The 57,671-nt window shown below is 36.5% G+C and carries 48 protein-coding genes (1 of these 48 only partly in view); 27 read left to right on the top strand and 21 right to left on the bottom strand.

Annotation, left to right across the window (positions count from 1 at the left end; all coding sequences use genetic code 11):
- On the top strand, positions 1 to 648 hold the 3' portion of the coding sequence (locus AC13DP_RS21295) for a LytR/AlgR family response regulator transcription factor (protein WP_483068426.1). 69 nt of this gene lie to the left of the window's left edge; the window shows 648 of its 717 coding nt (coding positions 70-717); its start codon lies beyond the left edge, outside the window; its stop codon occupies positions 646 to 648.
- Here the strand turns inward: AC13DP_RS21295 and AC13DP_RS21290 are convergent.
- Positions 645 to 1,670 (bottom strand): helix-turn-helix domain-containing protein, encoded by a 1,026-nt coding sequence (locus AC13DP_RS21290; protein WP_013073568.1) that lies wholly within the window; start codon positions 1,668 to 1,670, stop codon positions 645 to 647. The two genes, AC13DP_RS21295 and AC13DP_RS21290, sit on opposite strands and share 4 nt — an antisense overlap.
- A 476-nt stretch (positions 1,671 to 2,146) precedes the next feature.
- On the opposite strand from AC13DP_RS21290, the gene AC13DP_RS21285 reads away from it, so the two are divergent.
- The 6 genes from AC13DP_RS21285 (at position 2,147) to AC13DP_RS21260 (ending at position 7,180) form a co-directional block, all read left to right on the top strand.
- Complete coding sequence (locus tag AC13DP_RS21285) at positions 2,147 to 2,482, top strand: arsenosugar biosynthesis-associated peroxidase-like protein (RefSeq protein ID WP_013073569.1); 336 nt, start codon at positions 2,147 to 2,149, stop codon at positions 2,480 to 2,482.
- Positions 2,483 to 2,537: 55 nt separating this feature from the next.
- Positions 2,538 to 3,593: an arsenosugar biosynthesis radical SAM (seleno)protein ArsS gene (gene arsS / locus AC13DP_RS21280; RefSeq protein ID WP_347406323.1), complete on the top strand. Its 1,056-nt coding sequence runs from the start codon at positions 2,538 to 2,540 to the stop codon at positions 3,591 to 3,593.
- 334 nt (positions 3,594 to 3,927) lie between these two features.
- Complete coding sequence (locus tag AC13DP_RS21275; protein WP_272958877.1) at positions 3,928 to 4,548, top strand: TIGR04282 family arsenosugar biosynthesis glycosyltransferase; 621 nt, start codon at positions 3,928 to 3,930, stop codon at positions 4,546 to 4,548.
- Between the two features lie 2 nt (positions 4,549 to 4,550).
- Positions 4,551 to 5,363 carry a purine-nucleoside phosphorylase gene (locus AC13DP_RS21270; RefSeq protein ID WP_272958879.1) on the top strand — a complete coding sequence of 271 codons (813 nt, stop codon included), beginning with the start codon at positions 4,551 to 4,553 and terminating at the stop codon, positions 5,361 to 5,363.
- Positions 5,364 to 5,368: 5 nt separating this feature from the next.
- The gene (gene arsM, locus AC13DP_RS21265) at positions 5,369 to 6,340 is read left to right on the top strand and encodes an arsenosugar biosynthesis arsenite methyltransferase ArsM (RefSeq protein WP_483068425.1); all 972 of its coding nucleotides are present in this window, start codon (positions 5,369 to 5,371) and stop codon (positions 6,338 to 6,340) included.
- 30 nt (positions 6,341 to 6,370) lie between these two features.
- Positions 6,371 to 7,180, top strand: coding sequence for a DUF547 domain-containing protein (locus tag AC13DP_RS21260; RefSeq protein WP_041579216.1), 810 nt, complete (start codon positions 6,371 to 6,373; stop codon positions 7,178 to 7,180).
- A 3-nt stretch (positions 7,181 to 7,183) separates the two neighbouring features.
- Here AC13DP_RS21260 and AC13DP_RS21255 read toward each other — a convergent pair whose 3' ends face one another.
- Positions 7,184 to 8,230, bottom strand: coding sequence for a glycoside hydrolase family 113 (locus AC13DP_RS21255; RefSeq protein ID WP_483068424.1), 1,047 nt, complete (start codon positions 8,228 to 8,230; stop codon positions 7,184 to 7,186).
- Between the two features lie 232 nt (positions 8,231 to 8,462).
- Between AC13DP_RS21255 and AC13DP_RS21250 the strand changes: the two genes are divergently transcribed.
- The 7 genes from AC13DP_RS21250 (at position 8,463) to AC13DP_RS21220 (ending at position 16,697) form a co-directional block, all read left to right on the top strand.
- Positions 8,463 to 9,752, top strand: a complete 1,290-nt coding sequence (locus AC13DP_RS21250; protein WP_483068423.1) for an NAD(P)/FAD-dependent oxidoreductase — start codon at positions 8,463 to 8,465, stop codon at positions 9,750 to 9,752.
- 66 nt (positions 9,753 to 9,818) lie between these two features.
- Positions 9,819 to 10,385: a transposase gene (locus tag AC13DP_RS21245; protein ID WP_483068422.1), complete on the top strand. Its 567-nt coding sequence runs from the start codon at positions 9,819 to 9,821 to the stop codon at positions 10,383 to 10,385.
- A 52-nt stretch (positions 10,386 to 10,437) separates the two neighbouring features.
- Positions 10,438 to 12,021: a 4Fe-4S binding protein gene (locus AC13DP_RS21240; protein ID WP_483068421.1), complete on the top strand. Its 1,584-nt coding sequence runs from the start codon at positions 10,438 to 10,440 to the stop codon at positions 12,019 to 12,021.
- Complete coding sequence (locus AC13DP_RS21235) at positions 12,021 to 12,710, top strand: cyclase family protein (protein WP_483068420.1); 690 nt, start codon at positions 12,021 to 12,023, stop codon at positions 12,708 to 12,710. The genes AC13DP_RS21240 and AC13DP_RS21235 overlap by 1 nt, the downstream gene beginning before the upstream one ends.
- Before the next feature lie 81 nt (positions 12,711 to 12,791).
- Positions 12,792 to 13,490 (top strand): glycosyltransferase family 2 protein, encoded by a 699-nt coding sequence (locus tag AC13DP_RS21230; protein WP_013073580.1) that lies wholly within the window; start codon positions 12,792 to 12,794, stop codon positions 13,488 to 13,490.
- 1 nt (position 13,491) lies between these two features.
- Entirely contained in the window at positions 13,492 to 14,964 is a 1,473-nt protein-coding gene (locus tag AC13DP_RS21225; RefSeq protein WP_483068419.1) for a cellulose synthase family protein, read from the top strand.
- A 335-nt stretch (positions 14,965 to 15,299) separates the two neighbouring features.
- Positions 15,300 to 16,697, top strand: a complete 1,398-nt coding sequence (locus AC13DP_RS21220; protein WP_483068418.1) for an MptA/MptB family glycosyltransferase — start codon at positions 15,300 to 15,302, stop codon at positions 16,695 to 16,697.
- Here the strand turns inward: AC13DP_RS21220 and AC13DP_RS21215 are convergent.
- The 8 genes from AC13DP_RS21215 to AC13DP_RS21180 all read right to left on the bottom strand — a co-directional run bounded on the left by AC13DP_RS21215 (position 16,674) and on the right by AC13DP_RS21180 (position 25,098).
- The gene (locus AC13DP_RS21215) at positions 16,674 to 17,309 is read right to left on the bottom strand and encodes a lipid-A-disaccharide synthase N-terminal domain-containing protein (RefSeq protein ID WP_483068417.1); all 636 of its coding nucleotides are present in this window, start codon (positions 17,307 to 17,309) and stop codon (positions 16,674 to 16,676) included. The genes AC13DP_RS21220 and AC13DP_RS21215 overlap by 24 nt on opposite strands.
- Before the next feature lie 112 nt (positions 17,310 to 17,421).
- Positions 17,422 to 18,393: a deoxyhypusine synthase family protein gene (locus AC13DP_RS21210; RefSeq protein WP_013073585.1), complete on the bottom strand. Its 972-nt coding sequence runs from the start codon at positions 18,391 to 18,393 to the stop codon at positions 17,422 to 17,424.
- Positions 18,386 to 19,261: an agmatinase gene (gene speB / locus AC13DP_RS21205; RefSeq protein ID WP_013073586.1), complete on the bottom strand. Its 876-nt coding sequence runs from the start codon at positions 19,259 to 19,261 to the stop codon at positions 18,386 to 18,388. Before speB ends, AC13DP_RS21210 begins: the two co-directional genes overlap by 8 nt.
- A gap of 66 nt (positions 19,262 to 19,327) precedes the next feature.
- Complete coding sequence (locus tag AC13DP_RS21200) at positions 19,328 to 20,722, bottom strand: arginine decarboxylase (protein WP_013073587.1); 1,395 nt, start codon at positions 20,720 to 20,722, stop codon at positions 19,328 to 19,330.
- 318 nt (positions 20,723 to 21,040) lie between these two features.
- A complete protein-coding gene (locus AC13DP_RS21195; protein WP_041579220.1) occupies positions 21,041 to 21,877 on the bottom strand; it encodes a pseudouridine synthase in 837 nt (278 codons plus the stop codon).
- A gap of 108 nt (positions 21,878 to 21,985) precedes the next feature.
- On the bottom strand, positions 21,986 to 22,891 hold the full coding sequence (locus tag AC13DP_RS21190; RefSeq protein ID WP_228249401.1) for a geranylgeranylglycerol-phosphate geranylgeranyltransferase: 906 nt from the start codon (positions 22,889 to 22,891) through the stop codon (positions 21,986 to 21,988).
- A 23-nt stretch (positions 22,892 to 22,914) separates the two neighbouring features.
- Positions 22,915 to 23,853 carry a mevalonate kinase family protein gene (locus AC13DP_RS21185; protein ID WP_228249400.1) on the bottom strand — a complete coding sequence of 313 codons (939 nt, stop codon included), beginning with the start codon at positions 23,851 to 23,853 and terminating at the stop codon, positions 22,915 to 22,917.
- A gap of 153 nt (positions 23,854 to 24,006) precedes the next feature.
- Positions 24,007 to 25,098 carry a diphosphomevalonate decarboxylase gene (locus AC13DP_RS21180; protein WP_228249399.1) on the bottom strand — a complete coding sequence of 364 codons (1,092 nt, stop codon included), beginning with the start codon at positions 25,096 to 25,098 and terminating at the stop codon, positions 24,007 to 24,009.
- Positions 25,099 to 25,201: 103 nt separating this feature from the next.
- On the opposite strand from AC13DP_RS21180, the gene AC13DP_RS21175 reads away from it, so the two are divergent.
- The gene (locus AC13DP_RS21175) at positions 25,202 to 25,678 is read left to right on the top strand and encodes a TspO/MBR family protein (RefSeq protein ID WP_013073592.1); all 477 of its coding nucleotides are present in this window, start codon (positions 25,202 to 25,204) and stop codon (positions 25,676 to 25,678) included.
- On the opposite strand, the gene AC13DP_RS21170 is transcribed toward AC13DP_RS21175, so the two are convergent.
- Positions 25,671 to 26,891 carry a BaiN/RdsA family NAD(P)/FAD-dependent oxidoreductase gene (locus tag AC13DP_RS21170; RefSeq protein ID WP_483068415.1) on the bottom strand — a complete coding sequence of 407 codons (1,221 nt, stop codon included), beginning with the start codon at positions 26,889 to 26,891 and terminating at the stop codon, positions 25,671 to 25,673. The genes AC13DP_RS21175 and AC13DP_RS21170 overlap by 8 nt on opposite strands.
- 24 nt (positions 26,892 to 26,915) lie before the next feature.
- Positions 26,916 to 27,581: a glycerophosphodiester phosphodiesterase gene (locus AC13DP_RS21165; protein WP_013073594.1), complete on the bottom strand. Its 666-nt coding sequence runs from the start codon at positions 27,579 to 27,581 to the stop codon at positions 26,916 to 26,918.
- Between the two features lie 157 nt (positions 27,582 to 27,738).
- On the opposite strand from AC13DP_RS21165, the gene AC13DP_RS21160 reads away from it, so the two are divergent.
- The 3 genes from AC13DP_RS21160 to AC13DP_RS21150 are packed head-to-tail and all read left to right on the top strand — an operon-like array spanning position 27,739 to position 29,774.
- Positions 27,739 to 28,587: an SDR family oxidoreductase gene (locus AC13DP_RS21160; protein ID WP_013073595.1), complete on the top strand. Its 849-nt coding sequence runs from the start codon at positions 27,739 to 27,741 to the stop codon at positions 28,585 to 28,587.
- 21 nt (positions 28,588 to 28,608) lie between these two features.
- Positions 28,609 to 29,130: a DUF421 domain-containing protein gene (locus AC13DP_RS21155; protein ID WP_013073596.1), complete on the top strand. Its 522-nt coding sequence runs from the start codon at positions 28,609 to 28,611 to the stop codon at positions 29,128 to 29,130.
- Between the two features lie 32 nt (positions 29,131 to 29,162).
- The gene (locus AC13DP_RS21150) at positions 29,163 to 29,774 is read left to right on the top strand and encodes an FMN-binding negative transcriptional regulator (RefSeq protein ID WP_483068414.1); all 612 of its coding nucleotides are present in this window, start codon (positions 29,163 to 29,165) and stop codon (positions 29,772 to 29,774) included.
- Between the two features lie 351 nt (positions 29,775 to 30,125).
- On the opposite strand, the gene AC13DP_RS21145 is transcribed toward AC13DP_RS21150, so the two are convergent.
- Positions 30,126 to 30,833 carry a TerC family protein gene (locus tag AC13DP_RS21145; RefSeq protein ID WP_013073598.1) on the bottom strand — a complete coding sequence of 236 codons (708 nt, stop codon included), beginning with the start codon at positions 30,831 to 30,833 and terminating at the stop codon, positions 30,126 to 30,128.
- Between the two features lie 265 nt (positions 30,834 to 31,098).
- Here AC13DP_RS21145 and AC13DP_RS21140 point away from each other — a divergent pair, with 265 nt between their 5' ends.
- On the top strand, positions 31,099 to 32,001 hold the full coding sequence (locus AC13DP_RS21140; protein ID WP_483068413.1) for a metallophosphoesterase family protein: 903 nt from the start codon (positions 31,099 to 31,101) through the stop codon (positions 31,999 to 32,001).
- Between the two features lie 183 nt (positions 32,002 to 32,184).
- Here AC13DP_RS21140 and AC13DP_RS21135 read toward each other — a convergent pair whose 3' ends face one another.
- The 8 genes from AC13DP_RS21135 to AC13DP_RS21100 form a co-directional block, all read right to left on the bottom strand.
- Positions 32,185 to 32,613: a hypothetical protein gene (locus AC13DP_RS21135; RefSeq protein ID WP_013073600.1), complete on the bottom strand. Its 429-nt coding sequence runs from the start codon at positions 32,611 to 32,613 to the stop codon at positions 32,185 to 32,187.
- Positions 32,614 to 32,995: 382 nt separating this feature from the next.
- Positions 32,996 to 34,330, bottom strand: a complete 1,335-nt coding sequence (locus AC13DP_RS21130; protein WP_347407203.1) for a Gfo/Idh/MocA family protein — start codon at positions 34,328 to 34,330, stop codon at positions 32,996 to 32,998.
- A 15-nt stretch (positions 34,331 to 34,345) separates the two neighbouring features.
- Positions 34,346 to 35,299, bottom strand: coding sequence for a formylglycine-generating enzyme family protein (locus AC13DP_RS21125; protein ID WP_483068412.1), 954 nt, complete (start codon positions 35,297 to 35,299; stop codon positions 34,346 to 34,348).
- 2 nt (positions 35,300 to 35,301) lie between these two features.
- Positions 35,302 to 36,243 carry a hydroxypyruvate isomerase family protein gene (locus tag AC13DP_RS21120; protein WP_483068411.1) on the bottom strand — a complete coding sequence of 314 codons (942 nt, stop codon included), beginning with the start codon at positions 36,241 to 36,243 and terminating at the stop codon, positions 35,302 to 35,304.
- 34 nt (positions 36,244 to 36,277) lie between these two features.
- Positions 36,278 to 38,167: a RagB/SusD family nutrient uptake outer membrane protein gene (locus tag AC13DP_RS21115; protein WP_483068410.1), complete on the bottom strand. Its 1,890-nt coding sequence runs from the start codon at positions 38,165 to 38,167 to the stop codon at positions 36,278 to 36,280.
- Positions 38,168 to 38,186: 19 nt separating this feature from the next.
- Positions 38,187 to 41,378 carry a SusC/RagA family TonB-linked outer membrane protein gene (locus AC13DP_RS21110; RefSeq protein WP_483068409.1) on the bottom strand — a complete coding sequence of 1,064 codons (3,192 nt, stop codon included), beginning with the start codon at positions 41,376 to 41,378 and terminating at the stop codon, positions 38,187 to 38,189.
- Between the two features lie 745 nt (positions 41,379 to 42,123).
- Positions 42,124 to 43,053 carry an ROK family protein gene (locus tag AC13DP_RS21105; RefSeq protein WP_013073606.1) on the bottom strand — a complete coding sequence of 310 codons (930 nt, stop codon included), beginning with the start codon at positions 43,051 to 43,053 and terminating at the stop codon, positions 42,124 to 42,126.
- A 28-nt stretch (positions 43,054 to 43,081) separates the two neighbouring features.
- Complete coding sequence (locus tag AC13DP_RS21100; RefSeq protein WP_483068408.1) at positions 43,082 to 45,295, bottom strand: hypothetical protein; 2,214 nt, start codon at positions 45,293 to 45,295, stop codon at positions 43,082 to 43,084.
- A 502-nt stretch (positions 45,296 to 45,797) separates the two neighbouring features.
- On the opposite strand from AC13DP_RS21100, the gene AC13DP_RS21095 reads away from it, so the two are divergent.
- The 8 genes from AC13DP_RS21095 to AC13DP_RS21060 all read left to right on the top strand — a co-directional run bounded on the left by AC13DP_RS21095 (position 45,798) and on the right by AC13DP_RS21060 (position 57,594).
- Positions 45,798 to 48,758 carry a SusC/RagA family TonB-linked outer membrane protein gene (locus AC13DP_RS21095; protein WP_483068407.1) on the top strand — a complete coding sequence of 987 codons (2,961 nt, stop codon included), beginning with the start codon at positions 45,798 to 45,800 and terminating at the stop codon, positions 48,756 to 48,758.
- Positions 48,759 to 48,768: 10 nt separating this feature from the next.
- A complete protein-coding gene (locus AC13DP_RS21090) occupies positions 48,769 to 50,229 on the top strand; it encodes a SusD/RagB family nutrient-binding outer membrane lipoprotein (protein ID WP_483068406.1) in 1,461 nt (486 codons plus the stop codon).
- 24 nt (positions 50,230 to 50,253) lie between these two features.
- Positions 50,254 to 52,026 (top strand): DUF885 family protein, encoded by a 1,773-nt coding sequence (locus AC13DP_RS21085; protein WP_013073610.1) that lies wholly within the window; start codon positions 50,254 to 50,256, stop codon positions 52,024 to 52,026.
- A 448-nt stretch (positions 52,027 to 52,474) separates the two neighbouring features.
- Positions 52,475 to 53,689, top strand: coding sequence for a site-specific integrase (locus AC13DP_RS21080; protein ID WP_166250249.1), 1,215 nt, complete (start codon positions 52,475 to 52,477; stop codon positions 53,687 to 53,689).
- A 227-nt stretch (positions 53,690 to 53,916) separates the two neighbouring features.
- Positions 53,917 to 54,600, top strand: a complete 684-nt coding sequence (locus AC13DP_RS21075; protein ID WP_121847522.1) for a response regulator transcription factor — start codon at positions 53,917 to 53,919, stop codon at positions 54,598 to 54,600.
- Complete coding sequence (locus AC13DP_RS21070) at positions 54,597 to 55,862, top strand: sensor histidine kinase (RefSeq protein ID WP_474506005.1); 1,266 nt, start codon at positions 54,597 to 54,599, stop codon at positions 55,860 to 55,862. The genes AC13DP_RS21075 and AC13DP_RS21070 overlap by 4 nt, the downstream gene beginning before the upstream one ends.
- Positions 55,863 to 55,935: 73 nt before the next feature.
- Positions 55,936 to 56,280: a PepSY-like domain-containing protein gene (locus AC13DP_RS21065; protein WP_121847520.1), complete on the top strand. Its 345-nt coding sequence runs from the start codon at positions 55,936 to 55,938 to the stop codon at positions 56,278 to 56,280.
- Positions 56,281 to 56,643: 363 nt separating this feature from the next.
- Entirely contained in the window at positions 56,644 to 57,594 is a 951-nt protein-coding gene (locus tag AC13DP_RS21060; protein ID WP_166250248.1) for a DUF1259 domain-containing protein, read from the top strand.
- The last annotated feature ends 77 nt before the right edge of the window (positions 57,595 to 57,671 follow it).

The raw sequence follows: 57,671 nt of genomic DNA, 5'->3' as shown, positions 1-57,671 counted from the left end.
CAGATAAAAGAGCTCTGCCTAAAGGAAACATTTACCAATGCGGTGGATAGTATGCATTATTTGCAGGAAAACGAAATCGATTTGCTCTTTTTAGATGTTAATATGCCACTTTTAGATGGATATAGCTTTTTAGAAAGTTTGCCTCATAAACCAAATGTAATAATTACCACTGCCCATGAAGAATATGCCGTAAAAGGATATGAATTAGAAGTACTTGATTTTTTAATAAAACCTATTCCCTTTCCCCGGTTTTTAAAAGCAGCCAATAAGGCTTTAAAATTAAAAAGTGAATTTCAGAATCCTTTAAAATCGACCGCTGAACCAGAACACATTTTTGTAAAAGTCGATAAAAAAAGAATGCGAAAAATCTACCTGAAAGATATCATGGTGATCGAAAGTTTAAAAGATTATATAAAAATTATTACCGCTACAGATAAACTTATCGTACATCAAACTTTAAGTAGCTTTACGGAAAGTTTACCACCGGATCAATTTATCAGAATTCATCGTTCCTACACCATCGCCATACCAAAAGTTGAAGCCATAGAAGGAAACAGCCTGGAGATTGGCGGTAGCCGCTATACTATTGGCCGTAGCTATATTAACGAAGCTAAAGATGCTATTTTAAAAAATGGGGATCAGGATTAATCCTGATCCTGTCTGGAACCCGATTTTAAAAAGTATTTGGGACTAACCCCGTATTTCTCCTTAAAAATTTTAGAAAAATAACTACGGTTATTTAAACCAATGGCCACCACAATCTCAGAGATATTTTTATCGGTATTCATTAGCATTTCTTTGGCAGCCTCCAATTTTCTATGCTGAATGTATTTGTTTACGGTAAGATCGTAAACATACTTAAAGCCTTCCTGAAGTTTATTTACGTTGGTTCCGGCCTCTTTGGCTAAAGCTTCCACGGTAAGATTACTCCCTAAGTCCCCTTCAATTCTTTTGGAAACATAATTCACTTTTTCGATATCCGATTTACGGAGAATTTGTGGCAGCTTATCTTCTGCTTCATCATCCTGATACTGGGCTATTTGAACCACCAACATTTCAAATGCCTTTCCTTCAAGGAAAATTGATCTCAAAAAACCGGTAAACTCTTTTGTTGCGATCTCTTCCATAAGATCAGCAGACTTTAAACTATAGTTGCCCTGATAAAAGAACTCTTTTTCAGAAACCTGATCTCTAAAAACCTCTTTAAGTTCTTCCTCTATTCCCTGAAACTGATAATTATCACGATGTGAAAAAATAGACCTGATAATTTCTAAACTTGAAACATGAGTTGCAACGTCTTTTTTAAAACTCAGTACATGCCCGTTATAACCACTACTGGACACAATAATATTCTGGAAACTGTCGATGGTATTTACCGTATTAGCATCTTCGAAACAATGATTTATACTCCCCTGAGAGCAAAAAATAAATTTTAATGGATGTATGCTATTTAAAGTGAAATGTATATCTATATCTTCATAGAACTTACAGTTATATGTGATAATACCAATACCCGAATCAAAGCTGGCTCCCCTAATATAACCTTCTCCTATACTTGAAGGAATTTTGAGAATAAGCTCTCCGGATCCATCGTTTACAGGAACATCAATACATTTAGAGATGTCTTTAATAATATCATTTACAGGTAAAGTATTAACGTCTATTCTCATAAAGTCTGCAGCGCTTTTAAAAACAAGCAGTTCGTGTAGTTACTAATTATTGTCTATTTGCAAACGTTTAAATAAGCTTGCGACAGGTAAAATTAATATTTGAAGTTAATTATTTTTAACGATTTTTAAAATTGTGCCTTATCAACTATTAGTTATGTGAAAAACGTTATTTATAATTAAAAACCAGCAATAATGCGGCATACTCCATAAAAAACAATCATTATTTAATCTGCTAAACTGAACTTTTGCTTTTTGTTTTTGCCCTAATATACTTAAATTTAATTCAATATTAACATATGTGGTATGCTTTGATGGATAACATTTTAACAATTTTCTATAGATTTGGTTAATCTACACTTTTCACCCGGCTTAATTTCAATATTTTCTAACCCCTTTTCGCTTCGGAATTTTATATAGATAAGCTATTCTTTAAAAATTAGATGACATAAATTGTATCTTTACATAAAACCTATTTTATGTCTAAAACATATTATGATCCTGCAGATTTAAGAAAGTTTGGTGAAATCACTGAATGGAGCGAAGAGCTTGGAAAAAAATTTTTCGATTATTACGGAAAAGTATTTGAAGAAGGCGCTCTTTCTGCCCGTGAAAAATCTTTGATTGCCCTGGCTGTATCTCATGTGGTTAAATGTCCTTATTGCATTGATGCCTACACCAAAGATGGCTTACAACGTGGTATTACTAAAGAAGAAATGATGGAGGCCGTGCATGCAGGAGCAGCGATAGAAAGTGGCGCGACTCTTGTACATGGTGTACAGATGATGAATAAATATAAAAAGCTTAGCATGTAAACTTTTTAAGCAATACTGCATTGTTTCATCTGGTACAAATGACAAAACAATTATGATGTCTTTAAAATCCCTAAAAGCAAGAGAAGATGATTTATCCAGCCCACAACGGCAGCTGGAATTATTGAGTGAAGGTATTTTTGAAGAAGGAGAACTACCAACATTTAAAGATAAAATTGCCGAAAGTGGTCATTTTCCGCTTAAACCTAAAAAACTGGAAATCTTGCAACTCAATCTTGGTTACATGTGTAATCAGGTTTGCTCACATTGCCATGTAGATGCCGGGCCGGATCGCAAGGAAATCATGACCAAGGAAACTATGCTGCTGTGTCTGGAGGTGATCAAAAATACAGGAGCACATACTTTGGATCTCACAGGGGGCGCGCCAGAAATGAATCCTAATTTTAGATGGTTTGTAGAAGAAGCTTCAAAGGCAGGCATTAAAGATTTTATTGTACGATCTAATTTAACTATCATTTTAGCAAATAAAAAATTTCACGATCTCCCTAATTTCTTCAAAAAACATAATGTTCATGTAGTTTCTTCCTTACCTTTTTACAAACGGGAAAAAACGGACAAACAACGCGGAAATGGAGTTTTCGACAAATCCATAAAAGCACTTCAGCTCTTAAACGAAGTAGGGTACGCCCAACCGGACAGTGCTCTTAAATTAGATCTTGTCTATAATCCGTCAGGTGCATTTTTACCTACAAACCAGGCCGCAATGGAACATGATTTTAAAAAAGCGCTAAAAGAGGATTTTAATATCGATTTCAATAATTTGTTTGCGATCACTAATCTTCCTATAAGTCGATTTTTAGAATATTTAATCGCTTCAGAGAATTATGAAGATTACATGTATTCTTTGGTTGATGCTTATAATCCCGCTGCAGTAGAAAATGTAATGTGTACCAATACTATTTCGATCAGTTGGGATGGATGGCTTTACGATTGCGATTTTAACCAAATGCTTGATCTTAAAGTCAATTCTAAAGTAAAGCATATTAGTGAGTACAACGAGGATCTGCTTAACGATAGAAACATTATCATTTCGCAGCATTGCTACGGATGTACTGCCGGGGCAGGAAGCAGCTGCCAGGGTTCTACTATTTAAGGCTTTTATCCTCAAATCAAGAAAATTATCTATGAGCTACCCCATGAAGCTTTTCGTAGATTTTTTTACAGGTCGTCCAATCCGGATAGCTATCTGAAAAACACCGTAGCTTTTAATCCCGATTATCACGTAAAAAAATAACAATTTTAAATATCACCATTACAATTGCTTCTTTAAAACAGATTAAAAAGTGACAATAGGAGCTCCTATAAATTTCACACAAAATTAAAGGCGATTTTCATATAATCATAGTATCTTGCTGAGACTGTAAAAAAACTGAAGGCTTTTTTTAGCGTATTTATAAATCTAACCTTTATACTTAAAATATTATTTTTTGGGAGAAACAATTACTTCAAAAAATTTACTTTTAATCTTTACCCGCAATCCAGAATTTGGCAAAGTAAAAACCAGACTTGCCAGGGATATTGGCCATCAGGCGGCATTAGATATTTATAAATTTTTACTCGCACATACGGCGAAGATCTGTACTCCGCTAGATACCGAAAAAGCAGTTTATTATTCTGAGGAAATACCTAATAACGATCTTTGGAATGCTGCAGTTTTTCAGAAGAAAAAACAGGTTGGTGAAGATTTAGGCGAGCGTATGCAAAATGCATTTGCCGAAGGTTTCAATTTAGGATACTCAAAAATTATAATTATAGGATCAGATTTATACGATATCGAGACCAAAGATTTAGAGCAGGCATTTAAAGTATTAAACAATCATGAAATAGTTATTGGCCCAGCCGAAGATGGCGGGTATTATTTACTTGGAATGAAACAACTTCACCCAAAACTCTTTAAAAATAAAAACTGGGGTACCGCAACGGTACTGCAGGATACAATAAACGAACTTAAAAAATCAAATTATAAATTATTAGAAAAGCGGAATGATGTTGACCTGTATTCAGATATCAAGGATCATCCTGCTTTTATTCCATTTTTCAAGGTATGACAATGACAGATGCAATTCAGGAATCCACCGATTATTTAAAATCTAAAGGATTTGAAGCTCCCGAAATCGGAATCATTTTAGGAACCGGACTAGGGAAACTGGTGGATGAAATAGATATCGAGCACGAAGCCAGTTATAACCATATTCCTTATTTCCCTACTGCTACTGTAGAATTTCATAAAGGAAAATTAATCTACGGTAGTCTGGAAGGAAAAAAAGTAGTGGTAATGCAGGGACGTTTCCACCTTTATGAAGGTTACACCTTACAGGATGTCACTTACCCGGTTAGGGTAATGAAGCGACTTGGAATTAAAAAATTACTGGTTTCTAATGCCGCTGGCTCTATTAATCTTGATTATAAAAAAGGCGAATTAATGTTAATCGACGATCATCTTAATTTCCAGGGAGGATCACCTTTAGCCTTTAAAGGGGTAGAAAAACTGGGAGAGCGTTTTGTAGATATGTCGCAACCTTACGACCCCAAAATGAATGCTACACTAGAAAAGATTGCAAAAAATAACCATATCAATTTACACAAAGGCATCTATGCTTCGGTTTTAGGCCCGCAATTAGAAACCAGAGCTGAATATCGATTCCTAAAAATAGCAGGAGCCGACGCCGTGGGAATGAGCACCGTCCCTGAGATTATTGTAGCCAACCATTTAAATATTCCGGTTTCCGCAGTTTCTGTAATTACCGATGAAGGAAATCCAGACGATTTAAAACCGGTAGATATTAGTGAGATTATAGCCATGGCCGAAAAAGCCGAACCACAAATGATTGTTCTTTTTAGAGAACTTATCAAAACGCTTTAATACATATGAGCAATTATTTAGAAACTACAAAGGATGTTTATAAAGATGCAGCGCTTACACCAGATGTTGGGCTTTGTTGCACTACAAATCCTATTTGGGAGTTACCGGGCTTAAAAATACCGAAGATCATGCAAGAAATGAATTACGGTTGCGGCAGCACGGTTCATGCTCGTGATCTTTCCAATAATCCGCGTATTCTATATGTTGGTGTTGGGGGAGGTATGGAATTATTACAATTCGCTTATTTTTCAAGACAGCCTTACGGAGTTATAGGCGTGGATGCCGTTGATGAAATGTTGGAAGCTTCCAGAAAAAATTTCAAAATTGCTAAAGAACAAAACGAATGGTTTAACCCAGATTTTGTGGATTTAAAAAAGGGAGATGCGCTTCATCTCCCGGTAGAAGATAATTCGGTTGATGTAGCCGCACAAAACTGCTTATTCAATATTTTTAAAGCGGAAGACCTTAAAAGAGCAATAGAAGAAATGTACCGTGTTTTGAAGCCAAATGGTAAACTTGTTATGAGTGATCCTACTTGCGAGCAGCAAATGAATGAAGAGCTACGAAATGATGAACGATTAAGAGCCTTATGTCTTAGCGGAAGTTTACCAATTAAAGACTACGTAAAAGCACTAACCGATGTTGGTTTTGGCACTATAGAGATTAGAGCCAGAAAGCCATACCGGATTCTGGATCCTAAACATTACCCAACTAAGGAATTGATTTATATCGAATCTATAGAAGTAGCGGCTATCAAAGACCCTATGCCAGAAGATGGTCCTTGCATTTTTACAGGAAAAGCAGCAATCTATTACGGAGAGAGCGACCATTTTGATGACAAAAAAGGGCATATTCTTTTAAAGAATCAGCCTTTAGCGGTTTGTGACAAAACAGCAAAAGCTTTAAAAGATTTGGAACGAGATGATATTTTTATCAGCGAATCTACTTTTCATTACGATGGTGGAGGTTGTTGCTAAACACAAAATTTAAACTGAAAATTGCGCAGCATGAAAAATTACATTCTACTTAAGCGAATATTGATTATGGCCATTTTCCCTATTGGTTTAAGCAGCTGCGCCTTATTTTCAGCGGCAGGATTTTCCAGTAAAGGATTACCACACACCAATGTAAAAGGCGAATTAATTTCAACAATTTCTAACACTTCAACGAATATTGATCATTCTACCTGGCATAATTTACTACAAAAATATGTAGATGAAAAAGGAATGGTAAATTACAAAGGCTTCAAAAATGATCGAAAGGCATTTGATAAATACATAAAAATGCTTTCAGAAAACCGTCCAGATCATACCTGGTCTGTCCAGGAGCAACTATCGTATTATATCAACGCATACAACGCCAATACGGTAAAACTTGTTTTGGACAATTATCCCCTTAAATCTGTACAGAGTATCGATGGTGCTACCACCAAAGAATTTGTAAGTATGGGAACCAAACAAATTTCACTGGGCGCCTTAGAAAATAGTATTCTAAGAAGAATGAACGAGCCCCGGGTTAATTTTGCCATCTGCAAAGCAGCCATATCCAGCCCAAGACTGTTAAATGAAGCTTATACCGCTGATGCTATTAATGAACAACTGGAATATGCTACCCGGTCTTTTATCAATTCGCCTAAAAATATTATCAAACCAGAATCGGCTCAGCTTTCCAGACTTTTCGATTGGTACAGTGGTGATTTTACCGGTGGTAGTATCACCATTGGTGAATATATTAATCGCTACAGCGAGGTGAAAATGAAAAACTGGAATAACATTTCATTTAAAGAATATAACTGGAATTTGAACGAAAAGCAGTAAAATCTACTCTAACTTTTCGGAGTACTTGCTGTAATTCGACTTTAGGATTTTTTCTGCCATTTTATTTTGTGGGGTAAACTGGTCGTTTTGCTTTCCTCCTGCACGTTCATGATCGTGATGCCATTTCCAAAGAAAACCACCGGCAAACCATTTTTCCGGCCAAAACTCATCATAAATCACCTGTAATGCCTTTGCCTGTAATTCTTCGTTTAAATATTCTGGAAGCTCATCTCCTCTTCTTCTAGAGGAAGCCAGCCACGGCTCTTTTGTTGCAAAATCCACATTTCTGTACCCATATTCTGTAAACAGCACCTGCTTTTTAGTTGCTGAAGATAAATTTTGCAGCATTTTTTTATGTGATTCCCACCCCTTACTTAACTCAGCCTCTGTAGGATTTTCTTCTTCACTCACCGGAAAATAAGCATCGACACCAATAAAATCGAGTTGATCCCAAAACTGAAATTGGTCAACTTTATCCCAGTTTTCAGCATACGTGATCTTTCCTGAATATACATTGCGTACTTCAGCGATCATCTTTTGCCAAAATTCAGGTCTTTTTTCAGTAAAATTATAAAGCTCGGTTCCAATACAAAAAAGTGAAATTTGTCTTTGTTCGGCCAGTTCGGCATACAATAAGATATATTCCAGGTAGCTATTTTCAAAAGTTTGCCAATCTTTATCTGAGGTCATATTAAGATCGCCGGTAAATTCACCATGCCAAATCCATATTTGAGGTTTAATCATCACCTTTAGTCCATTTCTCTGAAGTAACTGAATACTTTGTTGTACACCACCTACCCGTTCTCCCCACCACTGCCGCTTATTATTAAAATGCAACTCTGGACTTTTTAAATCTTCAAGAAAAGCAAAAGGCATCAAGGCTATAGTATTTGCATTTACATTTTTTAGCGGAAGAATATGCTCGATTTTTAGTGAATCCCGCGAGGCTACTAAACTTAATCCGTTATACTTTAGCTTCGGAAAATCTGGCTGGTAGCTACAAAAGATAAAAAGCAAGGAAACAATAGCCAACCAAAGTTTAGATTTCATTCAATTCTTTTTAATATTCGAGTTATAATATAAAGTATATCAGTACTAATATCAATATTCGACAAAAATCTGGTTCGTTTTTAAATCGGGTTTCTACAATTTTAAGTTAAGATACTTCTTTATTTGCGACTAATTTTAAATATTACCCCGAAATTAGGGCTTGATTAATGAACACCATATTGGTTTTGAACCAAATTAAATTTCATTAAAATTATCAAGTAATATCTAAAGCATGGAGCATATTGTTATTTTAGGTAACGGAATTTCCGGAATTACCGCGGCTCGCCACATTCGAAAGCGATCTGATAAAAAAATCACCGTAATTTCTGCAGAAAGTGATTACTTTTTCTCGCGTACCGCACTGATGTATGTATACATGGGTCACATGCAATGGAATCATTTAAAACCATATGAAGATTGGTTTTGGAAGAAAAACCGAATCGATCTAAAAACCGGTTGGGTACAGCAAATCAATTTTGCTCAAAAAACACTTCATTTTAAAAATGGTGAAACGCTTGATTATGATAAACTGGTTTTAGCAACCGGATCTATACCGAACAAATTTGGTTGGGAAGGTGAAAATCTAGAAGGTGTACAAGGATTAGTTTCTAAACAAGATCTAGAGTTACTGGAAAAGAATACTAAAAATTGCAAAAAAGCCGTTGTTGTAGGTGGCGGACTTATAGGTGTTGAGCTTGCTGAAATGCTTCGCACTCGTAATATTGCAGTTACGATGTTGGTTCGTGAAAAAGCTTTCTGGCATTCGGTATTACCTTTTGAAAATGCTAAGATGATTGCTGAACATATCAAATCTCATGGTATTGATTTACGAACAGAAACCGAACTCGATAAAATCATTCCTGATGAAAACGGAAGAGTAAAAGCCATCATGACTAAAAGCGGTGAACAAATCGATTGCCAGCTTGTAGGTTTATGCGCCGGTGTTCGACCAAATATCGATTTTTTAAAAGATTCTGGTTTAGGAATCAACAAAGGAATTTTAGTAAACTCTTATTTAGAAACTAATATCCCCAATGTTTACGCTATTGGTGATTGTGCCGAGCAGCAGGAAGCGATTGGCCAGCGAAAACCAGTTGAAGCGGTTTGGTATACTGGCAGAATGATGGGTGAAACTCTGGCACTCACACTTACCGGAGAGAAATCGAAGTACCATCCGGGGAATTGGTTTAATTCGGCTAAATTTTTTGATATCGAATATCAAACCTACGGTTGGGTATGGCCAAAACCTAAAGAAAACGAGCAGCATTTTCACTGGCAGCATAAAGATGGCACTAAAGCGATTACTATAAGTTTCGATAGATATACGAATCAGTTTTTAGGGATAAATACCTTCGGAATTCGAATGCGACATGAAGTTTTAGACCGTTGGCTTACTGAAAAACGAAAGATCAATTACGTTCTCGCCAATCTAAAACAAGCTAATTTTGATCCTGAATTTTATAATCGGCATGAGGCAACAATTTTCAAAAGTTTTAAATCAGGTTTAATGAAGGAAGAATAAGACTACGCGGCAAACCAAACCTCACAGGTTTCGTAAACCTGTGAGGTTTAAAAAACATCGATAAAAATGAAATATGAGCCATTACAAAACAATAAGTTCTACCATATTTACAATAGAGGCAATAATGGTGAAAACATTTTTATTGAAGATAGAAATTACGCATTTTTCCTTTCATTGATTCAAAAATATATTTTACCAATCGCAGAAGTTCATGCATACTGCTTATTAAAAAATCATTTTCATCTATTAATTAAAACTCTAAACTTTGAAAATAAGATTCTTTATAAAAGCTTTTCAAATTTATTTAATGCCTATGCTAAAGCTATAAATAAAGCCTACGATAGAAATGGAAGTCTTTTTCAAGACAGATTTTCTAGAATTCAAATAAAAAATGACGAACACCTAAAACAACTAATTTTATATATTCATCTAAATCCATCACATCATGGGTTCACTACAAACTTTGAAAATTATAAGTACTCTTCGTTTAATACAGTGATGTCTAAAGCAAAGACTCTTTTGAAAAGAGATGATGTTTTAGAACTTTTTGATGATAAATCCAATTTCAGATATATGCATTACAAACGACAGCAGGAAATCTTTGAGAAAAAGAGCGAATTATATTTAGAATAAAAACTAAAGGTCTCACGGGTTTTAAAAACCTGTGAAGCCTAAATAATATAAAATGAGCAACATCGAACATAATATGTCTATCACCGGGGATGCTCCAAAAAGCATTTCCACGATTCAAAAAATAGCAAGCGCCATTGGCCTTACCGGTTTATTGATCTTGGTTCTTGCGATCGCAAATTTTAATTTCCCGAATAAAAGCTTATTTCTAAGTTTATCTTTAGGAATGATCACCTTGGGAACGATGATTTTCTCTGTAGATGCCTATTGGGGAAAACATGCCGGGATCAAAAACGACGGCGTTTGGTTTAAATCGTTAAGCGGAAAAGGCTTTTGGGCCTGGATACTCGGCATTGGTCTCACCTTATTTTATGTAGTGTTATATTGGTTTCCGCAGTATTTGGGATTAAACAGCGAAAGTGCGAATACCGGAATCATCGCATTATTTGATCCGCTAAGTAAATTTATAAATGGTGGCCCGGCAAGCCAGTGGTTTGTGTACGGAACTTTATATACCGTTGCGATCTGGATATTCGGATTTAAATTTATACTGAAATATCGACATAATCGCTATGAGATCATTCGAACCTGCTCGGTGATGTTTTTTCAATTGGGATTTGCATTCTTAATTCCTGAAATTCTCGCCCGACTCAACAAACCTTATTTTGCTCCCACAACGATCTGGCCACTCAACTACGATCTTTTTGCCGGCTATCGATTAGATTCATTTTTATCTGCCGGAAATTTAGGGGTTGCGATGCTAATTTTTGGGATTGTTTCGATCTTCGTCATTACTCCTATTCTCACCTATAAATACGGGAAACGTTGGTATTGCAGCTGGGTTTGTGGCTGTGGCGGTCTCGCTGAAACCGCAGGAGATCCCTTCAGGCAACTCTCTGATAAATCACAAAAAGCCTGGAAAGTTGAACGTTGGGTAATTCATAGTGTATTGGTTTTTGTAACCGTAATGACAATCGCCGTTATCTACTCCTATCTTGGTGAAAATGCTGATCGATTTTGGCTAACTAAAGATATTTTTCTTTGGGGAAGTGCCGGTTTCCTTACGTTATTTTTCGCACTGATCATGATCTTCAAACGCCACCAGTTACAAAAGGATGCGAAATACGGAGCGATTGGATATTTAGTGGTGATATTAGCGATTATTGGCATCAATTATTTTAGTGGAAACTGGAATATATTCTTCTTCCCGGCCTATAAACTCCGCGAATGGTACGGCTTTTTAATTGGCGCGGCATTTTCTGGAGTCATAGGTGTTGGTTTTTACCCGATTTTTGGTAGCCGGGTATGGTGTCGTTACGGTTGCCCGATGGCCGCCATTCTTGGGATGCAACAAAAATTGTTTTCAAAATTTAGAATTACAACCAATGGCGGACAATGCATTAGCTGCGGAAATTGCTCTACCTATTGCGAAATGGGAATCGATGTTAGAGCCTACGCACAAAAAGGACAAAACATTGTTCGATCAAGCTGTGTGGGCTGCGGAATCTGTTCAGCGGTTTGCCCCCGTGGCGTTTTAAAATTAGAAAACGGAAAAACGCAAGGCCGAATTAACGAAGATGAGGTATTGTTAGGTAACGATGTAGATCTATTGGATCTTCTGAATCAGAAAAGTAACTAATGGAAATTATCGATCTTAGTCAGGAAATTTACGATAGCATGCCGGTTTACAAAGTCTTGCCGCAGGTAAGTATGAAAATGCATGCATCACACGAAGAATGGGAAGGCATCGAAAATCCTGAAAACCCAACCCCCAGCGTTTATTCGCTTAAGATGAGTGAACACACCGGTACGCATGTAGATGCATTAAACCATATGCGTAAAGAGGATAAAGGAAAATCAATCGATACCATGCCATTATCTACTTTTTATACTGAAGGGATTTGCCTGGACTTTTCAGCAAAAGGATTAAAAGAGATCATTACTTCCGAAGAAATAAAAAAGCAGCTTAAACTATCCTATCTCGACCTAAAGAAAGGCGATACTTTGTTGCTTTGTACCAATCATTATCAAAAACATTTTAATACTGAAAATTGGCCAAATGGCCCGGGAATTTCAGCAGAAGCTGCTCGCTGGCTTGGTGAACAAAAGATCGCTGCTTTTGGTGTAGAAACCATGTCGCCCGGCATACCCGGAATTTCCAACAAAGAGGTTCATCATATTTGCGGTGAGTTATCTTTTACGCATTACGAAAATATGATCAATCTGGATAAACTGGTTGGACGTGGGCGTTTCAGATTTATCGCCCTACCTTTGAAGATTCGCGGTGGCACAGGTTCTCCTGTTAGAGCCGTTGCGATTTTTGAATAGACGACAGCCTAGACCTCACAGGTTTCTAAAACCTGTGAGGTCTAAAGTAAAATCTGGAAATACTGTTTATACCCAAAAGACTTGAAGAAAAATTCAATCATAAAAGTTATTATCCCTGCATATAACGAAGCAGATTCGATTGCGAAAGTGATTGCTGAAATCCCCAATATCGTCGATGAAGTTATTGTGGTAAGCAATAATTCGACCGATGATACCGAGAAAAATGCTCAGACTGCCGGGGCGACCGTTCTTCAGGAAAAACGCAAAGGTTATGGTTATGCCTGCTTAAAAGGTATGGATTATATCGCTAATCAAAATTCAACTCCAGATATCATTGTTTTTCTGGATGGCGACTATAGCGATTATCCTTCAGAACTAACCAAAATTATTGCACCTATTCAGCAGAAAAATATCGACATGGTAATTGGAGCTAGAGTAAAAAAATGGAGAGAAGCCGGCTCAATGACTTTTCCTCAGATTTTTGGAAATTGGCTTGCTACTACTTTAATGCATTTATTTTTTGGAGCAAAATTTACTGATCTTGGTCCTTTTAGAGCAATAAAATACGAGAAACTGCTAAAGTTAAATATGCAGGACAAAACCTATGGCTGGACGATAGAAATGCAACTTAAAGCCTTAAAGCAGGATTTTACGTATGTAGAAGTACCGGTGCATTACAAAAACAGGATTGGCGTTTCTAAAGTTTCCGGAACGCTAAAAGGCGCTATCTTTGCAGGCGTAAAGATTTTAGGTTGGATATTCAAATATAGCTTTAAATAGATTGGATTTAGCGATTATCATAATATACACATTAGCCTTGTTGGTGATTTTCTTTTATAGTATTTCAGAATTGCAATTACTACTGAACTACTTAAAAGCAAAGAAAAGTATTGATAATGCTGAAAAATTCGATCTAAATAATCCTGCTGAAATCCCCAAAGTAACTATCCAGTTGCCACTTTACAACGAAATGTATGTGGTAGAACGATTACTACGGAATATCGCAAAAATCGATTATCCAAAGGACAAACTGGAAATTCAGGTATTAGATGATTCTACCGACGAATCGGTTATAAAAACCACTGAAATTATTGCCGAAATTAGACAACGTGGAATTGATATTCAGCATATTCAACGTGAAAATCGCAGCGGATTTAAAGCTGGTGCTCTAAAAGAGGGTTTGAAAATTGCCAAAGGAGAGTTTATTGCCATTTTCGATTCCGATTTTATGCCGAATCCAGATTGGCTTAAAAAAACGGTTCCTTATTTTAAAGATCCTGAAATAGGCGTAGTGCAAACTCGCTGGGCGCATCTAAATCGTGATTATTCGCTGCTTACAAAAATCCAGGCTTTTGCTTTAGATTTTCATTTCATATTAGAACAAACCGGCAGAAATTTTGGTCGGCACTTCATTAATTTTAATGGAACGGCCGGGATCTGGCGTAAAGAATGTATTCTGGATGCCGGTAACTGGAGTGGTGACACCCTTACTGAAGACCTTGATCTAAGTTATCGTGCACAGCTTAAAAAATGGAAATTCAAATACCTGGAAGATGTTGAAACTCCGGCTGAACTTCCGGTAGTAATCAGCGCTGCACGCTCCCAACAATTTCGTTGGAATAAAGGTGCTGCTGAAAATTTTAGGAAAAACTATCGGAAATTGGTTAAAGATCCTAGTGTTTCTTTCGGAACCAAATTTCATGGCTTTTTCCATTTACTGAATTCTAGTATGTTTTTAATTGTGCTATTACTGGGGATTTTAAGCGTTCCTGTTTTATACATAAAAAACAATAACCCAATGTTTAGCTGGTATTTTAATGTACTGGCTGGATTTGGGATTAGCACCATTATTTTCTTTTGCTGCTATTTTGTTCCGTATGCCAAAATCCATGGTAAAAGTGTAAAATCATTCTTCAATTTTATGGGGATGTTCATCACTTTTTTCGCCGTAGCAATGGGGTTTTCGGTGCATAATTCTTTAGCGGTTTTAGAAGGGCATTTTGGTAAAAGATCAGAATTTATACGCACGCCAAAATTCAACGTCAACACACTTAAAGATTCCTGGAAGGGCAATAAATACTTATCGAATAAATTTTCTGCGAACATCCTTATCGAGGCCTTACTCTTTTTCTATTTTGCCTTTGCGATTTATAGTGCGTTTAAACTAAACGATTTTGGATTAGTCCTTTTCCATCTAATGCTTTTCGGTGGCTTTGGTTTTGTAGCTTTTAAGAGTATTTTTTCGAAGACTTAGTGTTCAGTAGGCAATAGCAGTGAGCTGGATTTTGGGGACCCAACTATTATTTCTTTTGTAATCACATTTTTTAATTTGTTTTTATTCAAAAATTAGAAGAGATTCCATATGAACTAAGGGAGTTTTCATAACGAGATCATTCCGTAATAAACCTCTCTTTTCAAATGGAAGACGAGGCGATGTTGAGAGGATGGACCTTCTTGGTTCTTGTTTCCGTTCCATAATGTAGTAGCGAAATGGTCTCATTCTTAAAACATATTTTTAACTACATTCGTATTTCGTAATTCTAACTTCTAATAGGTTTGCTCCAATCCCTGAAATTTCATAAAATTCCATTGCTTTTATTTTTTACAGCAGCTGCTTTTTACTGGAGTTTTGCTTACGATCTTAATCGCTCAGATTTCCCAAAATTAATCACCCTTTACACCGGATTGTTTTTTCTGAGTTTTAAAGTTATTCAGCTTTTAAAAACACGGTTTTGGTTATTGGCGGGTGCGGCGCTAATTTTCAGGTTAATTTTCATCGTGGCGCTACCCAATCTTTCGCAAGACTTTTACCGGTTTATTTGGGACGGACGATTGCTGGCCAACGGCATTAATCCCTATTTATCAACACCTGATTTATTAATGAAATCTGCTCATTTTGGTAGTATTTCTCAAGCGCAGGAACTGGTAAACGGGATGGGTAATTTAAGTGCTTCCAACTACACTAATTATCCACCACTAAACCAGTTGATTTTTGCAGTTGCCGGATGGATATCAGGAAATAGTATTCTTTTTTCAGTACTTATTTTTCGGTTTTTTATTGTTTTGTCTGAAGTTGGTATCCTTGTCTTCGGAAGAAAACTTTTAAAACAACTCGAGATACCCGAATATTATATCTTCTGGTTTTTACTGAATCCTTTTGTAATTATTGAATGTACCGGCAACCTACATTTTGAAAGTGTCATGGGCTTTTTTATCCTCCTGAGTTTTTACTTTTTATGGAAACAAAAATGGATCATTTCAGCCATAGTTTTGGGCTTATCGGTTTCCGTAAAATTGCTTCCGCTTATGTTCTTACCCCTTTTTCTAAAGCTTTTCAGTAACAATAAAAAAACTTCAGAAAGTAGCGAAAATCGAAGTTTCGTAGCTCAAATATCAGCTAATCTCAACGACCTAAAAACTATAAAATGGACTAATCTACTTAGTTATTATACTATTGTGATGCTTATAGTGATCCTAAGCTTTCTTCCATTTTACAATTCGGCTTTCCTGGCTAACTTTTCAAAAAGTATTGGGCTTTGGTTTCAAAAATTTGAGTTCAATGCGAGTATTTATTACGCCATTCGATGGATTGGTTTCCAAATAAAAGGCTACAACATTATCGCAGATACCGGTAGGATTCTTCCTGTAGCCACTTTTATCATTATCCTTACCATCAGTCTTTTTAGAAAAATAAGAAGCTTAAAATCGCTAATTTCAGGATGTGTTTTTGCGCTGTGCTTTTACTTTTTACTGTCTACCACTGTGCACCCCTGGTATATTTTGACCCCGTTATTGCTTTCGATATTTACAACATATCGATTCCCAATCGTCTGGTCTTTTGTAGCGATGCTAAGTTATTATGCCTACGGAAATGGGGATTTTCAGGAGAACTTATGGCTAATCACATTAGAATATGTTGTAGTTATTGGCTTTGCGATTACTGAAGTTTTCTTTCCGAAGAAATTAAGCTTTAGCCTTTTTTGCTGATTTATGGATAATAAAAAGATTACGGATATATACGATACCTCCAAAAAAATGGGCCGATAACAGCACTGGATCTGTCCTGAAACAGGCATACGTAAAAATAATGACAGAACCCGTTAAACTCATTATCCAGAAACCCCAGGGCAAGCTACTCTCATCATGCTGTTCTGAATACCACCACTGATAAACAAATCTCCCTGTATAAATAATTTGTCCTACCGTCCCCAAAATCACTAACCAAATGGCTATATTCTCTCCTGTAAATAATTTACTCCAATCCAATTCACTGAAAAACAAGAGATAACCTGCAATAACTATTGGAGATAAAATAACTGCGATTTTAAAGAAAATATTAGAAGGTTTCCATTGGTCTTGAAGTTGCAAATTCCTAAAATAGATATAGTAAATAAGCGCCTGACCAATCATAATCGATAAATCTTTACGCAAATAACCGTAGACAAAGAAAAGTATAGCACCTAGTAAACTAAGTTGCCAGAAAAGTGTTGGTGTTTGAACTTTATTTTTTTTCTCTGAAAGTAACCATTGATTGACGAGACGGGCAGAAAAGCATAACTGCGCTAAAAAACCAATTCCATAAATTACCCACATGTTCATACACCAAAGGTTAAAACAAAAAGCTGTCCAAAATAAGCCAAATTAGGCTAAAGGACAGCTTTACTATATTGTAAATCTTTGTTAATACTTTTTGCTTAAAAAGTTAAACAAACTACATATCTAACAAATAGGCGAATATTAGTGGTGCTACAATTGTTGCGTCGCTCTCAATTATATGCTTTGGTGTGTTAATATCTAATTTACCCCAGGTAATTTTCTCGTTAGGTACGGCACCAGAATAGGAACCATAACTTGTGGTAGAGTCTGAGATCTGGCAGAAATAACTCCAAAATGGCGTATCTGTTCTTTCCAGATCCTGATATAACATTGGAACCACACAAATTGGAAAATCTCCTGCGATTCCTCCTCCAATTTGAAAGAAACCAATTCCGTTTTTAGAATTTTCGGTATACCAGTCGGCTAAAAAGGTCATATACTCGATACCGGATTTCATGGTACTGGCTTTTAACTCACCTTTAATTACGTAAGATGCAAAAATGTTCCCCAGTGTACTATCTTCCCAACCCGGCACTACCATAGGCAAATTTTTCTCTGCCGCAGCATACATCCAGGAATCTTTAAGATCGATCTCATAATATTCTTCCAGAACCCCACTTAATAATAATTTATACAAAAACTCATGAGGGAGGTAACGTTCTCCTTTATCGTCTGCCTCTTTCCAGATTTTAAAAATATGTTCCTGAATTCTTCTAAACGCTTCTTCCTCCGGAATACAGGTATCGGTAACACGGTTTAAGCCGCCTTCCAAAAGTTCCCATTCTTCTTTTGGCGTAAGATCGCGATAATTAGGTACGCGCTTGTAATGAGAGTGCGCCACAAGATTCATCACATCTTCTTCCAGGTTAGCACCGGTACAGGAAACAATCTGTACTTTATCCTGCCTAATCATTTCGGCAAAGATTTTACCAAGCTCAGCCGTACTCATGGCTCCTGCAAGAGAAACCAACATTTTACTACCGCCTTCTAATTGCTTTTCGTAATCTTTCGCCGCGTCAACAAGAGCTGCCGCATTAAAGTGTAAATAATATTTTTCTATGAATTGCGAAATCGCTCCTTTATTCATCGTCGTTTTCTTCGTTATAATTTTGATATTTGAACTTATAGCTTAACATTTTGTAGTACAGTTTTGCCGCAAGAAAATCTGAAGACTTCTCATTTTTATTTGGACAAAGCTCTACAATATCAAAGCCAACTACATTCTTTTTCTTAAACATTAATTTTAAAAATTCTAAGGTCTCATACCAGAACAAACCTCCCGGCTCTGGTGTACCTGTAGAAGGCAAGATAGAAGGATCAAAAGCATCCAAATCTATGGTGATAAATACATTTGGCGTCATTTGACCAATAGCATCATCCATCCAGTCTTCGTAAAGATCATGACCAAAATACACCTGGTTCTCGTCCATGTGTTCGGTCTCTGAGATATCCATAGATCGAATTCCTACCTGAATAAGGTTGGTTTTTTTACTTGCCTCATACATTGCACAGGCGTGATTGCATTTAGAACCTTCATATTCTGGTCTTAAATCGGCATGTGCATCTAATTGAACTACAGTAAGATCTTCAAAACTTTCATTAAAAGCCCTAATACTGCCAATAGAAATACTATGCTCCCCTCCAAAAAGCGTTACAAATTTTTCCTGAGCGATGTAATTTTTAGTGGTTTTATATACCGCCTCTACCATTTTCTCCGGTGAAGAATTTTCGGTAACGGCTGGTGCTAAATACACTCCTTTTTTATAAACTTCAGATCTGGTTTCTATATCATAGACTTCCATATTTTCTGAAGCTTCCAAAAATGCATCTGGACCTTTATCTGCGCCTTTTTGCCAGGTACTGGTACCATCATAAGGAACAGGAATTAATACCACCTTCGCCTCATCTATCCTGGCATATTTATCGGGTATACCGGCATAATTCTTTTTACTCATTTTAATCTAATTGGTTTAATAAGAAATAGTTGATTATTTTAAAGATATAAATTTTAGTTCTCATATTTAGTCATAGCCCAAAATATCTAACATATCTTCGGCTTTTTGCTGTTCACTAAATAATTTAGTGAAGATCTTACCATTTTCGTCTTTATCGATGAGCACATGTTTTGGCTGTGGAATTAAACAGTGCTGTAAGCCTCCAAAACCACCAATGGTTTGCTGGTAGGCTCCTGTATTAAAAAAGCCTATATACAGCGGCTTATCTTTTTTAAACTTAGGGAGATAAATCGCATTGGTATTTTGCTCGCTGTTATAATAATCATCACTATCACAGGTTAATCCCCCCAACAGTACGCGCTCGTACTCATCATTCCAGCGATTAATGGCCAGCATGACAAATTTTTTGCTAATTGCCCAGGTATCTGGTAATGTCGTAATGAAAGAGGAGTTGATCATATTCCATTTTTCACGATCGTTTTGCTGCTTTTGGTATAAGATTTCATAAATGGCACCACCACTTTCTCCTACGGTAAAACTTCCGAATTCGGTAAAAAGATTAGGCACTTCTACATCTGCCTCTTTGCAGGCCAGCTGAATTTGATTAATGATTTCTTCTACCATATACTGATAATCATAATCAAAAGCCAGTGAATTTTTTATAGGAAATCCTCCACCAATATTCAGGCTATCTAATGTAGGGCAAATTCTTTTAAGGTTAATATAAACCTTAAGACACTTATTAAGTTCGTTCCAGTAATAAGCAGTATCTCGAATCCCGGTATTGATAAAAAAGTGAAGCATTTTCAGATTCACCTTATCATTATCTTTTATTGATTGGTTGTAAAACGGTACAATATTTTTGTACCCAATCCCCAATCTAGAGGTATAGAATTCAAATTTCGGTTCTTCTTCAGAAGCAATTCTAATCCCAACTTCAAAATCGTCGTTTATGCGATCTTCTAGCAGGCTTAACTCTTCATAATTATCAATAATGGGAATACAATTTTTATGTCCATTATTAATTAACCGGCCTATATTGGCCACATATTGATCTCGCTTAAATCCATTACAAATAACATAAGCATCGTCTTTCAGTTTTCCGGAAGCCTTTAATTTCTCAACGATATTAATATCGAAAGCTGACGAAGTTTCAATATGAATATCATTTTTAAGCGCTTCGTTCATCACATATTGAAAGTGCGAACTCTTTGTACAATAACAGTAATTATAAGTTCCCTTATAATCAAGGTTTTTCATGGCGGCTTTAAACCAGCCTTTTGCACGATTGATATTGTCTGAAATTTTTGGTAGATAAGTGAATTTTAATGGTGCGCCGTATTGCTTGACAAGCTCCATTAAATCAATATCATGAAATTGAAGCTCACTACCCTCTAATTTAAATTCCTCCTGAGGAAAGTAGTAAGTCTGATCGATTAAATCCCTGTACTTGGTATTCAATTTTATAAAAGTAGATTGGTTAAAAATTAAAAATTAGTTATTAATATCACAGCCTGAAAATTCAGATTGATAAAATATTGTTAAGAAAACTTATAATATACAAAAATTGAGATTTAGAATTACCTCTAAACCTAATGACTGCCTGAGTTGACAGATACCTGAAGAAAAAAATGTTTTTCAATCTAAAAACACTAAAAAATAAATCTATTAATTAAAAACTTTTGTCGCCGGATGCTTTTTAAATAATAGTTGCTACCACCCGTCACGAAACAGGTGGTAAATGTAAATAAAAAATTAATGGAAAAATTAAAAAACCAACTACAAATTTCCAAGGTTAATTACCTCTTGTTTGGTAAGGGTCCTAAACCTTCCTCGTGGTAAATCTTTTTTAGTTAGCCCTCCATAAACCACCCGGTCCAGATTCAATATTTCGTAGCTTAAACTCTTAAATATCTTTTGTACAATATGAGGTTTTGTACTGGTAAGTTCCATTCCCACCTCAGTCTTAGGGCGATCTTTAACGTAACTTACATCCGTCACATTAATCTTTTTACTTTCAATATAAACGCCTTCCCTGATTTTCTCAAGATCATCTTGCGATAATGCATGATCCAATTTTATATGATAAATCTGCCGAATTCCGTTTTTAGGATTAGCGAGTTTCTTGGCTAAAGCACCATCATTGGTAAACACCAACAAACCGGTTGTTTGGGTATCTAATTTCCCAATAGGATCTAATTTAGATTTAGAAGCTTTCGCCATAATATCCATTACGGTTAATCCTCCTTTGTGTACACTTCCGGTTACAAAAACACCTTTAGATTTGTTAAGTACAAAATATTCCGGTTTATCTGGAGTAATACTTCGTCCGTCAAATTTCACCTCATCGGTTAATTGTACTTTATAGCCCATCTCGGTCACTACTTCGCCGTTTACCGAAACATTACCGGAAGCGATATATATATCGGCATCCCTACGTGAGCAAATACCTGCATTAGCAATATATTTATTTAAACGCATTCCATCTTCACGCTTTTCCAGAGCAGTATTTTTACGTTTTATGGGGGCGTTACCACGAGCATAAGATTTCTTACGACTGCTGCCGCCCTGTCTTCCACTAAATTTTTTCCCTGAAGAATTATCACTTCTGCTCATATCGCTAATTTTTTGCAAAGATACTGGTTCGTATCGATGTTAAAAAATGATTATCAAAAGATTTTGATTTATTTTAAAGTCAACTTACTAAAATCTAGGAATTTGCTTTTAGAACACTCTATTTAAAAGGGTATCAGGATCAATAAGTAAGATACTAAAAACCCCGGCTACAATAATAAATTTCAGGATATTGTGGAGTATCAGGTACTGCCACTTTGTTTTGCTGAAATAAAGAATCAACATAAATAATGTTAGTAAAAAAAAGCTGGCATAAAAATAATAATGCATATAGCCCACATTAAACTTTTGGGTAAGTAATAAGGTAGGAATGATAGAAATTAAGAATAAAATCCCTAAAAATAACTTACTCCATTTTTCTCCATAAACAACCGGAATGGTATGATAATTTAAAGCCAGATCTCCCCTTATGTTTTCAAGGTCTTTTACCAGCTCCCGCATGGCAATCATCAAAAATAAAAATGCAGCGTGAATAAAAATCACCGTTTCAGTATTCCCATAATATACAAACACCGCAAAAAATGGAATGATGGCAATAACGGAAGCAACTAGGTTTCCCACAAAAAGAATTTTCTTTAAACGATGCGAATAAAACCAAATGGAAAAAATATACAGGGAAAAAAAAACAACGGTTTTAAAAGACACATAGCTGGCAAAAAATACCGCAAACATATTTAGTATAAAATATACCGAAAGTTTTGTTCGCTGTCCTACGATCCTGTCCAACATTGTTTTTTTGGGGCGATTTATCAGATCCTTCTCGCTATCGTAAAAGTTATTGATAATATACCCTGAAGCAATTACGCTTGCCGTACTTAAAATCAGGAAAAAAAGATTATCATCAAAAAAAACCTCACGCAACGGAAGATTTGGTGCAAGTATAAAAGCTGAAGCCAGGTATTGGGCAATAACGATCATCAAAATATTATAACCGCGTACCACAGAAAAGAGGCTTAGCATCTTAAGCAAAAAACGCTTATTCATTAGCGAAGCCATAGGCTATAATTTTTCAGATAAAATTAGAAGGTATATACCACCTCCAGATTGTAATCTTTTAGGGACGTTCTGGCCTTCTCGATATCTTCTGTAAATCCTAAAATATATCCTCCGCCTCCAGAACCACAAAGCTTCAGATAATAATCGTTGGTTTCGATACCATGTTTCCAAAGCTTATGGAATTTAGCCGGGATCATAGGTTTAAAGTTATCTAAAACTACGTGAGAAAGACTTTTTACATTTTTAAAAAGCGACTTCACATCTCCTTTTAGAAAATCTTCTACACAGGCATCTGTATGCTTTACGAACTGATTTTTAAGCATTTTCCTAAACGGCTCCTGCTTCATGTTTTCCATAAATATAGAAACCATAGGTGCTGTTTCTCCCGTAGAACCACTATCTAATAAAAACACCGCTCCGGTACCGTTTTCGGTTTGCGAAGGGATTCCAGCCGGCTCAATATTATCTTTGGAATTAATTAAAATAGGGATGCTTAAATAGCTGTTTAAAGGATCTAAACCAGAAGACTCACCATGAAAAAAGCTTTCCATTTTTCCAAAAATCTTCTTCAGCTTTAACAATTTGTCCCTGGTTAGGTTTTCTAAAACCGTAATTTTATCGGTAGCATATTTATCATAAATAGCAGCGACTAGAGCACCACTACTCCCCACACCGTAACCTTGAGGAATACTGGAATCAAAGTACATTCCTTTTTCGATATCTGCTTCTAAAGTTACAATATCAAACTGTACCAGTTCAGGATGTTCTTTCTGAAGTGTGTTCAGGTAATTGGAAAAACGCCTTAAGTGCTCGTTAGATTCTTTTGCTTTTGCTGTAGGCTCTGCAGAAACTTTTAAAGCTCCGTTATAAAAATTGTAGGGGATTGATAATCCTTTGGAATCTTTTATAATTCCATATTCCCCAAACAATAAAATTTTCGAATAAAATAAAGGTCCTTTCATATACATTAGCCTTTTAGCATTCAGAAATTAAAAATTTGCATTATAGCCATTTACTAGATAATCGAGATTAAATACTTCAAGGCTTAGCTCGAAATAAAAAAGTAATTTTCTACACAACACCTCGTTGACTTAGCCTGAGGCACTTAAGTAAATTTACAACTTTTTTGATCCTTTTCCAATTTCGTCACAAATATAGTGTCCATTTTCACAATAGACAACTAACTCGTTCTTAACAAATTCCAAAATTTCTTCTTTAAACTGAGAAGGATATAACATATGCACGTTTGCACCAGCATCTAAAGTGAAACAAACCGGAATTTTGCTTTCCTCACGCTTCTCCCAGATTTTATTAATAATCGCCAGCGTATTGGGTTTCATCAATAAAAAATAGGGATCACTGCTCATCATCATAGCATGCAACGTAAGTGCTTCACGTTCCACTATTTTAATAAATTGCTTTACATCTCCTTTTTCAAAAACAGGAATCAAAGCACTTAAATGATCATGTGCCTGTTGAAACCTGGCCGCTGCAAAAGCATGCCCGTGCATTAGATCATGCCCCACAGTGCTGCTCACTTGTTTTTTACCCTTATCAACAAGCAATATGGTATCCTGATAATCTTTAAAAACATCGGCAATTTTAAATGGATACTGAACGCCATAAGTATCACTACTTAACGGAATTTCCTGATGTTGTCCCCAAACTACAAGATCACCTCTTACACTTCTGCAAGCGCTACCGCTACCCAGCCTTGCCAAAAACGATGCCTTTTTATAAAAGAAATCATCTTCTGTTTCAGGGAATAAGCTTTTTTCCAGACTCATCACACAAAGTGCTAACGCACTCATCCCACTGGCCGACGAAGCAATTCCGCTACTATGTGGAAATGAATTATCAGAAACCACCTCAAACTTAAACTCTTCTAAATAAGAACAATAAGGCAAAATTCGTTTAAAAAAAGAGGCTATTTTAGGTTTAAAACTCTCTTTCTTAACTCCTTCAAAGATAACATCAAACTCGATTCCTCTCGAAGTAGTAGAATTATCAGAAACTTTAACATAGTTTAATCTGGTGGTGGTTTTACAATTTTTAAGAGTAAAGCTTATAGAGGGATTAGCAGGAATTTGATTTTCCTTTTTCCCCCAATATTTCACCAAAGCTATATTACTTGGGGCTTCCCAGCAAACCGATCCACTCTCCACAGCATTTTTCAAAGGTGCTGAGACAAACTCCTTATCAGGCATTTTTCTTTAGATTTTTAGCAAATATATACTTTTAAATTTTTCCCGATAAAAGATGCAAAATTCATTTTTTTTATTATTTTTAAAGTCAAACCTAACTTAACTAATGAATTCTAAGCTGCTTCTACGCAGCGTAACAGCTACCGCTGTTTGTCTGGTTTTTGGCTTTTTGGGAATAATTGCTCTTCAAAACGGACTGGACTCCTGGTATGCTGCGCTGCAAAAACCATGGTTTACACCGCCAGAATCTTTATTTGGGCCGGTTTGGACAATCATGTATATACTAATTGGAATTTCGGCAGGTCTAGTTTGGAACAAAGGCTTTTATCATAAATGGGTTAAAACTGCTCTTTATCATTTTGGGTTTATTTTGCTGCTTAATGCCTTTTGGTTTTTATTTTTCTTTGGATTACATGAACCCATGATCGCATTAATTGCTATAAGCGCGGTTTTTATAGTATTGCTTATTACTATCAGGTGGTTTAAAGTTGTTAGTGTTCTCTCAGCATATCTTCTTATACCTTATGCCGTATGGGTCCTTTTCCTTATCGTTTTCACTTTTGAATTTTGGCGAATTAACTAATATCCCCGGCTATCGCTTTTGCCACCATATACCCACCAGTCCATGCATTTTGAAAATTAAATCCACCGGTAACAGCATCGATATTTAATACCTCTCCGGCCAAATAAAGGCTTTTATATTTTTTACTACGAAAGCTTTTAAAATCGATTTCTTTTAAATCTACACCGCCTGCGGTTACAAATTCATCTTTAAAAGTACTTTTCCCATTTACAGTAAACTCTCCTTTAGTAAGTTGAAAAGCCAACTTATCTAACTGCGTCTTTGATACATTTGCCCAAACCTCATCTCCTGAAATAGCTGCAGCCGTTACCAATTTTACCCAAAGTCGTTTTGGGAGCTCAAATTGTGCATATTTTGATACTTTTTGTTTTGCTGAGGACTTTTTTATACTCCGTAATCCTTCTAAAATCGTATCTGGATTAAAACCCGGCACCCAATTCACAAAAATCGAAAATTGATAATCACAGTCGTTTAACTCCCTTGCCCCCCAGGCCGAAAGCTTTAAAATTCCCGGACCGCTCATCCCCCAGTGAGTGATAAGAAGCGGGCCTTCACTTTCTAATCCAGAGTTTGGGATTTTCACTTCAGCAAACGTAGAGATACCAGCCAAATTTTTAATCCTTGTATCTTTGATATTAAAAGTAAACAACGAAGGGACTGCATTCACCATCTTATGCCCTAACTTTTTCAGAATATCCCACATTTTGGGGTTACTGCCCGTCGCAATCACCAGTTTATCGCATGTAAAATTAGTTTTTATACTTTCTATACACCAGTATTCGTTTTCTTTCCAAATATTTTTTACTGGCTGTCCGGTAAGTACTTCAATTCCCAAGCGCCGGGTTTCAGACAAAAAGCAATCAATAATGGTTTCAGAACTATCAGTAACCGGAAACATTCTTCCATCTTCCTCGGTCTTTAATTCTACACCTCGTTCTGCAAACCAGCCAATGGTATCGCCTGTCATAAAATGATGAAACGGTCCTAGCAGTTCTTTTTCTCCTCTTGGATAATTACGCGTTAAATCTTTCGGTATAAATTCGGCATGGGTCACGTTACAGCGCCCTCCTCCTGAAATTTTCACTTTAGATAACACGGTTTTGCCCCGCTCTAAAATGGCAATCTTTAATTCGGGATTAAAATTTGCCAGATTAATCGCGGTAAAAAAACCGGCTGCTCCACCTCCTACTACCAATACATCATAGTGCACCATACGCCTCTTTAAAACTAGTTTTAGTTATAATCGATCTGGAAAATCAGAGAAAATACCATCCACATCAAGACTTTTTAGTTTCTTAATCTTCTCTGGTTTATTTACGGTCCAAACATAAACTTTAATATCGTTTCGATGACAATCTGCGATAAAATCTCTGGTCACCATTTTGTAATAAGGATGTATAGAAAAAGCTTTTAAATGCCTTGCCTGTAAAAATGCCATACTAAGATCATTTTCGGTTAAGACGGCAACCGGAATTTCGGGATTCAAACTACGTAAACTCATTAATTCGTTAAAACTAAAACTGGAGATAAGAATTTTTGATTCCGGAAATTTTTGCAGGCATTTTAAAACCGGCTCGGCCGTCCCCTCTCCTTTTAGTTCGATATTTAAAATCACTTTATCCTGAATCAGTTCCAACACCTCGGATAAGGTTGGGATCTGATATCCCTCTCTGGTCCTAAACGATTTAATTTGCGCCAGGCTTTTATCGCTTACCACTCCATTTCCTGAAGTCGTATTACCAAGTTCCTCATCATGAATTACGACCAGTTCCCCGGTTTTGCAAAGATGCACATCAATCTCGATCATATCGACTTTAAGCAGCATCGCCTTTTTAATACTTTCGAGTGTGTTTTCTGCTACGTGGCCTTTTGCGCCACGATGTCCGATTTTTAAAGTTGCCATTTGTTTAGTCTGTTGTTAGTTAGTTTTATTCAAATAATTTTTAGTTCAAAAAATTAAAATCGGCATCCCTTTAGAAATGCTTAGGACAACTTAACATTTTTTTTGCCTCTACCATGATTAAATTGACTCGATTTCAAACTACTAAAATGCAAATTTTATGAATCAACCAAAAACCTTTCCGCAACAAGATCAAAAACAACCGGGGGATCAGCATAAAATGGATCCCCAACCCGTGGTGATCAGAGACTCTTACAAAGGCAGTGAAAAGCTGAAAGGGAAAAATGCATTAATTACCGGGGGAGACAGTGGTATAGGGCAAAGTGTGGCTGTACATTTTGCTCGCGAAGGTGCTAATATTGCCATTATCTATCTTGAGGAAGATGAAGATGCCCTGGAAACAAAAAAACTTATTGAAGCCGAAGGACAAGAGTGTTTTTTACTGGAAGGAGACATTAAAGACCCAGAATTTTGCAAAAAAGCGGTAAAGCACGTAGTGACAGAGTTTGGTGGTTTAGATATATTAATCAATAATGCGGCAGTTCAGTTTCCCAAAGATTCTATTCAGGATATAAGTATTGATCAGTTAAAGGAAACTTTCGAAACCAATATTTATCCGTATTTCTATATTCTAAAAGAAGCACTACACCACTTAAAAGAAAATTCGACTATTGTTAATACCACTTCAGTCACTTCGTATCGTGGTAGTTCTCATTTGTTAGATTACGCCAGCACTAAAGGAGCCATCACCAGTTTCACAAGAAGTTTATCTTCGATGCTGGTTTCAAAAGGAATTAGGGTAAATGCTGTTGCTCCCGGACCAATATGGACACCTTTAATTCCGGCTACATTTGAAGATGTTACCAAATTTGGACAAAAAGTACCTATGGGTCGCGCCGGGCAACCGGGAGAAGTTGCTCCTGCCTATGTTTTCCTCGCCAGTGAAGATAGCAGTTATATCACCGGGCAAACCATTCATGTTAACGGAGGCGAATTAATAGGAGGATAATCATAAATTAAAATCAACAAAATGGAGAAATGGTTTGAAGCATCAGGCACAAGTTTAATTGCAATAGTACTTAGTGCCATAGGAATTTATATTACCGTAATAGTTTACACCAGAATCGCAGGCAAAAGAAGCTTTTCTAAAATGTCAAGCTTCGATTTTGCAATGACTATTGCCAGTGGAAGTATCTTGGCTTCAACCATTCTATTAAAGAATGTAAGTTTAATACAGGGCGCAGTTGGTTTATTGGTGGTTTATATTTTACAAATTGGTACTGCATTTTTAAGACGTTATCCTAAATTTCGAAAAATAACCGACAACGAGCCATTATTGCTTATGGAGGAAGGAAAGATTTTTCATGAAAATTTAAAGAAGGCAAGAGTAACCGAATCTGATCTGCGGGGAAAACTCAGGGAAGCCAACGTGATTCAACTTTCTGAAGTAAGAGCGGTTATTTTTGAAACAACCGGAGATGTCTCTGTACTCCACTCTAACCCGGATAAAAAATTAGAAGAATGGCTTATTAAAGATGTAAATCGAAATTAGTAATTTGCGCGTATAATTTTCATTTCGAAAAAATGTACCAGCCTCAACAGTATAAAAAGGATGACCCAGAATTTATCTTTAAGTTTATTCAAAATCATCCTTTTGCCACCATGGTCAGCCAATCAAATAACCTGATGGCAACGCATATTCCTGTTTTAGTTGAAGGTAGGGCACAAAACTTTAAGCTATATGCTCATATCGCTAATCATAACGAGCAACTAAAAACCTTAAAGGATGGTACCGAGATTCTACTGATTTTTCAGGGTACTCAGGGCTATGTAAGTTCTTCCTGGTATACCGAAAAAGATATTAGCACCTGGGATTATTCGGCTGTGCATGTAAACGCTCGCATTAAACTTCAAACTCAAGAAGAATTAGAAAGTTCTTTAAAAAAGCTGGTCAATACTTTCGAAAATAAACAAAATTCACCTCTTTTTTATGACGAAATTCCACAGCAAATGCTGTTGGATCATTTACCGCTAATTACCGGATTTTGGGCTGAACCCTTTAAAATTAAAGGGATTGCAAAATTACACCAGGGCTATAAAAAAGAAGACATAAAATCTTCTATTGATCATTTAGAAAAAGGAGATGCCCAACAAAAATTACTTGCGAAAGATATTAAAGAAGAAAACGACTTATAGAAATCCCGTTATAACGCTTTATATTTCCTTTTTTCAATACTCCACTAATTCTCCATAAAGTTTCTCTTGTTGTCATGTAAACTTCAGATAGAGTTGTCCATCATTATAAAACTCTATATAATTCTCTAGCATCTTTTTCCGAAAAAAGTATATTTTCTGCGTTAAAAATCTTCTTAACTTTTAGATTTCCATTCTGATGAAATTTTTGGATCTGACCAATAGGCTAGTTTTGTCGATCTCCTGAAGACTCAGAAAAACCAAATTTTGATGACAGTGCTAAACTAAATATAAAATCGAATGCAATATACTTTAGAACCCATATAAGATACTCAAAACCAGAACAGCAAAAAACTATACATTCTTTTTACGGTATCGCATATTTAGCATTTCGATCGCCAGCGAAAAAAACACTGAAAAATAGATATATCCTTTAGGCACATGATAATGCAAAGCTTCTACGATGAGCATTACTCCGATTAAAATTAAAAAACTTAAAGCTAAAATCTGGATTGTAGGATGATTGTTTACAAAATCACTTACCGCTTTAGCAAAAATCATCATTACCAAAATTGAAATAATAACTGCTATAATCATCAAAATCACCTGTGTAGTTAAACCAACCGCAGTTAAAATTGAGTCAAACGAAAAAATAATATCCAGCATTACAATTTGAGCAATAGCCAGATTAAAGGATTTTACTTTTATCTCCTTTTCAGTTTCGTGTTGCCCTTCAACTTTATGATGGATTTCCAATGTACTTTTTACCAAAAGGAAAAGCCCTCCAGCTAACAGAATAATATCTCTCCAACTCAAGTCAAAATCACCAAAAGTTAATACCGGTTTTGTTAATCCAATAATCCACGTAATCCCTAAAAGCAGCAGTACACGCGTAAGCATGGCTAGTGTAAGACCGCCAATTCTGGCTTTCTTTTGCTGGTGTTTTGGTAATTTACCGGCTACCAGCGAAATAAAAATGATATTATCAATACCAAGCACTATCTCCATAAATGTTAAGGTAAGCAAGGCTACCCAGGTATCTGCCTGTAGAAAAATTTCCATCTAAATAAATCAACTTGTTTATTGAAAATTAAATATTAAATCATTAAAAATAGATAAGAAAAGCTTAAAAATTAAGAAGCAATCGTCATACAATTTTATAGTTTGTCTTTCCTTAAGCAGGGAAATTTTTGGAACAATCTTAAAATAATTAAGGACTGCCATTACTATTCCCTTTTAACCTGTGATTAATATTTAGTTAATATCAGTAAAATGAATCTTCGCTATTTTTATTGAGTTATGAACCATAATTATGATAACTAACCTAATGAAAAGAAGATCTCTTTTAAAAGGACTTGGCGCAGCAGCTTTAACTCCTTCATTATCACTTATTCCCAAACCTAAAAAAGACACTCCTGTGTTACGCGTAGCACATATTACAGATGTTCATCTTAAAAATGATTTAGGAGCCCCTAAAAAGTTTGAGCGTTGCTTACATCATATTCAGCAACATTCGCCAAAAGTAGATCTTATTCTTAATGGTGGAGACATTGTTTTCGACATGAATAAGGAAAAACGAAGCGATATTGATGCTCAATGGAAATTAATGGAAATGATGATGAAAAATGAAAATGATATTCCGGTAAAATACTGTTTAGGCAATCACGATATTTGGTGGAATGAAGACTCTAAAAATGAGATTTTTTACGGAAAACAATACTCTCTCGATCGATTAGAACTAAAAGAGTCCTATTATAGCTTTAAGCAGAGTGGCTGGAAATTCATTATCCTGGATAGCACCCATCAGGATATCGATGATACATGGTACATTGTTAAACTTGGAGATCGGCAAATGCAATGGTTAACAACCGAATTAAAGAACACTCCTAAAAAAACACCCATAGTGATCATGTCACACATCCCTATTTTAACCTCGGTCCTGATGATACAGGACAATGTAGTGAACCGTTGGGAATTTTTAGGGGGTGATATGCATACCGATTGCGCAGAACTAACTAATTTATTTTACGAGTACTCCAACATAAAACTTTGCCTTAGCGGTCATATACATATACGTGACAAAGTGGTATATAATGATGTCACTTATATTTGTGATGGGGCAGTAAGTGGAGCCTGGTGGGATGGTATTCGCCGACAAACCAAACCGGGGTATGGATTAATCGATCTTTATGCCGATGGTAGTTTTAATGAAAGCTATATTACCTATTAAAAAAGGTACCAGGAAATTTACCCTCTCTACTGATAAACCGAAACCAAGAACTTAACTATACAAGAGGTATAGACCGCAAGACCTTTTTTTAATTTCTGGCATTTTAGGAGGTGCCGGGATAGGGTATTTTACCTTTTGGAGGCGATAATAAAAAAGCTCCACTAAAAGTGGAGCTTTTTTATTTTATCGATCACCAACGGTTGCGGCTAGATAACCAATGCCTTGCAAGACATCTTCCTTTTCTTCAAAATTCTTAATCATTAAAGTTTTATTGCTGATATCATATTTTTGATCAAATATTAAAAAAGCCTTTTCTAAAAACAGTGCAATGTAAAACTTTGATGGTCTATGTAAAAGTGCTGAGTTTATACTTATACCACTTTTATCAATATAAATAAATCGTTTTGAAAATGGTTTCCAATGAGAAGAAACTTTAATTTCAAAATTAGAATTTTTTAATCGTTTTAAAAATTCGGCTACAACATTCTCATTATAATGCTGATCTAAAAATCCCTTTAAATCTTCATAAAAATGAGCACTATTAATAATTTGATTAGAGCGAGATACCATATTATATACCTTTAGATGCGCTCCGGTATAGATTAGCTTCATAGTCCCTGTGAGTTAGTTTAGTAGATTCAAAATTAAACAGTTACCATAAACTTCTACAAAATTTAACATTAAAATTTCATCAATAAATTGATAATTGCAGATTTCCTATAAAATGCAATCTAAATATTCCGAATTAGAAATACTCCTCATAAAAAAGCTCCTAAAACTAAGAAGCCTGTAATTTATCATTAACTATTTTGTACGAATTTGCACACAAAATAAGAGGTCAATATAATCTGCTTTTCTAGCATCTACTTTTTGCACTTCAGTAAAATATTAATCCTGGATTTTAATTTTCATTCCTCTCTGAAGAACTCTAATTTATCCAAATATCGTTAGTATGATCAACTATTCACACTTCAATTATTTTGATAAAAAGCTTTTATACATATTTCGTTTTACCCGGCGTAGGAATAGGATATTCACCATTTTCCATTGGCTGTGTTGGCGGAACACTATCCCAGTTTATTTCTTCAGGCATCAATATATGATTTGAGTTCATTGCCGCTTCCCAGGTGATTACTTGCCCGCTATAGGTCGCCATACGCCCTATTATTGCAGTCATAGTACTCTTAGCCCCATTTTCTGCATCACTTATCACCTCTCCATTTCGAATCGCGGCAAATAGCCGATCGTGCTCTACTTGATAGGGATTTGGATCATTTTCTCCTCTGTAGGTAAAAATATCACTTCCTTTTATATCCGTAATTCTAGCCACACCGGCATCATTAGTTTCCACCTTTCCTTTGGTTCCCTGAAAAGCTTCCGCTACTTTAGACATCGTTCCCGGTTGGTGCCTACACTGACTTGAAATAACAGCACCACTCGGATAAGTAAATTCAACAAAATGATGATCAAAAATCTCTCCATGTTCAGGACCTTTTCTAACTTCTCTTCCTCCCATACCTTGTGCAGCAATAGGATATTCACCTATAAACCAATTCGCAACATCGATGTTATGTATATGCTGTTCTAAAATATGATCTCCACACAACCAGTTAAAATAATACCAGTTCCTCATTTGATATTCCATCTCGGTTTGTTCTGGTTTTCTAGGATGTACCCAAACCCCGGCACTATTCCAATATACTTGTCCTGATACAATATCTCCAACCTTATCATCTCTTATTTGACTAGCAATTTCGATATAATTTTTTTGATAGCGCCTTTGTAAACCTACTACTACATTTTGTTTATTTTCTTTAGCAATTTTCGCCATTTTAAGTACTTTCCTTATACCAGGAACATCGGTAGCTACAGGTTTTTCCATAAAAACATGCTTTCCTGCCTGTATAGCATACTCAAAATGGTGAGGCCTAAATCCAGGAGGTGTAGTTAAAATAACCACGTCTGCCAAATCTATTGCTTTCTTGTACGCATCGAAGCCTATAAACTGATGCTCCCCTTTTACATTAATTTTTGTAGTACCATCAAACTCTTCCTTTAAGGCTGTATAACTACTGTCCAAACGATCTTTAAAAGCATCTGCCATTGCGACTAATTCTATATTATCATCTGCTTTCAGGGCCTGATTTGCTGCACCTGTTCCACGCCCGCCACAACCTACCAAAGCGAGTTTTAATTTTTTATCATTAAACACATTAAACATTGAATTTATAGTTGTTGAAGGCATCATTATACCTGCTGTTACAAGGGCACTATTCTTACAAAATTCCCTTCTGGAGTTTTTGTTATTTTGGTTATCGTATTTCATCATTTAATATTTTATAGTTTATTCTCCCCAGTATTTTTTTAGCTCCTGGACTGAAGGAGGGTTAGGATCCCTTACTATTCTAAATCCAACGAATGGGGCGTCGGTATTCCACCATTTGCTTTTTGGAAATTGAGGATCTCTTCTTTTCCATTCTTTACTAGAAAAGAATCTTGCACTACTTCTTAATTTAAAAGCATCATCTTTATAGGACCCTCCTCTTACACTATTGGGATACACTGAAGTGGGGACATTAAAGGGGTTTTTACTGATTTTATCTGCGCTTTTATAATATTTTGGATCATAGGCATCGAGCGTCCACTCTGCAACATTTCCATAAACATCATAAAGCCCCCATGAATTTGGTTGCTTTTCTCCTACTTTGTGATAAGAAGCATCACTATTTGCCGCGTACCATGCGAAGTTTGCTAAAGCCATAGGATCTTCTCCAAAAAAATAAGATGAATTACTACCTGCTCTTGCAGCATACTCCCATTCAGCCTCCGTGGGCAGGCGATAAAAATCACCTGTTTTTGCAGAGAGCCATTTACAAAATTGGGATGCTGCTAAATATGTTACATTTCCTACAGGAAGGTCTTTTCCTTTCCCCATACCCAAACTCATATCTACATACGGAATTGTAGCCCCCGACACTGCATCAATATCAACTTTAATGATATCTGATTTCTGAAATTCCTGATCCTCTATACTACGTTCCAAGTACAAATTATACAAATCCCAGGTGGTTTCGTATTTAGCCATCCAAAACTCATCTAATGCTACTTTATGGGGCGGTTTTTCCTCTTCTGGCGATTGTGTATTCCCTCCCATCACAAAAGTTCCAGCAGGAATTGCTATCATTTCTAGCTTAAGACTGGTTCCAGGAAAATCTAAAGTATAATCCTGTAGTTTGCTTTGTCCATAAAGAATGATGGATAAAAAGAAACAGAAAGTAAAAAAACAATATTTCTTCATACCTAAAAATCATCAGATACCTTGTAGGCTTCTATAACTGCCAGCTCTCCTTGCTCGCCTTCTCCAGAGTTGCCGTGCTCCATCCCTATAATTCCTTTGTAGCCTTTTTGATGAATATATTTAAAAACATTATTATAATTAATTTCACCTGTAGTAGGCTCATTTCTACCTGGATTATCACCTACTTGAAAATAACCTATTTCATCCCAGCAAGCTTCTATATTGGGAAGTAGATTACCTTCCTGAATTTGCTGATGATAAACATCAAAAAGAATCTTGCAAGATGGACTCGCTACCGCCTTACAAATTTGATAAGCCTGGGGGGATTCTGAGAGAAAGAGTCCTGGATGATCTCTAAAATTTAAAGGTTCTAATACCATCGTAATGTCATGAGGCTCTAAAATATCTGCAGCAAATTTTAAACTCTCAATCACATTGGCTGTTTGATATTGCATATGTTGACGAACATTTATATATCCGGGAACCACAGTCATCCATTTAGCATTTACTCGTTTAGCAACTTCTACCGACTCTTTTATTTCTTTTAAAAATTCTTCTCTAAGTGCCTTATCGCCATTCGTTAGATTAGGAGAGGTCCAATAAATTTTATGCGCAACAAAGACCCCCATTTCTATATTTCTCTTTTGCATTGTTGCAGCCATTTTCTCCTGTACTTCTATAGGCCTATCCTTCATTCCATTATCTTCAAAAGCTGTAAAGCCTTGATCTGCCATAAAATTTAGTTGGTCTATAACATCTTTTCCTGCTAAATTTTGAAACATGCCTAAATGGGGCGCATAATTTAATTTGAATTGATGGGGCTCCTTTTCTTCTCGCAGTATATTGATATCACTCATTATTGTTTTAGGATATACACTTAAACCTCCAATACCTGCTAATGCTGAAATTTTCAAATTTTGCTTTACAAAATTTCTTCTATCCATGATTTATAAATTAATTTTAAGAATACAGCGACATTTAATAACCTGGGTTTTGAACCAGCAGATCGTTTCTATTCATTTCGTCTCTATGAATAGAAATAAAATACATTTTATCTAACCACTGACGATTTTCCACCCCTGGATTTAACTCAGCTGGAGTGTAGTTATAATTATAAGAGTCAGGATCGTAATGATATTGGGTTACGTTGGCTCCTGATTTTAAAGTAGCTCGTACTTCAATCGTTCTAATTTGATTTCCAAATTTTTCCGGGGCAATCATCCACCGCCTAACATCATGAAACCGATGCTCTTCATAAGCCAATTCTATTCTTCTCTCATTGCGATAACGATTCATTAATTCCTCTCCAGTATCTGTGATTGCCGGCATTCCTGCACGGAATCTAATTTTATTGAGCCATTCTCTCGCCATATCTTCTCTACCTGTTTCTATTGCTGCCTCAATATAATTTAATACTGCCTCTGTATACCTAAACATAGGAAAAGGGATAGTTTGCCTGGTGTTTTGGTCTATAATTGCCGGATCGGGATCTATAAATTTGCGCATAGTATAACCGGTATAACTTCCATTCCAGTCCTCAATATCACTATTTCGGGTATCTAATCCCCAATACGTTACTTTTTCTCCATTATTATTAATGATTTCATACCTCCCTGTTTGTATTTCTCCATAGGGATCACTTCCTGCTACGTCACTTGTTCTTGGTTTCCAATCTGCGCCGTCATATAAAATTGACGCATAAAATCTGGGATCTCGATCCTGATAAGGATTACTTGCATGTTCCTGGTTAGACCAACTAAAGGTTTCCCCTTCAATTGTCTCGTATGCATCTACTAAATCCTGGGTAGGGGTATTTCCGGACCAGTTATGGTAGCCATTAGGACCATTATATAGGTTTATATTAGCTCCTCCTTCATTTTTTTCGTCCACAAAATATCTCCCTAGAATGATTTCTTTACTTGCTTCGGCATCCGCAACGGCGCTTCCTCCCGCAAGTGAAGCGGCTATATAATTTGCTTCTCCTACTTCTGGAGATACTTTTCCCGATAGATCTAACTTATATCCTTCGCCCTCCTGAACTACTTCCTGTGCTGCGTTAAAAGCTAACTCCCAACGATTTGACTGACTTCCTGAAGTATACCCTAAATACTCCGGATTAGAGTACCCGGCTATTAATGAAGAATTTAAAGAGGCTGTTGTTATATCGTGTAAATCACTAGCTGCATATAATAAAACCCTTGCTTTCAAAGCTTTTGAAGCAAGACTACTGGTTCTACCATCACCTAAATTAGCTCCTTCTAACAAACTTGCTGCGGTTTCACAATCTTTCACAATAAATGCTATGAGCTCCTCAAAAGTAGCGCGCGGTACTGAATAATCTGCAGTACCTAGTTCGTATACAAAATCAATAATAGGTACTGCTCCATAATATCTCATTAGTTGTTGATAAAAGAAGGCTCTCATAAAATATGTTTCTCCCAGCATTACATCTATTTCATCCTGGGTAACATCACTTCCAAATGAAGGATTCTCCAGGTTCTCAATAGCGATATTAGTTGCTCTTATACGGCTATACATATCGCTCCAATTATAATTGTAGTTTATCCAACCTTGGTCGGCTGGATTACTTCTAGATTCTGTAATAGTGTTTATACCCCTCCCAGGATGTGTAAATAAGGCTTCATCGGTTAAAGATGCTTGCATTTGCTCATCAAAACCTCCTTGTCCAAAACCGTTATAAAGTTCTAACACAAAAGCTCTAGCAAGAGAAGGATCCCTCCATACCTCTCTATCTGTAACCTCATCTAGCGGTTTTGTGTTCACGAAATCATCATTACATCCGGTAAAAGAAACAACTGCTATCAGGGCTATAAGTAAATATTTTTTTATGTATCGTAAATGCTTCATGACTTTCTGAATTTTCTAATTAGAAATTAATACGTGCTCCTAGATTAATAATTTTGGATTGCGGATAATATTGCCCGATAGAATTTACCGCTTCTGGATCGAAAGATTCCATCCCCGTCCAGGTCACTAGGTTATATGCGCTTACATAAAGTCTAAAATTATTTATACCCACCTTATCTGCTAATTGTTGCGGAAGATTATATCCTAATTCAATATTTTTCAATCTTAAATAGTCCGTACTTTGTAACCAGTACGTATTACCAAATGAATAATATTGATTTCCCCGATCTGCTATTCTAGGATGCGTACTACTTGGGTTATCAATAGTCCATCGGTTATCGTATACTTCTTTCAAATAGTTTCCTATAGATCCAGACTCATCTGCACCTACCCGTAATTCTCCTCCTGCGGCTCCCTGAAACAATACTGACAGATCAAAATCTTTATATTGAAAATTAAAATTTACGCCCCCTTGAAACGTGGGCTGTGTAGTTTTATCTCTTCTTACCTGATCATCTGGAGTAATAGCACCATCGCCATCATAATCTCTGTACTTCATATCACCAGGCCTAAGATTATTAGTTATAGCGCTATAATCGATAGTATTATTATCTATTTCTTCCTGTGTGGCAAACACTCCATCGTACTCATAATATAAGCCGGCATTAATCATTCGTCCAGTAGACCTTTGCCACTGGGGTGCGCCAGGTGCTTCATCCCAAAATACAATCTTGTTTTTAGCATATCCTCCATTAATACTAGCACTAAACATTAAGTCTCCAAATTGATTATTGTAGCCTAATTGAAAATCCCATCCCCGGTTTTCTACTTCTCCAATATTTTCTGCAGGAAGACTCATCCCTGTGGTTTGCGGTACCGAAGCATTTCTCCTCCATAATATACTACTACGTTTATTAAGGAAGAGGTCTAACGTGAAATTCACTTTCCCCTCCCACATACGACCATCAAAACCAAGATTATAATTATTCGCAACCTCCCATGTTACTGCGGTATTGGGAACGCGAGTTTCAAATAAGGTTTGACTTAGCGCACTGCCTGTTACATAATTACTGAATCCATAAGTGGCGAAGTATTGATATTCTTGCAGCTCGTCATCATAATAAATATTATCATTTCCCATTTGTCCATAAGAAGCTCTTATTTTGAAGAAGTTGATTAGCTTAAGGTTCTCTTTCCAAAAATTCTCTTCAGAGACTCTCCATCCAATCATCACCCCTGGAAAAAAACCATATCTACTGTCCTCAGGAAACATATAACTTCCATCGTATCGCCAAAGAAATTCTGCTAAATATTTTTCTTTATAATTATAGCCAACCCGACCAAAATAATTTAGTCTTGCTCTTTCCCAGGCACGACCATCATTATCTTTTTCTGCATCCCCGCCTGCAAAAAGCTGATCTATTACGGTAGAAATAAAATATCGACGATAAGCACTAAAACTATCATTTCTAATAGTTTCTCTATTTACCCCGGCAAGAACATTAATTTGATGGAATCCAAATTTTCGCTCAAAATTTAAAACTCCTCCTAATAAGATATTGAGCTGATCCTGATTTCCCTGATTTAAATTTGGCTCTGCAGGACCTCTTTTCCCTCTTACAAGTTCTGGGGTACCATCATCGGTATATCCTCCCTGCCATGTATACAGATACCATGGTATTTCCCATCTTTTCGTTTGTTGAATATATTTATCGACAGCAGCTGTACCTGTAAACTTTAAACCTTTTACCCAAGGAATCTCTATATCTAATTGACCATTAGATTGAAAATAATATCTTCTATCTCTATCATAACCTGTTTGATCTGTAGTAATCACAACTGGGTTTTCTCCATACTCTATATCTGGTCCCGGCATGCCATTAGGCCAGTAGGCCGGCTGGGTTGGAGAACTACGCATTAACATTCTAAAAATGCTGGATGCCGGTTTGGTTGGATAATTACGATCTTCCTGCCTTCCCAGCACCCCTATTTTTGCAGTTATATAATCGTTAATTTTAGCATCCATATTTAACCTGATATCGTATTGCTTATAATTGGTAGCCGATTTTTTATAATAGGCATCCTGATTTTGATAACCAATAGTAGATAAGATCTTTAAATCTTCTGTTCCTCCTGTAATTTGTAAAGTATGCCTACTTTGTGTAGACCAGTCTTTTAAAGTTTCTGAGAACCAATCGGTGTCTGGATGAAACCAAGGATCGCTACCATCTTGAAACTGACGTATGTCCTCTGGTGAAAAGGGAGCTGTAACTTCGCCTCCAGATGGTCTTGTATAAACACCATCGCTCATAAAACCTGCATTAGCAGGACTCCATTCGCTCACGGGAAGCTTGTAAATTTCTAGCTCATTACGCATCATAGCGTATTGTGATGCATTGGCAAGATCAGGGATAACGGTGGGCTTTGAAAAACCTAAATTATAATCATAAGATAGTGATGTTTTCCCTACTTTTCCTCTTTTGGTAGTGACCAGGATAACCCCATTTGCTGCACGAGCTCCATAAATTGCTGCTGATGCATCTTTTAGTACTGAAATATCTTTAATATCTGCAGGGTTAAGTCTGCTAAAACCTCCTTGCCTATCCGGAATTCCATCGATAACTACCAGAGGGCTATTATCTCCAAAAGAATTACTCCCTCGAATACTAATGGTTGATCCATCATAACCAGGCTCACCACTATTCTGGGTGGCAACCACCCCGGGCATTCTTCCTGTTAATGCATTAGAAACGTTTAAAGTGGGGGACTTCGCTAATTCCTCACTACTAACGGTAGCAACAGCACCTGTAATTACTTCTCGCCGCTGTTCGCTATATCCCACTAATACAACTTCATCTAATTGTGCCTGGTCTTCCTCCATAAAAATCTCTATAGAAGTTTTACCCTCTAACCTCCTTTCCATGGTTTTAAAACCTATAAAAGAGAATACCAAAACTGCATCATTGGAAGACACGTTAAGTTTGAAATTTCCATCAAAATCCGTAACCGCTCCATTAGAAGTGCCTTTTTCAACAACACTCACACCGGGCATTGGTAACTGATCAGCCGAAGATTTAACAGTTCCGGTGATTTGAGTTTGAAATAAAGAACTTTCTAACTTGAGCGGTGAGGCAGAGAGTGACGAAAGCGCAAATAAACTGAATACGATAAACGCAAAAGGCTTGTACCTAATGCAAAGTTTTTTTTTCATTCGAAAATCTTTAATTGGTTAGCAAATCAATCGAAAACGTTTTCGTGCATAAATAAAAAAACAGTCGGAATGACTATAAGAAAATTTAAAACAAACAACACTTAAAAGTATGTTATCGAATATATAAATTAATTAACATTTATCAAAGAATTTATTAAATAAATACTAAAATAACACATAAACTTTATTTTCGATAATACTGCGCAACCTTCAAAGATCAGTTTTTTTTTTAAAGAATTAAAGAATACGAGGGGACTCCTGCTGGAGATTAAAATTCTTGTTATGCATCTATAGACTATTCATCTTTAACTTTCTCAGATAAGACTTACAGTCTATAGTTATGTAATACAGATGTAATATGAATTGAAAATTTTCATCCAAATTCATATCATTTAGTTCCAAAAATTTGAATGATAAGTTTAAAAAAATATAATTGAATAGCTACTAGAAATATTTTGTGTCATAACTCATAATGTTATGAAAAATCAACCAATTTTCATGGAATCTCCCCATTTCGATAAGTTATATCCTAAAAATTGAAATTTTTTCACCTAAGTGCTTATTAGATTCCAGGTTTAGATTTCTTTTTTATAAGACCGATAAAATCTAAAAAACCTCTTATGCTCCAGTATCAGGCATAAGAGATTATATTATACTGAAAATCGATAAATTACAAATGAAATTTTTAAAGTAAATCTGTGTCTTTTTAGCAAGATTTATTTTAAAAATAATATCGATGCTAAAATTATATACTAGGCAATTCTGTACGAATTCGGTCCCAAAAACCAGGATTAAAGAGATAGGCAGCGCCTATCACCCCAACTTTTTCGGCTTCCGTAACAATTCTAATCTTGGTTTTTAGTTTCCCTTCAGCTATACAATCCTCAAGTATGTCCAGAAAATAAGATGAAGCTTTGGCGATATTTCCACCAATAAATAAAACATCTGTATCAAAAGCTTTAAGGTGTGGGTATAAAAATTCACATAAATTATTAGCAAAATCGGTAAATACCAGTTTCATATTTTCCGGATCACTATCAATAAGTTCTTTGACACCACAACCGGCAGTATCATTGCCGGTTAAACCTCCATAATGATTAATAAGCCAGCGTGTAGAAAAATAATCATCTGCAATACCGTCCTTAAAATCCTTATCCCATAAACAACCATTTTCAGGAACTCCGTTTCCGGTTATTAAAGGCACCTTATTCTTAAGAAAAGTAGCTCCAAATCCTGTACCCAGAGTAATTGCTATAGTATGATCTTCGTTTAAGTTTTCTAAGAGGTCGCTTCCTACTCCAAAAGAAGAAGCGTCGTTTAGAAATCGCAGCTTTATATTACTGTTTTGTATTTCCCTGGCTAGCCCATCGATGATCGAGACATTATAAAGACTTTCATACTTATCATTTCTTTCGTATTTACCAATCCCATTTGCATAGTCAAAAGGCCCGGGGATAGCTATCCCTACCCCAAGGAGATGATTACTGTTAAGATCTACTGCGTTTATCGAATTGTTTAAACAGGATGCCCACTGTTTTAAAATAACTTCTTTTGTAGATTTATTATCTATTTTTTGATTGTAATAACTGTTTTCTATTACCGAAAAAGAATCTAAGTCTATGGCTGCACTGGTGATATGAGTCCCCCCAATATCTGCACCTATGGCTATATTCATTTAATATAAATTTTCAAATTTATGTTCATCACCAATTTATAGAGATTTTCGCTCCTTCAGGATTATTTGCAAATTGTAAAAGTAAGGTTTTACTCTGTTGGTCATATTCGTAATGGATATCTGGTGATTTACGTAATGGATTATTATTTAATAAAATTGATTCTGGTTGCTGCGGAAGCAAAATCCTCATGCTATTGTTGGTATCAAGCGGACTCTTACAAACAAAAGAATATGATTTAGCATTTATTTCTTCATCATAAATCCTACTTGCTGAAGCCAAAACCTGTGGTTTATTTTTATCTTCTACACTATTAATATTGTATAAAAAGCTTTGCTCACCTGGCTTGGTGATCTTCTCTGAAATTACCGGAAGCTCAGGATCAAACAAATTAATATAACTTCCTGTAGTTATTACTGGCACCTTAGAGACACTTTCGTCTAAAGTTGCAATAAGCTCATAAACACCCCTAACCAGTTTAAAATTGTTTTTATATTGAAGCTTCTTCCCATTATTAACTTCCGCATAAGCGGTATTGATCGCATTCAGAAAAGTCTCATCCCCATTTTTATTAATCACAAAATCTTTTGGATTCTGCTTTATAAAATAAATCTTTCCTTTTCCTGCTTTGTAAACTTTATTATTCTCTGGATAATCTACATGCAACAAATCGGTTAAATGCTCTATCGGTTTTTTATAACTAAAATCCCCTGTATTCCACCATTCTTCCACTTGCTGGTAAGGATCATTATCGGCACTCGTATACACTAAAACTCCGCCTTCCTTAATCCATTTGGCAAGATATTTATGCTCTTCTGGATTATTGGGCTTCATATTAGAATAACTAAGAATCAATATTTTTTTATTCTGAAGGCTAGATTTATAGCCCAGATTTTCCAGATGAACGGTTTCAACAGGAATCCCTCTTTTTAAAAGCGGAAAAGTCTGACCGTAAAAATTTGAAAAGTTAGGGTCTTCGTATCCGTCGTGATTTGGGAAGGTTTGAAACATTAAAGAATTACTCATTGCCACTGCAATTCCCTGATCTCCGCTTACCTTATTTTCAGAAACCTGGATATCGTTCAACGCATTTATCATAATCTGCATTTGCGTTGCATATGCTTTTGGAATAAGGATTTTCTTTTCTCTTCCTGCTACGCTATATGGCCTGGTATAAATTCGCTCTGGCCAAGGCATTACTTCATAATTGGCATTTCCCGGGTATAATAATTTCGCAACAAATGTCGCCTGATAATTCTTTTTATAGTCTTCCCAACTTTGATTGCGGTCTTCAATAGGATCGGTAAGAAAGAAAATTTTTCTATCGGTAGGTGCCGTCATCGAAACCATAGAACCGTATTCTAAAAAAGCATTTTCAAAGGTTCTTTCTTTCAAAATACCACTAAAATAATTTGGTGTTCTTGAAGTGCCTGTCCACACCTGGGCGATATACCCATCAATTCCTTCCAAAGAAGCCAAACTGGCTTCCGGACTCACAATATGCCATGCCGAATAATTTACCAGAGAATGCGTAGGAATATATACTTTTACATCAATTCCTTTGTCCTCACCATAAGACTTTGCAAACTTAGAAACCTCATCAATAGCATTATAATAAAGTTGATATTTTAATTTATTAGAAAGCCATGTACTTTCTGGTGATTCGTGTTGTGCCTGCCAGGGAAACCCATAATGATTTTCCCATTCTTTTTTAAACTGAGAACTATAACCTGCCCTCGTCCAGAATTCAGGTTCCTCTAAATAAATAGAGCTAATACCTGCGTCAATCACGGTCTTTACAATCGCATTCTTCATATAATCCAGGAAAGACGAATTTGGAACGATATAGGGAACATTTTTACCATGCCAAATAGTATCTCCACTTTGTTCTACCTGTCCTTCACCAAAATGAGTCTTCCCATCCCATTCTCCTAAAAAATAATCCTGATAAGAACCCCATGCTATTCCTGTCATAAAATGAGTAGCATATCCTCTATCCCTCCAGGATTTCACCCTGCTTAAAAATGTAGAAGAAGGATCATGATCTGAAGGATTGCCATTAACGCCATAAACGATAGCAATATCACTTCTAACGTCAATCTGTGGCAACCATTTACTACTGGTTTGAAAAGCGGTTTTAGCCTTAGGCACCACAGATGATTCTGTTTGCGCTATGACAATCGAAGGAAGTAAAATAGCCCAGCAAAAAAATTTTATTTTTAATAATGTTAAGAGCTTTTTCATTAGAAATGATTGATAATTAAGCTTATACTCCAACAGCTTCCGCTTTTAATTCTTACAGATCGTATTCTTTAGTCATAAATAAAATAAAGTTTCGAATATAATAAAACGTTTTAGCAAATTAAAACATTTTCGACGAATTATAGAAGTTGAATGCTTAACAACCTTCCTTAAACCATAAACAACTACGCTTTAATGCTTCTAAAAGAAGAATAGAAAATATTCATAAGAAAACAAAATACACTTAAATATCTACAACAATAACAACATAAGAGTAAATAAAATTTAAACAAAAGGTTAATAAAGTACAAAGTAATGATAATATTAAGTTAAAAATAAACCTGTTTTGTGATTAGATTAGCTGTTATTCCCAACACCTAAAATTTACAATATGCATCAAAAAAACAATTCTCAATCAATCCCCTTAATGTATAAGCAAAGGTTTTACCTTCTCTTTTTGCTATTTTTCATTACAGGAACAAGCATGTTTGCCCAAGATCAAATAATGGGAAAAATTATCGACAATAACGGTATGCCATTACTTGGCGCTACCGTTGTTGAGAAAGGAACCTCTAATGGTACACAATCTGATATGGATGGAAATTTCACCCTTCAGATTACTAATCCACAAAATGCTATTTTAGTGATTTCTTATGTAGGATTCTCTACCCAGGAAGTACCTATTAACGGAAAAAAAACTATTGAAATCACTTTAGAGGAAGATTCTGAAGCGCTTAGTGAGGTAGTCGTAACGGCTTTAGGAATTAAAAGTGAAAAAAGAGCTTTAGGATACGCCACTGCTGAAGTTGACGGTGGTAACTTAAGTTCGGTAAAAGCCACCAATAACTTTGTCAATGCCTTGAGCGGTAAAGTTGCAGGGGTACAAATTTCCAGTGCTTCCAGCCAGCCAGGTAGCGGCGCTCGTATTGTGATTAGAGGCGGCTCTTCGATTACAGGAAATAACCAACCCCTTCTAGTGGTAAACGGTGTTCCTTTTGATGCGGCTAACGGAAGTAGCTCTTCCGGACTTGCGGATATCGATCCTAATTCGATAGAAAGTTTAAGTGTATTAAAAGGTGCGGCTGCATCAGCTTTATACGGCAGTGAAGCCGCCAATGGTGTAATATTGGTAACCACTAAATCTGGGACTTTCAACATGAAACCAGTTATAAGCCTTAGCAGTTCTATCAGTTTTGATGATATTTATGAAATCCCACTTCAGGACAAATGGTCACAGGGATATTGGCAAAATGACGATTGGGTGTATGTCGATGGAAACTCTTCTTTTACTTCAACCAGTTTTGGCCCTAGAATTTCAGATGTTCCTGGTGCACAATTATATGACCGCTGGGATATCTTTGAAACCGGAATCACGAACGAAAATAGTCTTAGCATTACCGGGGGTGGAGAGAAAGCCTCATACTATATTAGCTATAGTAACTTAAATAATAATGGTATATTATCTCCGCTTGAGTTCAGAAGAAACGCTATAAATGCCAACACTTCTTTTAAATTCACTCCAAAACTTACTGTTTCTTCAAACATCCTTTACACCACTCAAAAGAATGAACGACTTTTTGAGGATAGCTCCAACAGCTCTTTTATGAATACTTTGATGGCCACGCCTAATACTTGGAATCCCTATCCTATTTATGATGAAGATGGAAGCTTAAGATCTTATAGAGGTGGTTCCCGAGATCCTTATACCTGGGTATTGGACAATGTTGGCGCTACCAATGAAAGGGATCGTTTTGCCGGAACTTTTATTATCGAATATGAAATCCTGGACCATTTAAAATTTAGATCTGTAACAGGTATTAGCACCACAAGCGCCTATTCTAATTCCTTTTATAACCTTGGTGGTTATGCCTCGGTACAGGGAAGTTATAGCTCTTCAGAAAGATTTAGCCGTGATATCGAATCAACTGAAACGATAACCTATGACAACGATTTTGGTGATTTTGAAGTAAATGTCATGCTTGGCCATAATATTCAGGAAAATAAATGGAGAGGAAATTACTTTAACGGAAACGGACTGATCCTGCCTGGAATTTACAATTCCACCAATGTTAGTGGATATTCTGCTTATGATGACCGGGGAATGTTTAGATCCTATTCCTTTTTTGGACAGGCTATGCTAGGCTATAAAAAAATGCTTTATTATACCGTGACCGGTAGAAACGACTGGGCCTCCAGTTTAGCAGACAGTTTCTTTTACCCCAGCCACAGTTTAGGTCTCGTATTTACAGAACTTTTACCAAAAAATGATATTTTAAATTTCGGGAAATTTAGAGCCAGTTACGCAAAGGTAGGCTCTCCGGCTAATGCTTATGCAAGAAATAATCCACTGGTTTCTGCAGGTGGGGATGGAGTAATGTGGCCATTTAATGGTCAGAGAAGTTACTTATCGTCATCAAGAATTCCAAACAACAATCTTACAAACGAATTTAAAAGCGAAGTAGAGCTTGGGTTAGAGCTACGATTGCTAAAAAGTCGTTTAAATTTCGATATTTCTTATTATCATAACTGGAGTGAAAACCAAATTCTATCTGAACAATTTTTAGCTTCTACAGGGTATACTTATGGAACCGTAAATATTGGTGGAATTACTCATAAGGGACTTGAAGTTGGTATTAATGCTGTGCCAATCCAAACCGAATTCTTCAACTGGGATTTAAGCCTGAACTGGTCTAAAGATAACTCTAATGTAGATCGATTAGGTAGCAATAACGAGCCGATAAGTGTAGGCTCTTATGGTTACGCCATTGTAGACCAGCCTTACCCAGTTATTTATGGCCTTGGCTTTTTAAGAGACGATGAAGGCAGACTGGTTCTGGACGATACTCCTGGCTTAAGTTATGGCAGACCTCTTGCGGATAATAGCGGTAATCAGATTTTGGGACAAACAGCACCAGAATGGATTGGAAGTTTAAGAAACACTTTAAGCTATAAAAATCTTTCGCTAATGTTTCAATTTGATGTCTCTAAAGGTGGAAATCTGTATAGCCTTAATGATCATTACCTTTCATATTACGGCATGGCAGCTCATCAAAATAATCGACCAGATGATAACATGACAACTTTCGATGGTGTTATGGGACATTACGATTCTGCTACTGGAGAAGTAGTGGTCACCAGTGAAACACCGCAGCCTACAAGATATGATCTTTACTATCAAACCGTAGCACAATCGGTTTTAGAAGATAACATCATGCCTAAAGATTACATCAAGCTTAGAGAGGTACAGCTTGCTTATAATCTGCCCAATAAACTGGTTGCCAGCGCCGGTTTACAAGATGTACAAATCGCTTTCTCAGGAAGAAATTTATGGAGAAGCTTTCACGATGACTTTGAAGGCCCAGATCCCGAAATTAATACCGATGGTATTACTAACGGAAATGGCTACCTAAGCTACAGCTTACCTACAACAAAAACATACTCAATTACCCTAACTGCAAAATTTTAAAATGAGAATTATGAACAAGATACAACAACTATATAAAATTCGATTTTTAATAATTTTTAGCACCTTTTTTATAACTGGTTGCGAATCCTGGACAGATATCGATACCGATCCCGACAATATTACTGCCGGGCCAGCGATAACTGAAGATATAATGCTTATTGGAATAGAGGCCGAATGGGTTGAAACGGCCAACGAAAAATTCGAGACCTGGTATGGTTATCCAACATGGTTGTCCTGGTTTGCTATAGAAGGTTCTAATGCCATTGTAAATGTAGACCCGGGCTTTGGAAACGAAGTTTGGAACTCCTACTCTTATTCTTTAAAACACGCGGTAGAACTTCATGATTTTGCTGAACAAAACGGTAATACGTATTATCAGGGAATCGCAGGAGTTATTGCTGCACATCATTGGTTTTATATCGCCGATGTTTATGACCAGGCACCCTTAGAACAGGCCATGACCGGTTTAGAAAATCAGCAACCAGAACTGGCGACTCAGGAAGAATTATATGCCCACGCCAATGCTCTCTTAGATGAAGCTATTAACCTTTTTAAAAACACCGATGGTGGTGAACTTTTACCGGGACAGGATGATTATATGCTAAACGGTGATATTGATCGTTGGGTGCGTTTTGCATATTCTTTAAAAGCCAGACAGGCTATGAGAAGAATTTATGCCCCGGGAGTAGACCAGGATGCGCAAATCTCTGCAATCCTTTCTTATCTGGAAAAAGGAATGACTTCTAATGAAGATAATGTAATGTGGCGACACCTTGAAGATCTGGCAAACGCCAACCCACTCTATAATTATATGACCAGAGCTTATAGTGGTGGTCGTGGATTGACTCCGGGAAACTTTCTTATCGATATGATGAATGCATATGAAGATCCCAGAAGGCCGATAATGTTTACCAATGCAGAGGCCGATCCGAATGGCTATATGGGTCATTTTGCAGGTGCAGCAGTTCAGGCAGGGAATAGACCAAGCCATTACAGATTCGATTACCTTTCTATGTCATACCCAGATCATATCATGCTTTATTCTGAATCTAAATTTTTAGAAGCTGAAGCCTATGCCTTCAGAAACGAATGGGAGTTAGCTGAGATCGCTATGAAAGAAGGAAATCGTGCCGATATGGAATATATGGAAGTACCCCAAGAACAAATTATAAGCTATAATGCACAACCTTCTTTAGATATGCCAACAAATCTTGAAGACGCTCAACAGCTGATCATTCAGCAAAAATACCTATCAAACATCTTTAGAACCGGGGAAACCTATTTTGATTATGTAAGGACCGGTTACCCAGAATTTGATTTTGAATATATGATACAAAATACCAACGCCAGTACCACTTTCGCCAGAAGATTTCCTTATCCATTAAATGAAATAGAGCGAAATCCAAACGTTCGCGCTGTTGGCCAACCCGATTGGTTTAACAAAGGGACCACCTGGGATAACAAAAACTAATTCGAAATTGCTAAATCTTTAAGCATGTACAAATTCAAAAAAACAAAAAGCTTTCTTTATGCTTTAATTATCTCTGTCCTTACACTCTGCTGCCAAAAAGCACTAGCTCAGGACGATAGTTTTGTACCCTGCCAGGTAATGCCCATGCTAATGACCAATCATCAGGCAGACATGGGTGACCTGGTACGCTATTACTCTCCCTCAAACGCTTATCGATGGGGAAGAATTTCAGATTCAGGTGGGTCTCAAGAAAGACGCGATCGCATTATAGTCCTAAATGAAAAATATCTGGCTGAATTAGATAAAATCAACTTTAGTGAACTTCCGCAAGAATGTAAAGTAGATTATATTTTATTTAAACGTGACCTTAAGCATGAGATTAATGAAGCCAAAAAACATGCTAAGATTTATACAGAAGTTAAAAGCTGGTTTCCGTTTTCAGAAAACATCTATCAATATCTAAAACGAAGACGAAGAGGCTATCAATTAGATGCTAAAGAAGTTGCCAAAAACTGGAATGCTTCAGCAAAACAAATAGACTCTTTACTTCCCCTTTTAAAAGAAGAACAATCGTTAGACAAAGACCAGGTTCAGGAAGCCGTTTTAGTCATCGAAGACCTAAAAAATTCAGCGGCAAATGTTTTTTCATTTTATAATAATTACGACCCCATGTTTACCTGGTGGGTTCCTACTACTTACAAAGCTTTAGATTCCAGCTTAGCAACGTTTAAAACTACTTTTGAAGCTAAATTAGAAAACAAACGTCCTGTTGATAAAAGTGGTATTATTGGTTATCCCGTGGGAAGAAATGAACTGGTAAAACAGTTAGAATACGAAATGATCCCATACACTCCTGAAGAACTTATAGAAATTGCTAATAAAGAGTTTGCCTGGTGCGATGCTGCACTTTTAAAAGCGGCAGAAGAAATGGGATTTGGAAAAGACTGGAAAGCTGCACAGGAAAAAGTTAAAAATGCTTATGTAGCTCCAGGACTGCAGCCTGAAGCCATGTTAAAGCTTTACAATGAATCTATTGCATTCTTAAAAGAAAAAGACCTTATTAGCGTACCGCCGTTAGCCGAAGAAACCTGGGGCATGCAAATGATGTCTCCAGAAAGACAATTGGTTAATCCATTTTTTACCGGCGGCACCAACATCACCATTTCTTATCCCACCAGCGGAATGACCTATGAGCAAAAAATGATGAGTATGCGTGGTAACAATCCGCATTTTTCCAAAGCTACTGTTCATCACGAATTAATTGCCGGTCACAATTTAGAAGGCTTTATGAACAACCGCTACAGAACCTATAGAAACTATCGCACCCCATTTTGGACAGAAGGTTGGTCTCTTTATTGGGAATTATTACTTTGGGATGAAGGCTTTCCAAGTGGCCCGGAAGACCGTATTGGAATGCTATTTTGGCATATGCACCGTTGCGCCCGGATTATCTTCTCCTTAAACTATCATTTAGGAAAATGGACTCCCCAGCAATGTATTGATTTTCTGATAGACCGTGTAGGCTTTGAGCCTGCGAATGCTGAAGGAGAAGTACGACGCTCTTTTATTGGAAGTTACCCCCCATTATATCAGTTAGCTTATCTAACCGGTGGCAGACAATTTTATGCCCTTAGAGAAGAGCTGGTAAAAACAGGTAAAATGACCAATAAAGAATTTCACGATAAAATCATGAGACTTAATTCTATGCCAATAGAAATGATAAGAGCGATCTTAACCGATCAGGAGCTTAAGGAAAATTTTAAAACCTCCTGGCAATTCTACGATTCGATCGACTAAGCTATTAATAATCAAAAATGCTTAATTAAACCAACCCGGAATATTGTTTATGTGATCTAAACAATTTTCCGGGTTATTTTTTGTATTAGCCCCTGTACTGAAATCAAACTCGATTTATCTTTAACTGCACATCTTAAAATTAGCGCATAAAAAAAGCCTCTCATTACAAGAGGCTTTTAACCTGTGCGGGCGGAGAGACTCGAACTCTCACACCTCGCGGCACTAGATCCTAAGTCTGGTATATATTGCACTAATAAAACATAAATTTACTCATTTTCAATGGTTTATGTTTTCCATCATTTTATTTAAAGTCAATTAATATCAGTTGATTTCAACATTTGTTGTACCTATGTTGTACCCAAAAGTTCCAATAAAGTAGTATCTTTAGAGTGAGTTTTTGACAAAATGTTGTACCTGATTTGGCTTTCGTATCTAAACCAGGTTCAAAATGTCAACGAGTGCAAAAATAATTCTTCGCAAAAAGCCTAACGCAAAAGGGCTTTATCCGCTTGCAATTAGAATAACCAAAGACCGTCGTTCAACTTACAAACATATAGGCCATTATATTGAATTAGAGGATTGGGACTCTAAAAATCTAAAGGTAAAAAAATCGCATTCTGAAGCTGAAAGCCTGAACAATTTGATAGCTTTCAAACTATCCGAAGCCAGAAAAGGGCTTATTGCACTACAGACTGATAATAAAGCTGCTACTGCTCGACAAATCAAAAAAGAAATATATAAGCCAACTTCGAGCTTAACTTTTTTTGATTTTGCTGACGAGCATCTTGAAGCCTTAGAGGCTGAAAAGAAAATCAATCGCCACTCTACAGATTCAGCTTGGGTGAGTTATATAGAAAAGTATAGCTCTGGCCGGCATCTTACTTTCCAAGAAATTGATGAGCGATTTCTCAAAAAGTTCAAAATTCATTTAAAAGGTTCTTGTTCATTAACTGAAACCACAGCTATGAATGTGATGGTTTTAATAAGGTTATTGTTTAACAGAGCTATTCGCGACAAGGTTGTGAGTAAAGAAATATATCCCTTTGGCAAGGGCAAATTTAAAATCAAGTTTCCAGAAACCAACAAAACAGGGCTATCTGGTAAAGAGATAAAAGCTTTGGAAAATGTTTCTGAGCTTACTGATATGGAAAGGCATTCTTTGAACATTTGGTTGTTTAGCTTCTATTTTGCAGGAATGAGAGTTTCAGACGTCTTATTCATAAGGTGGTCCCAAATTTATGATGGGCGATTGCATTACAGGATGAGCAAGAACTCAAAGTTATTGTCCTTAAAGATTCCAGCTAAGGTTGAAAGAATATTATTGCAATATATTGATGACAAAGTAAATGATGATGATTTTGTCTTTCCAGAAATGAAAAAGGCAGACTTAACTGATGCGAAAGATATTTACCGCAAGAAAAAGGTAGCAAACAAAAAATTCAACGACCACCTAAAAAAAATTACGAAAAGAGCAAGCATTCAGAAAAAAGTAACGATGCATATTGCCAGACATTCCTTTGGCAATATTGCAGGCGATAGCATCCACCCGCTTATGCTTCAAAAATTATATCGACATAGCGATTTGAAAACCACGATCAACTACCAAGCAAATTTTATTCACAAAGATGCTGATGACGCTCTTGAAAGTGTAGTGAATTTTTAAAATAAACTGATTGATTGACCCTTAAAAATCTTCGGGTTGAATCTAATTATTAAAAATTATTTTAGGGTTAATATTAATCACAAATTTTTTAAGGTTTTCCCAATCAATTCGAAAAATGTACTGGTAAAAAGCGAAAAAAACAGATTTAATAATTTTACTATTTATCGTAGTTGTCAGTTAAAACATAATACAAAATTTCTACAGATTTAATTCCGTATTTTGAAAACATGAAACTGCTCATTATAGAAGATGAACCTGAAATGCTAAAAAGCCTCGAAGAATTCGCCGCGGAAGAGGGGTATTTTTGTGATGTCGCCTGTAATCTCTCCGAAGGTCTGGAGCGCATCGGTCTTTATGATTATGACTGTATTATTTTGGACATTAATCTTCCAGATGGTAATGGTTTCCATTTGCTAGAGGTTCTCCATAAGGATGATAAGTCCGATGGGGTAATCATCCTTTCTGCCCGTAATTCCCTGGACGATAAATTAAAAGGCTTGGGGTTAGGAGCTGATGATTACCTGACCAAACCATTTTACTTTTCCGAGTTGAATGCCCGTATAAAGGCAATTATAAGGAGAAAACAATTCAAGACAAATAGATTGGTTCACTATGCTAATCTGGTAATAGAACCAGATCAGTACATAGTTGGAATTGATAATCTCGAAAGCCCACTTTCTCTAACAAAGAAAGAATATGCTATCCTTACCCACTTGATCAACAATCACAAACGGGTGATCACCAAGGTTTCTTTGGCAGAATATATCTGGGGCGATTACGTAGATGAGGTACAGAGTTTTGATTTTTTGTTTTCACAAATCAGAAATTTGAGACGCAAGCTAAAGGAAGCAGGTGCCAACGTGGAAATAACCAATATTTACGGTGTGGGATACCAAATAAAAACAATATGAAGCTGCTTTCTTATACGACCCGAATCCAATTATTCGCATTCCTTTTACTGTTTGGGATATTCTCGACCTTGTTTTATTTGGTACTAAGCTGGAATGTGCTTCAAAACGTGGATGAGGTTTTATATAACCGTAAAATGAACTTGCTCGCCTATCTCGAAGAGCATCCAGAAATATCCATAGCGAAGGATAACCCACTGGATGATTTTACATTTTACCCAATAGAAATTAGTGCCTTTCGGAGCGGAAAAGAAAGCTATGCCGACACATTGATCTATGAGCCGATGGATGCCGAACTGGATGAGTACCGAAAGCTAATATCTTTTGTGAGGCTAAACGATGGTTACTACAAACTGGAAATTGTGAAGCCTCACCTGGAAGCAACTGAAATCATTGGTACGATTGCTATTACGCTAGGAGGGCTATTTTTTGGACTTGCTTTCTGTTTTTACCTCTCAAACAGAATGCTTTCTCGAAGAATATGGCAGCCCTTTTATACTATGCTTGACAAGCTCAAAAATTATAATCTTGGCAATGCAAATACACCAGTATTCCCAAATTCCAAAATTGAAGAATTTCAGCTATTAAATAATGTGATGACCGAACTGACTCGGAAAAACAAGGAGGTCTTTGATAACCAAAAACAGTTTGTCGGGGACGCTTCCCACGAAATGCAGACCCCTCTGTCCATAATCCAGTCAAAACTGGAAGCACTTATAGGCCAAACACAGCTCTCCGAAAAGCAGTCTGACATCCTGGAAGGTATCATCGGTTCCACACAAAGGCTGAAAAAACTGAACAAAACCCTGTTGCTGCTTGCGAAAATAGAGAATGACCAGTTCCTAACAACGGAAGAGGTAAATGTTGATGGAATAATAGGTAGGTCGCTGGAATTTTATGAGGAGCAGAAGGAAGCCTTAAACATTAGGACAGAGATCGATATCAGGAATGAGGCAATTGTCCAGGGAAACAGGTTGCTTATCGAGATTCTCATCCAAAACCTGCTCAAAAACGCCTTCCTGCACAACGTGAAAGATGGAAAAGTAATCATAAACCTGGACGGGAAACGATTGGTTATTACCAACACCGGTAGCGAAAAGGGGGTTGACAAGGAAAAATTGTTCCAACGGTTCTATAAATCTTCCAACAATCCAGATTCGTGGGGCCTTGGGTTGGCCATTGCACACAAGATTGCCGATAAGGGCAATTGGAGGTTAACGTACAGTCACAAAAATGCGCTTCACACATTCACCGTCGATTTTTGACAATCCCAAATTTCTACAGATTCAGTTTTTACATTTGGTATGAGTTAAATGTTAATCTTTAAATTTTAATGCTATGAATACAAATAAGAAATTTTTTCGCATTTTGCTGTTATCCCTACTATTTATTGGTGGCGGAATGTTCACGGCTACGGCACAATCCGAAATAAAAGAGCTAAGTGAAGAGGCCATTGAGTTCTCCAATCTTCCAAAGGCCGTACAGGATGCCTTTAAGAATTCCGATTATGCCAAATGGGAAATTGAAGAGGTGGAAAAGGTCGAGACCGATAAGGGAACTATGTATGAACTTGAGGTCGAGAACGAGGATGAGACGTATTATGAACTCTATTTTAGCCCCAAAGGAGAACTGGTGCTTAAAAGGGAGGAAAGCCACTCGGACGGCGATGACGATCATCGATAAAATTTGGATGAAGATAGTCTAGTTGATTTTTTAATGATCATATAAGTTGGGAGATGCCAGAAAGAATGATTTTGGACTTGTGCATCTCCCAATTTTTTAATGTTAATGGGAAAAATTGGTTTAGCCTTGAGTTCGTTCCTTTTCTTCGTGCGGAAGATGGTGCGTCAAAGGTTAATGGGCTATTATTTCATGATCCGTAATCAGGCAAAGAAAGGTACGTATTTTCTTGTTACCCGCATTCCTGTCCGTTTTGGTAATAAATTGGCAACATCAGTCTCATTTGCTTTTCAATTTGGTATCTTATTTTGAAACTAAACTATAGAATTGAAAATAACTGAATATATATTTTACAAAAACTGAACTATGAAAAAAATATGGATTTTTGTATTAGCGTTGATGCTAATTTCTTTTGGTTGTGAGCAACCTAACAAGAAAGATGATTCAAAAGAATCGGCTGAAAAACCTTTAAAAAACAATAATGAATTAAAGGCGATGGATATTGGAACCTTAAAATCCGGACTTGGGATGGAAGGAAAGGAAGAAGGTGGGCAATTTAAAGTTACCATTCCGCAAAACGACCTGAATGTAATGGTTGATGGTTTTAAGATTATTCCCCCGATGGGATTGGGCAGTTGGGCTGCTTTTGCACCAACCTCGGCACAAACTATGGTTATGGGCGATATAGTGGTTACGGAAAAAGACCTGAAACCGGTACAACAGGAAATAATCCAACAGGGATTGACGGTTACGGCGATCCACAACCATTTTGTAAGGAACGAGCCAGATGTAATGTACATGCATATCGGTGGTATGGGAAGCGAAGAAAAATTGGCCAAAAGTTTAAAAGCTATTTTTGATAAGGTAACGGAAATTAGGGGAGCAGACCCGTCCGCCGTAGAAATGTCGTCGGTGGAGAACACGCTGGACACCAAAAGGATTGACAGCATCTTAGGGCATAGCGGGACTATGACCAATGGGGTGTATAAAATCACCATTGGCCGACCCGATGTAAAGCTGACGGAACACGGAGCTCCTGTTAGCACATTCATGGGGTTCAACACTTGGGCAAGTTGGCAGGGCACACCTGAAAAAGCAGCAGTAGCCGGTGATTTTACTATGCTGTCAGATGAAGTAGCTCCGGTTATCAAAGCACTTATTGAGAATGACATTGAAGTGGTAGCGGTACATAATCACATGGTGCACGAGGATCCAAGAATTTTCTTTCTTCATTATTGGGGAATTGGATCAGCCGAAAAATTAGCAATAGGATTAAGAGAGGCTTTGGACAAAACGGGAGTAATTAATGCGGAATAAATTTACACCGGCACCGGTTTCATTTGCCTTTCTTATTCGGCATCTTACAATTGAAAGTAACGAATTTAAATAAAAAA

Source organism: Zunongwangia sp. L-65 (genome assembly GCF_056859415.1).
This window is presented reverse-complemented; position numbering and strand designations above follow the sequence as displayed.

Excerpts from the sequence above, each read along its gene's own strand:
- AC13DP_RS21145 (WP_013073598.1), bottom strand. The coding sequence starts at position 30,833 with ATGGAAATTTTTCTACAGGCAGATACCTGGGTAGCCTTGCTTACCTTA.
- arsM (WP_483068425.1), top strand. The coding sequence starts at position 5,369 with ATGAGCAATTATTTAGAAACTACAAAGGATGTTTATAAAGATGCAGCG.
- AC13DP_RS21110 (WP_483068409.1), bottom strand. The coding sequence starts at position 41,378 with ATGAAAAAAAAACTTTGCATTAGGTACAAGCCTTTTGCGTTTATCGTA.
- AC13DP_RS21260 (WP_041579216.1), top strand. The coding sequence starts at position 6,371 with ATGAAAAATTACATTCTACTTAAGCGAATATTGATTATGGCCATTTTC.
- AC13DP_RS21065 (WP_121847520.1), top strand. The coding sequence starts at position 55,936 with ATGAATACAAATAAGAAATTTTTTCGCATTTTGCTGTTATCCCTACTA.
- AC13DP_RS21235 (WP_483068420.1), top strand. The coding sequence starts at position 12,021 with ATGGAAATTATCGATCTTAGTCAGGAAATTTACGATAGCATGCCGGTT.
- AC13DP_RS21155 (WP_013073596.1), top strand. The coding sequence starts at position 28,609 with ATGGAGAAATGGTTTGAAGCATCAGGCACAAGTTTAATTGCAATAGTA.
- AC13DP_RS21135 (WP_013073600.1), bottom strand. The coding sequence starts at position 32,613 with ATGAAGCTAATCTATACCGGAGCGCATCTAAAGGTATATAATATGGTA.
- AC13DP_RS21240 (WP_483068421.1), top strand. The coding sequence starts at position 10,438 with ATGAGCAACATCGAACATAATATGTCTATCACCGGGGATGCTCCAAAA.
- AC13DP_RS21215 (WP_483068417.1), bottom strand. The coding sequence starts at position 17,309 with ATGAACATGTGGGTAATTTATGGAATTGGTTTTTTAGCGCAGTTATGC.
- AC13DP_RS21100 (WP_483068408.1), bottom strand. The coding sequence starts at position 45,295 with ATGAAAAAGCTCTTAACATTATTAAAAATAAAATTTTTTTGCTGGGCT.
- AC13DP_RS21245 (WP_483068422.1), top strand. The coding sequence starts at position 9,819 with ATGAAATATGAGCCATTACAAAACAATAAGTTCTACCATATTTACAAT.
- AC13DP_RS21160 (WP_013073595.1), top strand. The coding sequence starts at position 27,739 with ATGAATCAACCAAAAACCTTTCCGCAACAAGATCAAAAACAACCGGGG.
- AC13DP_RS21165 (WP_013073594.1), bottom strand. The coding sequence starts at position 27,581 with ATGGCAACTTTAAAAATCGGACATCGTGGCGCAAAAGGCCACGTAGCA.
- AC13DP_RS21190 (WP_228249401.1), bottom strand. The coding sequence starts at position 22,891 with ATGGCTTCGCTAATGAATAAGCGTTTTTTGCTTAAGATGCTAAGCCTC.
- AC13DP_RS21080 (WP_166250249.1), top strand. The coding sequence starts at position 52,475 with ATGTCAACGAGTGCAAAAATAATTCTTCGCAAAAAGCCTAACGCAAAA.
- AC13DP_RS21120 (WP_483068411.1), bottom strand. The coding sequence starts at position 36,243 with ATGGATAGAAGAAATTTTGTAAAGCAAAATTTGAAAATTTCAGCATTA.
- AC13DP_RS21090 (WP_483068406.1), top strand. The coding sequence starts at position 48,769 with ATGAACAAGATACAACAACTATATAAAATTCGATTTTTAATAATTTTT.
- AC13DP_RS21250 (WP_483068423.1), top strand. The coding sequence starts at position 8,463 with ATGGAGCATATTGTTATTTTAGGTAACGGAATTTCCGGAATTACCGCG.
- arsS (WP_347406323.1), top strand. The coding sequence starts at position 2,538 with ATGTCTTTAAAATCCCTAAAAGCAAGAGAAGATGATTTATCCAGCCCA.
- AC13DP_RS21070 (WP_474506005.1), top strand. The coding sequence starts at position 54,597 with ATGAAGCTGCTTTCTTATACGACCCGAATCCAATTATTCGCATTCCTT.
- AC13DP_RS21290 (WP_013073568.1), bottom strand. The coding sequence starts at position 1,670 with ATGAGAATAGACGTTAATACTTTACCTGTAAATGATATTATTAAAGAC.
- AC13DP_RS21255 (WP_483068424.1), bottom strand. The coding sequence starts at position 8,230 with ATGAAATCTAAACTTTGGTTGGCTATTGTTTCCTTGCTTTTTATCTTT.
- AC13DP_RS21285 (WP_013073569.1), top strand. The coding sequence starts at position 2,147 with ATGTCTAAAACATATTATGATCCTGCAGATTTAAGAAAGTTTGGTGAA.
- AC13DP_RS21105 (WP_013073606.1), bottom strand. The coding sequence starts at position 43,053 with ATGAATATAGCCATAGGTGCAGATATTGGGGGGACTCATATCACCAGT.
- AC13DP_RS21125 (WP_483068412.1), bottom strand. The coding sequence starts at position 35,299 with ATGAAGAAATATTGTTTTTTTACTTTCTGTTTCTTTTTATCCATCATT.
- AC13DP_RS21085 (WP_013073610.1), top strand. The coding sequence starts at position 50,254 with ATGTACAAATTCAAAAAAACAAAAAGCTTTCTTTATGCTTTAATTATC.
- AC13DP_RS21270 (WP_272958879.1), top strand. The coding sequence starts at position 4,551 with ATGACAGATGCAATTCAGGAATCCACCGATTATTTAAAATCTAAAGGA.
- AC13DP_RS21130 (WP_347407203.1), bottom strand. The coding sequence starts at position 34,330 with ATGATGAAATACGATAACCAAAATAACAAAAACTCCAGAAGGGAATTT.
- AC13DP_RS21095 (WP_483068407.1), top strand. The coding sequence starts at position 45,798 with ATGGGAAAAATTATCGACAATAACGGTATGCCATTACTTGGCGCTACC.
- AC13DP_RS21140 (WP_483068413.1), top strand. The coding sequence starts at position 31,099 with ATGAAAAGAAGATCTCTTTTAAAAGGACTTGGCGCAGCAGCTTTAACT.
- AC13DP_RS21175 (WP_013073592.1), top strand. The coding sequence starts at position 25,202 with ATGAATTCTAAGCTGCTTCTACGCAGCGTAACAGCTACCGCTGTTTGT.
- AC13DP_RS21170 (WP_483068415.1), bottom strand. The coding sequence starts at position 26,891 with ATGGTGCACTATGATGTATTGGTAGTAGGAGGTGGAGCAGCCGGTTTT.
- AC13DP_RS21075 (WP_121847522.1), top strand. The coding sequence starts at position 53,917 with ATGAAACTGCTCATTATAGAAGATGAACCTGAAATGCTAAAAAGCCTC.
- AC13DP_RS21180 (WP_228249399.1), bottom strand. The coding sequence starts at position 25,098 with ATGCCTGATAAGGAGTTTGTCTCAGCACCTTTGAAAAATGCTGTGGAG.
- AC13DP_RS21060 (WP_166250248.1), top strand. The coding sequence starts at position 56,644 with ATGAAAAAAATATGGATTTTTGTATTAGCGTTGATGCTAATTTCTTTT.
- AC13DP_RS21115 (WP_483068410.1), bottom strand. The coding sequence starts at position 38,167 with ATGAAGCATTTACGATACATAAAAAAATATTTACTTATAGCCCTGATA.
- AC13DP_RS21195 (WP_041579220.1), bottom strand. The coding sequence starts at position 21,877 with ATGAGCAGAAGTGATAATTCTTCAGGGAAAAAATTTAGTGGAAGACAG.
- AC13DP_RS21150 (WP_483068414.1), top strand. The coding sequence starts at position 29,163 with ATGTACCAGCCTCAACAGTATAAAAAGGATGACCCAGAATTTATCTTT.
- speB (WP_013073586.1), bottom strand. The coding sequence starts at position 19,261 with ATGAGTAAAAAGAATTATGCCGGTATACCCGATAAATATGCCAGGATA.
- AC13DP_RS21185 (WP_228249400.1), bottom strand. The coding sequence starts at position 23,853 with ATGAAAGGACCTTTATTTTATTCGAAAATTTTATTGTTTGGGGAATAT.
- AC13DP_RS21210 (WP_013073585.1), bottom strand. The coding sequence starts at position 18,393 with ATGAATAAAGGAGCGATTTCGCAATTCATAGAAAAATATTATTTACAC.